Annotated in this window: 48 protein-coding genes and 3 pseudogenes (2 of these 51 running past the window's edge); 20 read left to right on the forward strand and 31 right to left on the reverse strand. The window is 62.1% G+C overall.

The annotated features are described in order from the left end of the window. Positions 1-1263: the 5' portion of a site-specific integrase gene (locus CPBF1521_RS08625; protein WP_115676726.1), read on the reverse strand. The gene continues 138 nt to the left of window position 1, outside the view; 1263 of the gene's 1401 nt are visible here — the first part of the coding sequence; it begins with the start codon at positions 1261-1263; its stop codon lies off the left edge, out of view. Positions 1264-2190: 927 nt separating this feature from the next. Beyond that, positions 2191-2640, reverse strand: coding sequence for a hypothetical protein (locus tag CPBF1521_RS08630; RefSeq protein WP_147295428.1), 450 nt, complete (start codon positions 2638-2640; stop codon positions 2191-2193). A 152-nt stretch (positions 2641-2792) separates the two neighbouring features. Here CPBF1521_RS08630 and CPBF1521_RS08635 point away from each other — a divergent pair, with 152 nt between their 5' ends. The 3 genes from CPBF1521_RS08635 to CPBF1521_RS08645 all read left to right on the forward strand — a co-directional run bounded on the left by CPBF1521_RS08635 (position 2793) and on the right by CPBF1521_RS08645 (position 5302). Next, the gene (locus CPBF1521_RS08635; RefSeq protein ID WP_147295429.1) at positions 2793-2981 is read left to right on the forward strand and encodes a hypothetical protein; all 189 of its coding nucleotides are present in this window, start codon (positions 2793-2795) and stop codon (positions 2979-2981) included. A gap of 223 nt (positions 2982-3204) precedes the next feature. Continuing rightward, a complete protein-coding gene (locus tag CPBF1521_RS08640; protein ID WP_235858419.1) occupies positions 3205-3897 on the forward strand; it encodes a hypothetical protein in 693 nt (230 codons plus the stop codon). After that, positions 3890-5302 (forward strand): XVIPCD domain-containing protein, encoded by a 1413-nt coding sequence (locus CPBF1521_RS08645; protein WP_115676729.1) that lies wholly within the window; start codon positions 3890-3892, stop codon positions 5300-5302. The genes CPBF1521_RS08640 and CPBF1521_RS08645 overlap by 8 nt, the downstream gene beginning before the upstream one ends. 239 nt (positions 5303-5541) lie before the next feature. Here the strand turns inward: CPBF1521_RS08645 and CPBF1521_RS08650 are convergent, their stop codons facing one another. Together CPBF1521_RS08650 and CPBF1521_RS08655 are read right to left on the reverse strand one after the other, a co-directional pair. Next, positions 5542-6345, reverse strand: coding sequence for a hypothetical protein (locus CPBF1521_RS08650; protein ID WP_235858421.1), 804 nt, complete (start codon positions 6343-6345; stop codon positions 5542-5544). Between the two features lie 266 nt (positions 6346-6611). Next, positions 6612-7118, reverse strand: a complete 507-nt coding sequence (locus CPBF1521_RS08655; protein WP_235858422.1) for a hypothetical protein — start codon at positions 7116-7118, stop codon at positions 6612-6614. 427 nt (positions 7119-7545) lie between these two features. Here CPBF1521_RS08655 and CPBF1521_RS21650 point away from each other — a divergent pair, with 427 nt between their 5' ends. Continuing rightward, on the forward strand, positions 7546-7827 hold the full coding sequence (locus CPBF1521_RS21650) for a hypothetical protein (RefSeq protein ID WP_235858423.1): 282 nt from the start codon (positions 7546-7548) through the stop codon (positions 7825-7827). A 393-nt stretch (positions 7828-8220) separates the two neighbouring features. Here CPBF1521_RS21650 and CPBF1521_RS08665 read toward each other — a convergent pair whose 3' ends face one another. From CPBF1521_RS08665 to CPBF1521_RS08685, 4 genes are all read right to left on the reverse strand, one after another. Beyond that, the gene (locus CPBF1521_RS08665; protein WP_147295430.1) at positions 8221-8976 is read right to left on the reverse strand and encodes a hypothetical protein; all 756 of its coding nucleotides are present in this window, start codon (positions 8974-8976) and stop codon (positions 8221-8223) included. Then, positions 8966-9442, reverse strand: coding sequence for a hypothetical protein (locus CPBF1521_RS08670; RefSeq protein WP_147295431.1), 477 nt, complete (start codon positions 9440-9442; stop codon positions 8966-8968). The genes CPBF1521_RS08665 and CPBF1521_RS08670 overlap by 11 nt, the downstream gene beginning before the upstream one ends. 161 nt (positions 9443-9603) lie before the next feature. Beyond that, positions 9604-11577 carry an ATP-dependent nuclease gene (locus CPBF1521_RS08675; protein WP_115676733.1) on the reverse strand — a complete coding sequence of 658 codons (1974 nt, stop codon included), beginning with the start codon at positions 11575-11577 and terminating at the stop codon, positions 9604-9606. A 537-nt stretch (positions 11578-12114) separates the two neighbouring features. Beyond that, positions 12115-12414, reverse strand: a complete 300-nt coding sequence (locus tag CPBF1521_RS08685; RefSeq protein ID WP_100666201.1) for a conjugal transfer protein TraD — start codon at positions 12412-12414, stop codon at positions 12115-12117. Positions 12415-12679: 265 nt separating this feature from the next. On the opposite strand from CPBF1521_RS08685, the gene CPBF1521_RS21775 reads away from it, so the two are divergent. Next, the gene (locus CPBF1521_RS21775) at positions 12680-14281 is read left to right on the forward strand and encodes a MobA/MobL family protein (RefSeq protein ID WP_115676734.1); all 1602 of its coding nucleotides are present in this window, start codon (positions 12680-12682) and stop codon (positions 14279-14281) included. Between the two features lie 52 nt (positions 14282-14333). Here the strand turns inward: CPBF1521_RS21775 and CPBF1521_RS08695 are convergent, their stop codons facing one another. From CPBF1521_RS08695 to CPBF1521_RS08705, 3 genes are all read right to left on the reverse strand, one after another. Continuing rightward, positions 14334-14675: a hypothetical protein gene (locus CPBF1521_RS08695; RefSeq protein ID WP_115676735.1), complete on the reverse strand. Its 342-nt coding sequence runs from the start codon at positions 14673-14675 to the stop codon at positions 14334-14336. Positions 14676-14848: 173 nt separating this feature from the next. After that, on the reverse strand, positions 14849-15487 hold the full coding sequence (locus CPBF1521_RS08700) for a hypothetical protein (protein ID WP_181901172.1): 639 nt from the start codon (positions 15485-15487) through the stop codon (positions 14849-14851). Positions 15488-15731: 244 nt separating this feature from the next. Beyond that, complete coding sequence (locus tag CPBF1521_RS08705; RefSeq protein ID WP_115676737.1) at positions 15732-16532, reverse strand: NYN domain-containing protein; 801 nt, start codon at positions 16530-16532, stop codon at positions 15732-15734. A 350-nt stretch (positions 16533-16882) separates the two neighbouring features. On the opposite strand from CPBF1521_RS08705, the gene CPBF1521_RS21475 reads away from it, so the two are divergent. From CPBF1521_RS21475 to CPBF1521_RS08720, 3 genes are all read left to right on the forward strand, one after another. Beyond that, entirely contained in the window at positions 16883-21655 is a 4773-nt protein-coding gene (locus tag CPBF1521_RS21475; protein WP_235858424.1) for an RHS repeat-associated core domain-containing protein, read from the forward strand. 381 nt (positions 21656-22036) lie between these two features. Then, positions 22037-22276: a hypothetical protein gene (locus CPBF1521_RS08715; RefSeq protein ID WP_126936822.1), complete on the forward strand. Its 240-nt coding sequence runs from the start codon at positions 22037-22039 to the stop codon at positions 22274-22276. A gap of 289 nt (positions 22277-22565) precedes the next feature. Continuing rightward, positions 22566-23048: a hypothetical protein gene (locus CPBF1521_RS08720; RefSeq protein ID WP_147295432.1), complete on the forward strand. Its 483-nt coding sequence runs from the start codon at positions 22566-22568 to the stop codon at positions 23046-23048. 704 nt (positions 23049-23752) lie between these two features. Here CPBF1521_RS08720 and CPBF1521_RS08725 read toward each other — a convergent pair. After that, positions 23753-24019: pseudogene (locus tag CPBF1521_RS08725) on the reverse strand (integrase); the annotation flags it as partial. A gap of 688 nt (positions 24020-24707) precedes the next feature. On the opposite strand from CPBF1521_RS08725, the gene CPBF1521_RS08730 reads away from it, so the two are divergent. The 5 genes and pseudogenes from CPBF1521_RS08730 (at position 24708) to CPBF1521_RS08745 (ending at position 29016) form a co-directional block, all read left to right on the forward strand. Further along, positions 24708-25217, forward strand: a complete 510-nt coding sequence (locus CPBF1521_RS08730) for a ferritin-like domain-containing protein (RefSeq protein ID WP_104582833.1) — start codon at positions 24708-24710, stop codon at positions 25215-25217. A 164-nt stretch (positions 25218-25381) separates the two neighbouring features. Beyond that, a complete protein-coding gene (locus CPBF1521_RS08735) occupies positions 25382-25558 on the forward strand; it encodes a DUF3606 domain-containing protein (RefSeq protein WP_104582953.1) in 177 nt (58 codons plus the stop codon). A 13-nt stretch (positions 25559-25571) separates the two neighbouring features. Continuing rightward, positions 25572-25985 (forward strand): annotated as a pseudogene (locus CPBF1521_RS21870) (DNA polymerase ligase N-terminal domain-containing protein); the annotation flags it as partial. 267 nt (positions 25986-26252) lie between these two features. Further along, a pseudogene (gene ligD, locus CPBF1521_RS08740) lies at positions 26253-28166 on the forward strand (DNA ligase D); the annotation flags it as partial. A gap of 40 nt (positions 28167-28206) precedes the next feature. Continuing rightward, positions 28207-29016 (forward strand): OBAP family protein, encoded by an 810-nt coding sequence (locus CPBF1521_RS08745; protein WP_115676740.1) that lies wholly within the window; start codon positions 28207-28209, stop codon positions 29014-29016. Positions 29017-29261: 245 nt separating this feature from the next. On the opposite strand, the gene CPBF1521_RS21480 is transcribed toward CPBF1521_RS08745, so the two are convergent. Then, positions 29262-29900 carry a DUF6766 family protein gene (locus CPBF1521_RS21480; RefSeq protein ID WP_164740851.1) on the reverse strand — a complete coding sequence of 213 codons (639 nt, stop codon included), beginning with the start codon at positions 29898-29900 and terminating at the stop codon, positions 29262-29264. Positions 29901-30190: 290 nt separating this feature from the next. Here CPBF1521_RS21480 and CPBF1521_RS08755 point away from each other — a divergent pair, with 290 nt between their 5' ends. Beyond that, the gene (locus CPBF1521_RS08755; RefSeq protein WP_104648485.1) at positions 30191-31267 is read left to right on the forward strand and encodes a catalase family protein; all 1077 of its coding nucleotides are present in this window, start codon (positions 30191-30193) and stop codon (positions 31265-31267) included. Positions 31268-31583: 316 nt separating this feature from the next. Beyond that, positions 31584-33377: a methyl-accepting chemotaxis protein gene (locus CPBF1521_RS08760; RefSeq protein WP_115676742.1), complete on the forward strand. Its 1794-nt coding sequence runs from the start codon at positions 31584-31586 to the stop codon at positions 33375-33377. Positions 33378-33516: 139 nt separating this feature from the next. Here the strand turns inward: CPBF1521_RS08760 and CPBF1521_RS08765 are convergent, their stop codons facing one another. Beyond that, positions 33517-33891: a nuclear transport factor 2 family protein gene (locus CPBF1521_RS08765; RefSeq protein WP_104582838.1), complete on the reverse strand. Its 375-nt coding sequence runs from the start codon at positions 33889-33891 to the stop codon at positions 33517-33519. Positions 33892-34009: 118 nt separating this feature from the next. Then, positions 34010-34561, reverse strand: a complete 552-nt coding sequence (locus CPBF1521_RS08770) for a CPBP family intramembrane glutamic endopeptidase (protein WP_115677083.1) — start codon at positions 34559-34561, stop codon at positions 34010-34012. 160 nt (positions 34562-34721) lie between these two features. Between CPBF1521_RS08770 and CPBF1521_RS21875 the strand changes: the two genes are divergently transcribed. Both CPBF1521_RS21875 and CPBF1521_RS08780 read left to right on the forward strand, forming a co-directional pair. Then, complete coding sequence (locus tag CPBF1521_RS21875; RefSeq protein ID WP_370659373.1) at positions 34722-35399, forward strand: hypothetical protein; 678 nt, start codon at positions 34722-34724, stop codon at positions 35397-35399. 221 nt (positions 35400-35620) lie between these two features. Continuing rightward, on the forward strand, positions 35621-36118 hold the full coding sequence (locus CPBF1521_RS08780; protein ID WP_181901173.1) for an aminotransferase-like domain-containing protein: 498 nt from the start codon (positions 35621-35623) through the stop codon (positions 36116-36118). A gap of 10 nt (positions 36119-36128) precedes the next feature. On the opposite strand, the gene CPBF1521_RS08785 is transcribed toward CPBF1521_RS08780, so the two are convergent. The 4 genes from CPBF1521_RS08785 to CPBF1521_RS08800 form a co-directional block, all read right to left on the reverse strand. Next, complete coding sequence (locus CPBF1521_RS08785) at positions 36129-36542, reverse strand: hypothetical protein (RefSeq protein WP_370659375.1); 414 nt, start codon at positions 36540-36542, stop codon at positions 36129-36131. Positions 36543-36918: 376 nt separating this feature from the next. Beyond that, complete coding sequence (locus CPBF1521_RS08790; RefSeq protein ID WP_115676744.1) at positions 36919-39030, reverse strand: methyl-accepting chemotaxis protein; 2112 nt, start codon at positions 39028-39030, stop codon at positions 36919-36921. 412 nt (positions 39031-39442) lie between these two features. Next, positions 39443-40627: an FAD-dependent monooxygenase gene (locus CPBF1521_RS08795; RefSeq protein ID WP_115676745.1), complete on the reverse strand. Its 1185-nt coding sequence runs from the start codon at positions 40625-40627 to the stop codon at positions 39443-39445. A gap of 36 nt (positions 40628-40663) precedes the next feature. Further along, positions 40664-41128 carry a MarR family winged helix-turn-helix transcriptional regulator gene (locus CPBF1521_RS08800; protein WP_115676746.1) on the reverse strand — a complete coding sequence of 155 codons (465 nt, stop codon included), beginning with the start codon at positions 41126-41128 and terminating at the stop codon, positions 40664-40666. Positions 41129-41544: 416 nt separating this feature from the next. On the opposite strand from CPBF1521_RS08800, the gene CPBF1521_RS08805 reads away from it, so the two are divergent. After that, positions 41545-44403, forward strand: a complete 2859-nt coding sequence (locus CPBF1521_RS08805) for a hybrid sensor histidine kinase/response regulator (RefSeq protein ID WP_115676747.1) — start codon at positions 41545-41547, stop codon at positions 44401-44403. Positions 44404-44440: 37 nt separating this feature from the next. Here the strand turns inward: CPBF1521_RS08805 and CPBF1521_RS08810 are convergent, their stop codons facing one another. Beyond that, positions 44441-44785 (reverse strand): response regulator, encoded by a 345-nt coding sequence (locus tag CPBF1521_RS08810; RefSeq protein WP_104648493.1) that lies wholly within the window; start codon positions 44783-44785, stop codon positions 44441-44443. 237 nt (positions 44786-45022) lie between these two features. Here CPBF1521_RS08810 and CPBF1521_RS08815 point away from each other — a divergent pair, with 237 nt between their 5' ends. Then, a complete protein-coding gene (locus CPBF1521_RS08815; protein ID WP_104582848.1) occupies positions 45023-46537 on the forward strand; it encodes an ATPase domain-containing protein in 1515 nt (504 codons plus the stop codon). Beyond that, positions 46524-48596 carry a PAS domain-containing sensor histidine kinase gene (locus CPBF1521_RS08820; RefSeq protein WP_115676748.1) on the forward strand — a complete coding sequence of 691 codons (2073 nt, stop codon included), beginning with the start codon at positions 46524-46526 and terminating at the stop codon, positions 48594-48596. The genes CPBF1521_RS08815 and CPBF1521_RS08820 overlap by 14 nt, the downstream gene beginning before the upstream one ends. Positions 48597-48691: 95 nt before the next feature. Here CPBF1521_RS08820 and CPBF1521_RS08825 read toward each other — a convergent pair whose 3' ends face one another. From CPBF1521_RS08825 to CPBF1521_RS08875, 11 genes are all read right to left on the reverse strand, one after another. Then, complete coding sequence (locus CPBF1521_RS08825; protein WP_115676749.1) at positions 48692-49399, reverse strand: tetratricopeptide repeat protein; 708 nt, start codon at positions 49397-49399, stop codon at positions 48692-48694. Next, complete coding sequence (locus tag CPBF1521_RS08830; protein ID WP_181901175.1) at positions 49399-49881, reverse strand: cytochrome c-type biogenesis protein; 483 nt, start codon at positions 49879-49881, stop codon at positions 49399-49401. Before CPBF1521_RS08830 ends, CPBF1521_RS08825 begins: the two co-directional genes overlap by 1 nt. Beyond that, the gene (locus tag CPBF1521_RS08835; protein WP_104582852.1) at positions 49881-50423 is read right to left on the reverse strand and encodes a DsbE family thiol:disulfide interchange protein; all 543 of its coding nucleotides are present in this window, start codon (positions 50421-50423) and stop codon (positions 49881-49883) included. Before CPBF1521_RS08835 ends, CPBF1521_RS08830 begins: the two co-directional genes overlap by 1 nt. Further along, complete coding sequence (locus tag CPBF1521_RS08840; protein WP_115676750.1) at positions 50420-52408, reverse strand: heme lyase CcmF/NrfE family subunit; 1989 nt, start codon at positions 52406-52408, stop codon at positions 50420-50422. The genes CPBF1521_RS08835 and CPBF1521_RS08840 overlap by 4 nt, the downstream gene beginning before the upstream one ends. 62 nt (positions 52409-52470) lie before the next feature. Further along, positions 52471-52941, reverse strand: coding sequence for a cytochrome c maturation protein CcmE (ccmE, locus tag CPBF1521_RS08845; protein ID WP_115676751.1), 471 nt, complete (start codon positions 52939-52941; stop codon positions 52471-52473). Beyond that, positions 52938-53147, reverse strand: coding sequence for a heme exporter protein CcmD (gene ccmD / locus CPBF1521_RS08850; RefSeq protein ID WP_104648498.1), 210 nt, complete (start codon positions 53145-53147; stop codon positions 52938-52940). The genes ccmE and ccmD overlap by 4 nt, the downstream gene beginning before the upstream one ends. Then, the gene (gene ccmC / locus CPBF1521_RS08855; protein WP_115676752.1) at positions 53144-53902 is read right to left on the reverse strand and encodes a heme ABC transporter permease CcmC; all 759 of its coding nucleotides are present in this window, start codon (positions 53900-53902) and stop codon (positions 53144-53146) included. Before ccmC ends, ccmD begins: the two co-directional genes overlap by 4 nt. Positions 53903-53912: 10 nt before the next feature. Next, positions 53913-55238: a S8 family serine peptidase gene (locus CPBF1521_RS08860; RefSeq protein ID WP_115676753.1), complete on the reverse strand. Its 1326-nt coding sequence runs from the start codon at positions 55236-55238 to the stop codon at positions 53913-53915. Next, positions 55235-55891, reverse strand: a complete 657-nt coding sequence (locus CPBF1521_RS08865) for a zf-HC2 domain-containing protein (protein ID WP_181901176.1) — start codon at positions 55889-55891, stop codon at positions 55235-55237. Before CPBF1521_RS08865 ends, CPBF1521_RS08860 begins: the two co-directional genes overlap by 4 nt. Further along, complete coding sequence (locus CPBF1521_RS08870) at positions 55888-56469, reverse strand: sigma-70 family RNA polymerase sigma factor (RefSeq protein WP_115676755.1); 582 nt, start codon at positions 56467-56469, stop codon at positions 55888-55890. Before CPBF1521_RS08870 ends, CPBF1521_RS08865 begins: the two co-directional genes overlap by 4 nt. Before the next feature lie 63 nt (positions 56470-56532). After that, a protein-coding gene (locus tag CPBF1521_RS08875) for a TorF family putative porin (RefSeq protein ID WP_104582957.1) crosses the window boundary here: on the reverse strand, positions 56533-57144 show its 3' portion. The gene runs 111 nt beyond the window's last position; the window shows 612 of its 723 coding nt (coding positions 112-723); the start codon falls outside the window, past its right edge; it ends in the stop codon at positions 56533-56535.

Genomic DNA, 57144 nt, shown 5'->3' on the forward strand with positions numbered 1-57144 from the left:
GTAGTGCTGGCGCAAGACCTGGACCCGGTCGCGGGGATCGGTGCTGTGGCCCGTGACCAGGGCAATCTCCTTCTCCGGCACGTCGTTGACGTCGAGCTCAGTGGCCAGCGTATGGCGGAAGGCATGGAACCCGACGCCCTTGGGGAAGCCCAGGCTCTTTAGGTAGCGGCCGAAATCGACCACGAACTGCTGGCTGTAACGCGCATTGGTTTCCCCTGTCGTGCGATTCACGCCCGCGGAGAGCAGCGGGAACAGCCGCGGATGGCCCGTCTCCTTCATGTCCTCCACGAATTCGAGGAAGCCTGCCTCCAAGAGCGGCTTGGCGATGGGGATGATGCGCATGCAGCCCGCGCCCTTCATGCTTTGCCTGCTGCGCCGTCGTCGCTTTGGGTCTGCGGCCAAGTCTTGGTCCAACGTCTTCTGGAAAGCAATGCACCAAACCCCGCGTTCCTCGATGATGTCGGCCAGCTTCAGCTGGCAGACTTCATTGACCCTGGCTCCGGTATATAGGCCGATCATCGGTGCCCACCAATACTGCGGTTTTTTTGCCCAAGGAATGAATGTCGCGGGGTCGAAAATGGCTTGCAGGTCTGCGTCCTCGAACAGGCGGATCGCCTTGTCGGGATCGATGGTGTCGTCCTTCTTGGGCTTTCGGAATGCCTTCATCGGTGACAAGTCGATGGTCTGTCCGTTGACCAGGTGGTTGAAGAAGGCAACAAGGAATCGGCGGTGGCGTTCCTCGGTGGCAGGCGCCAGCGGCGGCACGTCTTGCTCTTTCCCCAGCGCGATCGCTTCATCAAAGGAGAGGTCCTTCAGCAGCGGATCCGACAATAGGTTCCTTGGGGCCCAGCGCAGGAGCTTCCAGAGCGCTTGGATGTGGTAGTAGTCGACTCGAGCCGCAGAGATGTTGCCGCAGGTAAGAAGCAGCAGCTTCAACGTGCGCTCGGTGGACTGGACGGTCTTCGGGTCAAGCTGGCGTCGGCGCATGTCTTCTAGGTGATCTTCGATCTCCTTGGCCAGAGGGCGCGACGGGGTGCCCATGGGGAGCTGGGCGGGATAGCGCGTGCTGTTCTTCAGGCCGCTCTTCCGCCCGGTTTCGTCGAGCGCGGCGAGGATGCACTCCTGGAGATTGATGGCGGCTTCCCGACCTCGGATGATGGCGCGGTCGATGCGGAACCGTCCGACGTGGATGCCTTCTAAATGCAGGAGGCCGAAGGGCGAAGCGATGTAATCGTTGAGTGCTGCGGAGGGTAGAGCGGTCATGGGTCACTTCCATCGGAGATGGAAGTAGGGATATGACAGGACGAAAATTCGTCAACGGGGGCGATACAAAAATTTGCGGTGGCGGCGCAGTCCTTAGGTGTTGGCGTATTCCCGATGGGGTGCTTCCCGGGGCCGCCAATTCGTTATCCGGCGAGAAGCCTTGTAAACCAAGGGTTTCAAGAGGATTTGTGTCGATTTATCGCAGTCAATTGCGTACTGTTTGCAGTAAATAAGCTAACTAAATAGGTTTGGTTGTCGATTTTAAAAAATGAATTTAAGTTAAATGTTAGCCTTTTATTGTTAGTCTGATTTATATTCAAAGCAGCGATCTGCTTGGTTCAGAACTTTCTGACATCCGATGGGGCGCGACACCGATGGGGCGACGAATGCCAGGAGCGCAATCTGACCTTGCCGGACGTGGGACCCAATGGTCGCTAACCCTACAGGGCGCTTGAGCAGCGCCATCTCGGCACCTGAAGGGCTGTCTTGCGTCGGCCGCGGCGTCTCAAACGGTGCATAGATTGATACGAGCCTATGATCCAGCAGCCAGACGACGAGGCCCGAGGTGGGCGGCGTGGCCACGCTGGGCTACATCGAGACTCTGGAGTCAGGCACAGCGGTGCACACACAAGATGTCGCGCCATGGCTCAAGCCTAGGCGCTCGCTTAAGTCAGCATTCCGTTCAGGATGCTTAGCGGTTGCTAAGAATTTGGGCAAGCATGTTGTAACACCTGCGTTACATGTGTAGGATGATGCACGTTGGACCAATGGCAAGAGCCGGCGGTGATGCTTGGTCGAGGTTGTAGGCTACATCCGCAGAGGGTCACTTCACTATCGACAAGTGGAGTAGTGACGCCAGCCCGCAAGGGCGCCGACGAACCGCCCGTAATGGTGACATTACGGCCTGCTAAGAAGGTTGCTTCGGCGTCACGGTCCAATGCGTTTAAGGGCTCCCACCTGGGAGCCCTTTGCGTAAGTGGGTTTATAGCCAGCGGTCACTACCGAGTATGTTTCTGGCACAGATGTGCGGGCCAGGTCAATAATCACTTGGCCCGCGCGGAGTGAGAAGACTTCCAGACGCTCACCAAATTCGTAATAGATCGCCGTATTTGGCCTCAAAGCGTTCGCGACCATTTCACATACGAAAGCCATAGCTTCATCGTGACTAACAATGTGCGCGCAGTGCTCCCGCCAGATATGTTGGAATCCGAATCCACGGTGCCTGCCGCGGTGCTCGCCGTATTTCAGGTGAATGGCGCCAGCGGGAAAAGGTGGACCGCTTTTGAAGTTTAGTTGCGGCACCAATCCGTAGACATCCGTTCCATTGCTGGGATGCAACAGTCGCTGCTCACGCGTCCATTCGATCGATTTGTTCAAGAAGTAGGCTTGTCTGCGGTCGATGAAGACCGCTGGCATGAATGTGTTGGCAATGTTAGCACCGAGAGACCACCCGCATTAGTCGTGTCTGCCTACGCCGTTGAGAGATATTTTGTGGTGTAGTCGACGCTCACTCACACAAGGAGCAATGCATGTCCCAGACAGTGCAAGAGATAGCAAAAGACATTCTTGTCGCAGCGCTTGCCAAGACTAATTGCGGCATCGGTGCGGCAGGTCAGTCAGATGCGGCGGCCGAGTCAATTGCCAAGGCTTACAAGATCATCCACGCAGCTGTGAAGGAAGCAAAGGGCGGCGGCGGGTCACTATCTGGCTCAATCTAGGCGAAGAACCCTGCTCCCATCCGGAGCGAAAATCCGGAATCCAGCGAAGCAGGCCTTAAGGTCACCCAGCCTGCGGGAAGACCTGGGTCTCTTAGACATTCGAGTGCTGCACCACTTGGTCATCGTCGCCCAGGGGGGGGGCATAGCCCCCCTGACTACCGGATTGGCCTGAGCCAAGGCGCTGGCGGTAAGCTGTCTAACTTCCCGACACCCGGATGTGCCCATGGATGTATTTAGTCAAGGAAGGCGCATCGCCAAGGCCCTTTCAACAGGCGCGCTGTTGTTGGGATTGGTCGCATGCGCGCAATCGTCAAACGCCCATCAGGAAAAAGCCATGAAGGAACCAACCTCGGCTGACGTTCGGCGCGAGCAGGACCGCATCGCGGCACTTGTCGATGCTGCCGCCCCTGAGCGTTCGGCGCCTATGATGACCTGGGACGGCTATCCCGCACTGCAACCAGGGGCTGAACTCACCGCCGACCAACTGCTTAAACAAATCAAAGCGCTCGCCCAGTCCTTTCACGCTCAAGCAGACTCCGACCCTGCCAATGTGGAGCGAGTCTTGGGCATCGCGCTTCCTCCCGACGTCAAGCATGAGCGCAGGGGAGTGACCGGCAAGGTGGGGCGGGGCACTTACGAGTGGGCCGTGTGGAAGGGGGCGCCCAAGCTCCCCGGGCACCGGGTGGAACTGACCCTTACCCCGAATGCCTGCCTCGCCTATGACGCATTGAAAAAGCAAATGGAAGCCGACGGCTTCCGGGTGTATGTGCCAACCTTCGGCGACGATCAACGAATCACGTTCGACAAGATCGTCGGTCCCTCGCTCGGGCTCTACATTGCCGTGACTCCTGACCATCGGGACGCGCCGACCTGCGTGACGGTCGTTGTCTTTGAAATGGAGCGCAGCGATGCTTGACCCTCGCATTGAGCGCATGCTCCAGGAGACCGAACAACAATCGTCTCTGTCCCCAGGTGCAGCCAAGGACCTCCGCGAGGCGGTGGAGTCCTCTCCTTACTTGGTCGAGGTGATGACCAAAGCCATCGACAACGGCGACCTTGAGCACATCAAGTTCGCTCACACGCCCAACGAAGGCGGGCACTATAGCCATAGCGAAAAGGCGATCAGCGTCAACGCCGATGTGTTGCAGCGACCTTCCCGGACAGAGCGGATAGACCAGCTGACGGGTGTTCTTGGGCACGAGACGGGGCATGCTTTGATGGCCCGCTCCAACGACCTCAGCACCTACAAGCTGTCCTACCGAATCGATGAGGCGCTCAAAGAGGGCGCACGCTACGGCGATGCGACGGTGGACATCACTCCGCTGGCAAAGGAATACATCAACGCTTCCCGAGAGAACGAAGCGCTAGCTGAAATGGTATCGATGAATTCGGTGGCCAGTCGGGTCAAACACCAAGACAGCAACGTCAGCGAAGCAGAGCTGCTTTATCGCCTCGACCCGACCACGCCTTGTGTCACGAACGGGCGGCTGGCCCCAGGCATCCAGATGGATGTTCAGGGCGTCCAGCACACCGACAACCGCATTGACAGCCCGGCCGTAAAAGCCGTGGCGATTTGTCAGTTCGATCAGTCCGGCAAAGGCCTGGGCGCGTTAGGTCACTCCGACTACAACGCCTTTTACTTGTCCTACGTGGTGTCCGCCGGGGCTGCCGTATCCCGTGACCTAGATAGGGCCTCCAGCCAGTCGATTCCTAGCCTTGGCCTCAACCTAAAGGAGCTTGGTAGTTCGGTGGAAGAGATCCAGGCGGCAGGCATTGGACTGGGTGGGCAAGGGAAAGCCTTCGGATTCACCGACACTTCTGACGGGCAGCTACGACCCACGGAGGTGCGGCAGATTGGGAAAGGCGGCGTCGGTCAGCCGGACACGGCACCTCAGGCCGTCTCCCGCGACCAGGCCGTGCTGGCCGACAACCCAGCTCACCCGGATCATTCGACCTACCAGCAAATCCATTCCTGGGTGCGCGGCACCGGAAACTGGAACGACGAGGAAACTAGGAACGTCTCGGCTGCCCTTTACAAGCAGCAGACCGAAGATCCGTTGCTGAGGCGAGTGGATCAGGTCACCGGGGGCCTAGGCCGCGATGGGGCGCACAACGTCTTTGCGGTCTACGCCCCACATGGAATGGGGGTCGCGCCCATGTTCCATGCCCATGTCGATGGACGCGATGCCTCCCAGCAGCCGGCCCAGCAGAACCTTCAGCAGGCCGAGGTCATCAAGCAAGACCAAGTGCGTCAGCAGCAGATGGAGCAGACTCAGCAGCAAACAGCCCAGCAGGAGCAGGGGCCGCGGATGACCATGTGATGGGGAGGGGGGCGTCTAATGCTTGGGAGAAAAGGGCTGCGTCGCAAGATTTAGACTTCCTGCTTTCCGTCCTCAAATGAGCGGGATTACCGAGGCTCGTTCGAGCCGACGTCCCCGCCGACAGGACCAGCGAGCGATGCTGGCCTTTTTGTAGCGGTAGCTCTGGCGCCACCTTGCCTTAGCCAGTCATTGAACGACCATGAGACCGCCCGTGGATAGAACGAGGCCGAGCAATGGATTCAAGCCCGCTTGCGCCGGTCGCGGTGGCGAACGTTCTTCGCGTTTTGAGCGCCCATCATTTTTTCTGGCGGAAGATCCAAAATCACATTGGCGAGCGTCGCTGCCGCGCTATCAGAGAGCCGGAATGACCGGCGCAAGCCCCCCATTCCGGAATGCTGGTTGTCAGAGACGCCGCTGTGGAGGGCGCGGATGAAATCCGCTCTGGATGGACGCTTGCTCTCGGACATTGCGGCGGTGCGGACATCGTCCGCAGTCACTTCCGCTTTTCCGGCATCCAGGCCGATGACGCGCACCATGGATGCGAGCGATGGCCAATACTTCAACTCGAACCGACCAGTGAGGTTCTCCAACTCGTTCTTTAGGAAGGACTGGTAGAGGCCGTTGTTCGGGCCCGCTTGGTGCATGACATCAACTGGGTGGTAGAGCGTGTCGCAGCTAAAAGGCGACCGATTGGACAGGTCGTCGCGCTCGATCAGGACATCCGCCAGCTGCGCGGACAGCGCGCCAATCTTAGCGTTCACCTTTTCTAGGCGCTTCCTGCTGGCGCGGTCCTCGAGATTCTTGTCCGGGGTCCAATACGCCCCTGTTGCCAAGACGCAGCAGTCCAAAAAGACCTTCCATTCCAATCCGTGGAACCCCAATGAGCGCTCCACTTCTTCGTAGACGGGGCGCAACTCGGCGCTTCGGCTCAAGAGTAGCTGGGCGACTTTCGTTTCAGAGAAGGCAATCTGAGCCTCCTCGTTGGTGGCGATTTGCTTTCGGAGATGGTCTTCGCAGACTTGTTGGGCATGGGAGGTGGTCACGGTCGAATGATCCGATGGGGATGTGAGTTGTTAGGCTAGGGCGGTCGAACGGGCCTGTCGGCATCCGAAAAGAAGTTTTTTCGATCCCTTTCAGATCCCGGCTATCCGTCAGCGCCTCAACTACGTCCGAAAGCTCAACGTCACCAAGCCCCAAACATCAACCCCACGTCAGCGGGAACGACGACGGAGGCGTTGGCGTGACTGCCGAAATGGAGCTCCAGGCGACCGCCGTCCGTGGAACGGAGAGGGAGCGTTGCTGCACCATTTCACGCGCCGGCGTCAAGCGAGCCGGCATCTAGGGAGCGTTGAAGGGCGAGCGCTACCTGGGTCGCGGCATGCACCCAATCATCGTCCTCCGCGTAGGGATCGTCTTCATAATCCTCCTTGCCGCCGTGAAAAAGGTTGTTGCGGACCTGGCGCATGGCTTCCACCAACGCCACCGCATCCGATTCCGCATCGAGTGGGCAGGGCATGAAGCGGGCCACCAAGCGACCCTCATCGTCCAAGATCTTCTGCTTCATGGGCCTCACGTCGCGTTGGCTTAGAAGGCGCTGGCGTGCCCAGCCTGGAACGTCTTTAGCAAAGGCATCGCCAAGCTGACGGACGCGCGCTTCCACCACGCGCCAGGCGACGTCGGGCGTTGGCTTCCCATCCCGATCTTTCCGGAAGAAGTCCCCGTGCCGTCGAAGCTGGAACTCCAGCTTGCTGACAGATTTGAGGAGGTCGTAGGCGAGGTCTTGGTGAACGGGCATGCCGGCATCGTATCCCAGCACTGGGGGATCCACATCGGCACGCGGCGCTGCTAAGGTCCGAGGGCCGCCAGGAAGGCAACTTACAGGGGATGGTTGAATGCGCTTGAGAAAGATCGGGTTGCGTTGGAACAAAGTCACCGCTGCCGCCGGCATCACGGCCGCCTTATGCATCAACATCGGCCTGCGCCCAGGGCCCAACCGGAATCGGCGCCCTTCAAATCGGGCTGACCAAGGCCCAGGTCCTCGCACTCCCAAGCGAAGGGGTGCATCTGGCTGCGCCGATGCTCGACAGGCCAGACGATGCGTCCTCAAACACACCTGCAGCAATGGAGAAGTTCAGCGCAACGGTCCTGACCCCGTGGCGCAGCGAGCCGATGGAATCCTCCCTGACGTTCGAGGGGGGAAGCTGGCTTTGATCACGCTCCGGTGGCGCAACGACAGCGTGCTTATGACGACCGTAGTCGCCCAGATTTCTGAGAAGTTTGGCCCGCCCAAAGAGTCGGACGAGCGCCGGGCCGAGAGTTGCCCAACTTCCGCTGGTGCATCTGAGCAGGTCCGCAGCGGGATACTGACCCGCTCCTGGAAGCAAACCAATGGCAAGCGGGTGATCGTCACGGGGGCCACCACGCTTGCCAGTGACAGCTGTTTAGGAAGGCGAGAAGGCAAGGAGCCATCGGCAATCAACATGTTGCTGATTTCTGCCGTGGGCAACGTAGAAAGCCCGTTTTAACCAAGGAAAGGACACTCGCTTGAAAAAAGATTGGCCTGGCCGCCGCACTTCTGGCCTTTGCCAACCCCGCTCTCTCTAAGCAGGGAGAAGTTTGCTCCTCCCCAGCCAGGTCGGCACGATGCAGCACCTGGACAGCACCACGACGCTTCAATGCAAGGAGGTTGACCTCCTCGAAGACAACGTCGGCAGTCACGCGCCTGACGTTGCCCAGCACCTGCAAAAAATGCTGATCGCTGTTTGGTGGCAGCTAGACGCAGATGAAGAGGATGTAACGTAAGAGCCATCTTCCTCGCAGTCCCTCGCACTCTTTAACCAGAAATCCCTAACAAAGAGGTTTCAAATTGCTTAATTTAAGGTGAATTACTTCTGCGCATTGTTAGTTTAATGATTGATTTAGTCAACGTCCAGCGACTTGGTCGCAAGAAGAATTCCCTTCACGTGCATCGCATCGTCAGACCTCTCGCGTTGCTCTCCGGTCAACTCGAGCGAAAGCATATTAACCATACATCCAGCTTCATCGGAACGCTCGGTCATGATGCAGCGTGGGTCGCGAGGATTCTTCACAATCGCCGAGTGGTTTGCTTCGAGGATCGAAATATTGATCCTGCGGCAGAGTCTTCCTGAATATATGAAGTCTTCAATGTGGTTACAGGACTGGAATGGAGCGCCGCATATCGAACAGTCGCCTAGTGTGGAGCGGAACGCGGGACTGTTGAAGACCATGTGTTCGGGAAATAGCACTCGTCGCGCATCGGTGAGCAATGCTTCATGGTTCCGGATTCCTTCGTAATCGTTAATCCTTAGAGCTAGGTCTTTGTAGTCAATCGCATCCATTAGCGAGTGCCAGGCGCTTTCCGGCTCACTATTCTTAATATTTATCCAAGTCTCTAGGCACGATTGAACACTTCTTATAAAGCACTGGAAGTGAAAGAGCTCGTTAGCTTGTCGTTCCACTTCATGGTCAATGGCCCAACGTTTGAAGGCCTTGAGCTCCGCGATGAACTCATCTATCTCCTTTGTCTTGGCTACCTGTAGCTTGCTTGAGCGGACAATCAGATTTAGCTGGCCCGCCGAGTCTAGGAAGGCAAGGCACGTTTTCACAACTCCCGGATGGGTGAATGGAGGAGGGCCGAAAAAATTACTTTCCACGACGCACTGCCTCTTTCAGGGCGGGTCCAATGGTGGATAGCCCATTGACGGGTCCTTTGTAGTCCAGCTTGATGCTGCGCGCCCCCTCTGTTTCTTCCACTACGCAGGATAGCTCTACGGGTGCGCTTTCGGATTTCCCAGAGTCCTTAAGGAATGCGGTGATGATGTCAAGTGTGGTTCTTATGAGTTCTTGGTTCTCGATTAAGGCTTGGGCAACGAACAGTATCGTGGGTAAATAGATAGTCGAAGATCGTTGGTCATAGAGATCATCCATTGGCGTAAGGAAGTCGATCTCTAGCTGTGCTTCGGCATATTTCTTTAGAGAAATGGCAGTGGATGCGTATGAATGGCCGCCGGATTCTAGGCTGCCCGATACTGGGAGAATGATGACGTCTTTCTGGGCTGCAGTTTTGGGAAGCGTTGGAGTGGGAATAGAGGTAATTGTGATGCCTTGATTGCTGTCCATTTTAGTTATTGCTCGCGCTCGCAAGTTGGGGATGGTCTGATGGGTGTAGCTGGTTTGCTTAGCCACTTAGGCGGGGGGTGAACCCTATAAATCTGTTCGAGCGCTTGGCGCAGCGGGGACAAGATGGTCTGAAACGGTCGGACGACTACCTGTAAGGTTGCTTAAAGCTGGGTTTCATCAGGGGCTAGGTGTAGCCATATCGCGTTGACAAGGGCTTCTAGCGTGGAGGAGCTTGTTCCCTTATCTTTCGCGCAGGCAAGCACGCGGTGCATGACCTCGGGTATTTTGTGGGTCTCTTTGCTGGGTGTTAAGCCGAATGGCTCGCACGCCTCTGTCAGGCATTGTTGATGCAGCTCCTTCCCTAGCTCTAGAACTAGCGTTGTCTCGAGTGTGTCTTCGAAGTAAGCATAGCTTTTGGCTATCCGAGTGGAGAGCGGCTCGTCATAATTGGCGTGAGCATCTGCCAAATGAAGCAGCGCGGGGTTTGCCGCTGCCTCTTTCTTATTCAGATCGCAGTCCCAGACTAAAAAAGTTGGAATCTCAAGCTCCGTGAACACTGCGTAGGGCCGGTCGAGATTTAGCTTCCCTTCCACGGGAAGGATGGCGATGCCGGCGGCATGGAAGTCGAGGCCGAGCAGCCGCGCACATGCTTGAAGTGCGGATCGGTCGCTTCTGCCCTCGACCAAGACGACGCCGTTAGCAAAAAATCCTTCTGAGAGCTCCGTGCCGAGGATATGCAGTCTGGGGGTAAGGGTCGCCGCCGTCCAAGTCCCTGGCGCCTTGTTGTTTGCTTTTTCCAGGCGGGCAGCAACGTTGGCAAGGCTCAAAGAAGTCAGATGCGCATGCTTGAACTTGCTGTCAGCCGACTTCGACCGTCGAGCTAGCCGCACCTCATTGGCTCGTTCCATCGCAACGAACATGGGGGAGTGTGAGCCAAAGATGATCTGGGTTGGCCCCGTTGCGCCTGGAAGGCTTCCGGTGCTCAAGCCTCTTAGGACGTTCGCTAAGTGGCGCTGTTTGGTCGGATGTTGGTATAGCTCCGGCTCCTCGATGGCCAAGATGAGGCTTGGAGCCGCTGGTGGGGTCGCTTGGGCTGCTTCCTCCGTAGCATTTGCTTCTGCTTCGGTAGCCGAAGTCTGATGACTGGTCTTCGCCAAGTGCTGCAAAAGCGTGAAAACAAATGCACGCTGTAGTCCGTGACCTTGGCGGTCAACAGGGCCGCCGAACCCTTCGTCACTCAATGAAACGTCTGCGGCAGGCAGGGGCACTGCGATATCCGCAACATCTCGCCAAGTGAGGCCCACGGCAGCATCCCGGTAGAGGCTTTTGAGGTCGCCGGTTAAGCGGTTCGCGAGTTCTCCGAGTTCGGGCATGTTTGCAGGCGCGACCAGGGCGCGATAGCGAGCCGTCACCTCTTCTTGAAACTTCTGCACATCCTTGCGCTGGAGAATGGCGCTGCGAACAACGATCTCAAGCAGTCGCCCGATGGCACTGGATTTTCCATCGGCGGCATCAAGCGAGGCCTCCCTTACCGCTGGAACGAAGACAAAACTTGTATGGCGCTGTAGCGCTCCACGTCCCGCGTTCTGGAATCCGAAAAACTGGCCGTCGTCCCTCAGTAGGGCCAGCGAATCCGGATGGGCTAGTTCCCACTCCTGTAGACATACTTCAATCTGCCCAGCATTCGTCACACTGGGAAGCTCGGCGTAAGCGGCGTTCCCCTCTTTGAGTGCTTTGTAGGAAGCTCGCTTTTCAGTTGCGCCACCGAGAGCGCGTATGGCTAAGAAGTCTGGATTTTGGAGAGTCGAGCCGTAGTAGCGACCCGAGGAGGCCGTTCCATCGAAAACTCTCGATACCGTCAGGGTTCCATTACGAACCCTGCTTTCGAAGGTCTCCTGCTCTATGGCACTCAACTCACCGAAGGTCAGCTCGATCTCTACTGGGAGGGTGATGTCGCGCCCGAAATAGTCGTCTTGGTCGAGCGCCTTGCTGGTCGAGTAGAACTTCTCTAGAGCCTTGAGGATGCTCGACTTCCCCGCGCCATTGCCGCCAATCAACGCGGTGTGAGCCTCGAATTCGATGGAAACGTCACGCAAAGAGCGAAAGTTCTTGATGCGTGCTCTTAGTAGCTGCATGGGGCAATGTTTCCCAGTCCGTATGAGATTGTTGATTACCGACGCTGTGAGCGGTCAGACTAAAGCTCGCAACAGATTGTCAGCATGTCCCGGTCTCTTTTCCTATAACCGGGTCTGGGTGCTTCAGACCGGGTCGTGGACAGATGCGCGGAGAAGCTCTTGTCTATGAGCATCATCTTCCAACCGGATCTTTCGCCACTCACGGACCCGCCGCTCACTTGGTAGACACGCATGCAAGCTGACCGGTCTTGCTCGTTCCCACGGCATGGACCTCTACCAAGCGAGAGAAGCCATCATAGCTAAGCTCGAGGCAAAGCCCGCTCTCAATCGCCGACACCGCCGCATCCTTCGACATCATTCTTCCCCCTGTTGACTTCCGGTCTATGGTGTCGAAGGCAGCGCCGTCAAGTTCTCATCGAACCGGTTGCGCCGGCCTGCCCCCAAGGGCTGATTGCATCACATTTCTTTGTGGTGTGCTGACCTGCCGAGAGGGCGGTCTAAATGAGTTCGATAAGCCAGGGGAGGGCGGGCTTGGGTTCAATGACGTTTGAGTCTCTCGGAGCCCTTCGCATGAATGAGTTCACGCATGTTCTGGTCATTCCTACGAGCGGTGTGCTCCAACAGTGCGCCCACAAGTTCCGCGTCGTCCAGTGTCTGCGCGCCGGCAAAGAAAACCAAGTCGGCTACGCGCTGCCGCCGTTTGATTTCGTCCCGCTTCGCTGTTTCCTGCGCCTTCGCTTCGCGGCGCTGGTTGGCTAAAAGCTCTTTCGCTTGCAGCTGAGCTAAACGTTCAGTGGCTCGTTGGATTTGGTCTCGGTAGTGATTCGTTGCGGTCATGCGCTTCTCCTGCCTGGTGGAAATGAGTCAACCAGGAAAACGGCTTGCGTCAAGCGTTGGGCTGGTCGCGAATTTCGTCCGCCCCGAGAATCGAAAAGGCTGAAAAACAGGGCTTAGAAGAAAGAAGCAAGAGCGCACCTAGGTGTCACATGGTGACACGTGCGCAAAGGGCTCCGCCCCTTGAACCCCAAGCGCCGGGGGCGCTTGCGAAAATCCAAAGCCGAGGCATAAACCAAGCAACCCAGCCGCTTCGGAGCAACGCCTCATGGCCATCTACCACGCCAACGTCAAAACCTTCAGCCGCGCCAAGGGGCACTCATCTGTCGCAGCGGCCGCCTACCGTGCCGGCTTGCTGCTGGAGGACGCGCTCACCGGCATGCGCCACGACTACCGCCGCCGGGACGGCGTGGTCGAAACGCGCTGCATCGCTCCCGAGGACGCGCCCGATTGGGCCCTAGTCCCCGCCCAGCTCTGGCCAGCGGCAGAGGCGGCTGAGCGCCGCAAAGATTCGACCGTCGCGCGCGAATTCGAGTTTGCCTTGCCCCACGAGCTCGACGATCTTCAGCGCTCCGATCTGGCCGTGGAAGTCACCCGTGCTCTGGTGGGTCGCTACGGGTTCGCGGCGCAGGCGAGCATCCACAGCCCAGGCAGCAAGGACGGCTTGAACTGGCATGTCCACGTCCTGGCAACGACTCGGCGCATGGGTCCGGACGGTCTCACGGACAAAACCAAGGAACTGGACGGCGGGCCCTCGGGACGTGTCGAAGTGCAATGGGTGCGCGAACTCATTGCATCCACCATCAATGCCCACCTTGAGAAGCCCGCGCTTGAGCTTCGCGTGGACCATCGCAGCCTAGCCGCTCAGGCCGACGACGCTTTGGCGCGCGGCGACCTGGCCGCGGCTGCCGTGCTCTCCCGGGAGCCCACCAAGCACGTCGGCAAAAACGGCACGGCGTTGGCCCGGCGGGGCCAGCCGTCGGAGCGTTCGGACGAGAACCGTCGAATCGAGGAAACCAACGAGGAGACCTTCCAAAAGCTCATCGCCGTGTTTGAGCAGGAAGGGCGCGCCATGCCGGTGCCCGACGGCCACAGCCAGGCCCAGGCCGAGCGCGAGGCTCGCCGACCTTCTGATGGGCTGTCCTTGCCGCTCGGGCCTGGGGCAGGGCACATCGAGGTGTCCCGCAGCATGGCGACCATTGCCCGCGGGCTGGGACTGATGGAGGCGGAGCAGGCCAAGCCGTCGCGCGAGCCACGTTCGGTCTCCGAGCTCGCGGAGGAAGCCAGCGACGAATGGGGAGTGGCTGTTCAAGCGGATCCCCGCTTGGCTCAAACGCTCCAAGCAACCCAGCGCCTGTTGCAGTGGATCAGGGAACACGTGGCTGCCTTCGCCGAAGAGGCCCGGCTGCGCCCGGACCTCAACGAGTTGCTCCGTCGACTGCGGCGCTTCAAGGCAGCGACCATGAAGTTCGCCCGGCGGCTCTTGGCGGTGCGCCGAGCGGAGAAGCTGCACCACATGGCCGAGAACGCGTGGCACGACTTCCTGGCGAACAATCCCGAGCCGGGGACCTCATGGACGCAAGGAGACTGGAAGCAGCGGCGCGGGCGTCGGTTGAGCACCCTCGAAGCCCGAGCCGCAGAGCTGGCCGATGCAAGGGCCCGGGTGACCCCGGAGGAACAAGCCCTCTGCGAGAAAGAGGCGTCGGCCAGCGCGGCGCACCTGGAGGCCTGGAGCTGGGACATGCTCCAGCGCTACCCCCTCCAACTCGACGTGGCGAACCAGCCCGATGGACCGCGTCCAGGTCCTGCCATCTCGGTCCCTCCTGCCCCTGCACCTGTCTATGTTCCCAAGCCGCCGCGCTTTCACTGAAACCAAAAAGCCCCGCGATGCGGGGCTCAATGTTTGCGGGCGCTTGGCCGGCTCAGTGGAGGGTCGGGCGCTTTTTTTTGCGCACTGGATCCAGCTGGGCGTCTTTGGGCTTCCGGCCCGCTCGCCATTCCTCCACCGACGGAAACTCTCGAACGATGACGGCTTCGCGGGTGCGCACAGCCGGAGAGGGCATTGGAGGGGCCTTGTCCAACGATTGAGCGGCGTTGCCTCCACCTGGCGGCTTCTTCTGGCTGTAGACGATCAGCTCGCCAGCAGAGGCCCAGGCATTGCAGACGTTGCGTTGTCGCACGAGCGGCTCGTCAGACAGCGTTTGGCTCATCAGCCCGGCGAGCAGCTGGCCGGCGATTTCAAGCTGTTGGGGGTTGGTGGTCATGAAAACTCCTGCGTGTGGGGGAAGTCCCCATCCAATCAATAATTCCCGGCTGCGCAAGAGCTCGCTATACGCTCTATTTCACAAATTTGAATGCGCGACAAAATTAAATGTTTCGTATGTCAATTTAGGAATGGGGGGGCTAGCAGGGGCGCGCGAGCGGTCGCGACATGCTGTCAGACAATCTCTTTTTCTGGCGCAGGCCTTTGTTCAATGCGATCTGCCGCCAGTCCGAACAGTCCTGCAATGCGCTCAAGCTTTCCCGCCAATATAAAAACCACGATCGAGCCGATGAGGATGCCGAGGCTTCCAGCGTAAACAAATACTTTGGCGTTGGCTGGGTTGGACCACATGTTGACCTTCTCCCCTGCGTCGAAAAGATTGACCAACACGACGCCAATCGCGCCAAAAAAGGTGGACATTCCTGCCCGGCGAGTCAACAGTTTGTTTTCAAGGTCAATGTGCTTTGAACGCTCACGAAGAGTCTGCGGGTTACATGTGCCGAGTTCGTCCAGGATTTTGCTCTCCATAGAGATGGCCGCGTCGATTCGGTCTGCCATCGGCTCATATCCCTCTTTCCAGGCCGAAATAACCTGGGCGATTTGAAGGAGGCCTAGGGCTAGGAATCCAAACGCCATAACCAGTAGCACCACCAACAGGATGTCCTTAGCAGTCGGCCTGCTAATCCAATCAAAGTTGTCTGCTGCTACCACGCCAAGACCGAAAAGTGTAAGAGCCAGTAGCCCCCAAAAAATGTAGTTTTCAATGCGCTCAAGCTTGCTTACCATCTTCGGGCGCTTGATCTTCTGAAGCATCTGAAAGGTGCTTGGGATAGGGCTGAACGTAGAGTCGGTCATTGTTGTTTGTCTGCCTTGATGAGCATCATTGTCGTCAAAGGGGTCTCACCGGCTGCGGCTAAAGATCCGATGTATGCCGCTATGAGGCCGTCCATTAGGCAGCGTCGTCCTTGGGAGTCTCGCCACACGCCGCAATCGTGGAGTAGCTCACATGCCCTGACGCAAGCTTATCGCCCCACGTCGGTCATTAATCCAGTGCGGATCATCCCGTCTGGTCGAGAACCTCTGGCTTGTGCGAGATGCTGACCGACCAACCGCCGGTCTCCTCTCGCTGCGTCGTCAGTAGATCGTAGGTCTTCACCATATTGAGCAAGCCGGAGTGGCCATAGAGGTTAGGTGAGAAGGACGGGTCGGTCCGTTTGAGGTATTGGCCCAGTGCTCCCAACCCAACCTTCCCCTCTGAAGTGTCTCCCGTCAGCAGGGTCACGGCTTCGACCAAGAACCTTGGGCGGCGCTTGGGTAGCGGCTTGGCTTCTGCGCGGGGCGCTTCTTCCTTTGTCACCTCCGGCTTCACTGCAGGAAGGTCGCCACCTTGGGCCTCGGACATTGTTGCCTCTTTGGCCGTCCGGTCCCATTCAAAGAACTGGTCGCAAGCGTTGCGCAACGCATCCGGGGTCTTTGGCTCCCCCACGATGAAAACTGTGGCTTCGCGCTCCCGGAGCTTGCGGCAGAGATAGGAAAAGTCCGAGTCGCTGGTCACCAGGCAGAAGGTGTCGGCCCGGCTGTCGGAAAGTGCTTCCAAGGCGTCAAGCGCCAGGGCGATGTCTGCCGTGTTCTTGCCGGAGGCGTATTGGTATTGAAGGCACGGGGTGAATGCCTGGCGGACCAGGACCTCCTGCCATTTGTTGGTGAGGGTGCTGTGGTTGCCATATCCGCGGCGAAGCACGACCCGGCCGAACTGAGCCACCATGAGCAAGGCGTGCTCAACGATGTCAGTCGGCACGTTGTCGCAGTCGACCAATACCGCGACACGTGCTTCATGCGGGCTGTTCGGGTTGCTCATGCCGGCGAGATCCAAATTTTACGCAGACAGACAATGGCGCCAGCAACTCCCCTATGGCAAGCGGGCGCTAACGAGAGGGCAAAGCGCGGAGCTCTGATCATGTCAACACTGAAACAAACCTGCCGAACAGGCTTTCTGCAACGGTTTGACTTCGTTGCATTCGAGGTGCCCCGAACCACTGCCGCTGACGATGCCACCATGATTTAAGACGATACTTTCTGCTTGGAAACGCCTTGCTTGTCGCCGCATCGCTAATCCGATATCGTTAACGCCTAGCCGTCCATTTCATGGGATTGGTTGTAATCACCACCGCTGCCAGCGTGGGGTGGGTGGGAATGGATTCCTAACTGATGCTGCAAGTGCAGCTGACAAGGAGTGTTGCCGTGTCAATTCGGGCCGTGGCGCGTTTTTCTGCTTCCTCAGTTCTGTCAAAGCGCGCGCGTTGCGCGGCGCTCTTGATGCCGGTTGTTTTTGGCGCCTATGCGTTGCAAGTTGCTAGTCCTGCGCAGGCGCAAAACCCGCCTGAAGCCACGTTCTGCGCGGCGGGCATCGGCTGCTACGACACGATGGAGAAAGCCGCCGATGCCATTCGCAACTCCAAGGACTACCAAGGCATCGGTCAGTATCTGAAGGCCTACTCAAGAGGTTTTTTGAATCGGGGAGCGGGAGAGGTCTGGACCTATTTCCGTGTTCCGTCTCTAAAGGCCACCTCGGTCTCTAACCCATCCTATGGGGTCAACCTAGGTATTTACGGGGTCGGAAACCCTGGCTGCACAGCGTCCCCAGAGTTTGGATCAAGCTGGTGCACGGATGAAGGCGCACTCATCGCCAAGTCGTTGGATATCCTAACGACCAAGGTTGGGAAATCTTGCTCGCTCCAGTCCAATGTTCAAACGTCGGACTACAACACGACGGGACTGGGCCTGCTTCCAAGTGGCGATGTTAGCTATAGCTCAGACAAATATTTCACCTCGACATTTAATTGTCCGTCGAACTCGGGGGCACCTGTCTCGGTGTCGTGGCGTTGGAATGTCTACAAGAAGCGAAAGTTGACGTGCGAAGCAAACTTCACGCCTTTTCTGGGAAACTCAATTCTCGCGGAGGCAGCTCTTACGACAGAGGCCTTGTGTAAGCCCAAGAACGATGACAACACCTGGGTCACGTCGCCCTTAAAGCAGTTCCAAAGCTGTAGCACCAACAATCCTTGCCATCCCACGACAGGCGATAAGTCTCGCGAAGAGAAGGACTTTGAGTTCGCAGGTCGCTCGTTCAATCGCTACTATCATTCCGTCAATCAGACCAAGAGTGTCATTCCAGTCGGAGAAGGCTGGTCGCTGAGTTACAGCGATCGATTCGACAGTTCCAACACAGCCTATCTCGACGAGGCGGGCAACAGGGATGTTTTCACGTCCGTTGCTGCTGGCACCGGTCGTGCCAAGAATTCGGGACGGCTGTATCGCCGCATCAGCAACAGCACTACGTATTACCGGGTCATCGAAGAGACTGGCGAATATCGCGATTTTGGCAAGGATGGCGAGCTGCTCGCGGTGCGCAATCCGGCCTCACCGGATCGTGATGTAACCGTGGTTTACGAGGGCACGCGCATTGCGCGATTGGTTGATGGCCGTGGCCGCGCCGTGACGTTTGCCTACACCGACGGGCGTGTCACAGGCATGGAGATTCCTGGTGGCGGCATCGTCCTTTACGACTACGATGTGGATGGAAATCTGATTGTCGCAACGTATCCCGACGGCGCAAAGCGCCTTTACCACTACCATGAGAAGGGGCTTGCGGAGCCCCAGCTGGTCAACTATTTGACTGGTATCACCGGGGAGAACGGACAGCGTTACGCTTCATTTGGTTACGACACCTATGGGCGCGTGATCAGCAGCGTTCTCCATGGCGATACCGAGGTGGTCGATGGAGTGACCCTGAACTACGTGGCCGAAGGCGTTACGGAAGTCACACAAGCTTCTGGCGCGGTCAAGCGCTTCGAGTATGGGTCTACCATTTTCAGCCCGGTCAACAACGTAACCGAAGGCGCAGCAAGCACGTCCAACACCTACTTCAGCGATGGTCGACTGCAAAGCGTGACGGACGCATCGGGCAGCAAGGTGTCCTACGAATACGCACCGGCGTATCAATCAGCGGTGACGGTCGGCGATGGCACGCCGGAGGCGGTGCGCACCGAGAGCGTGAGGGATGCGCTGACCCACCAATTGACCGAGCTTAATGTGAAAGGGGTGCAGGGGCTGGTTGTGTCCAAGCGATGGACTCGCAATGAGCGTGGCCAAGCACTGACCCAGGTCGAGCAAGATGCCGTTTCCGGGAAGCAGCGTCAGCAGACCTTCACCTATTGCGAGCAGGCCGACGTAACCGCAGGAAGCTGCCCCCTGGTGGGAGTGCTGCTGCGTGTGGACGGAGCGCGCAGGGATCTCAGCGACGCCACTACCTACGACTACTATCCCGCGGCCCAGGGCGGAGACCTGAAGACGATCACCAATGCAGTGGGCCAGGTCACCCAGTTCCTCAGTTACGATAGCGCCGGCCGTCTGTTGTCGCAGAAGGATCCGAATGGGGTTGTGACCGACTACAGCTACGATGCGCGAGGTCGGCTGACGGCAAGCATTGTGCGGGGACAGGACAGCGGCTCGGAGGCGGATGACCGCATTACGCGCTACAGCTATTGGCCCACCGGCTTGGTCAAGCAGGTTGCGCTGCCGGGCGGCGACGTGTCTAACTTCACCTACGACAGCGCATTCCGGCTGACCAGGGTCTCGGATCGTTACGGCAACTCCTTCGTCTACACGCTGGACACGTCAGGACACCGGATCAAGGAGGACATCACGGATGCCAAGAACACCTTATTGTTCACGATGTCCCGTATTTATGACGAACTCGGTCGCCTGACGACGCAGGCGGATGCGCGAGACAACCCGACCGATTTTGCTTACGATGCGGTCGGCACGGTGAAGGCGCGAACCGACGCCCTGGGCGGGTCTAGCGCCTACACCTACGATGCCTTGCATCGCTTGAAGCAGCGTATCGAAGACGCCGCCGGCATTAAGGCGACGAGTGCTTTCCAATACGACGCGCTGGGACAGCTGTCAGCGGTGACGGACCCGAAAGGCTTGAAGACGACCTACCAGCGCAACGGTCTGGGCGAACTGTTGGCGTTGAAGAGTCCCGACACGGGCAGCACCGGCTTCATCTACGACGACGCAGGCAACGTGCTGTCCAGGAAGGACGCAGCTAACCGGCAGGCCACCTACACCTACGATGCCTCGAACCGCCCAGTGTCGGTGACCTATGCCGATGCAGCGCTCGAGACCCGTTTTGTCTACGACGTGGCCCCGGCCGTCTGCGTGGCGGGAGAGCAATTTGCAGCCGGGCGCTTGGCCAGCATGAAGGACGGCAGCGGCACGACGCAGTATTGCTACAACCGATTCGGCGACCTGGTGCGCAAGGTCCAGACGACCAATGGCAAGGCATTGACGGTCCGTTATGCCTACACGGCAGGTGGGAACTTGACGAGCATGGTTTATCCGGACGGGGCGATGGTTGACTATGTCCGCAATGAGCTGGGCCAGATCGCCGAGGTTGGCTATACCGCGCCTGGCGGCTCGCGCGAGGTGTTGGTCAAGGGTGCCACGTATCTGCCCATGGGCCCGGTGGCCGGCTGGACCTACGGCAACGGGCGCGTGCTGACCCGAGCTTACGACCAGGATTACCGCCCCAAGGCCATTCAGGACAAAGCGGTTGGCGGTCTGGATGTCGGGTTCGGGTTCGATGCGGTGGGCAATCTCACCGCACTGACCCCAGCCGGTAATCCGACGCCGGAGATCGGCCTGGGCTACGACACGCTCGGCCGCCTCACAGCCCTCACCGACGGTGTCACCGGAACCGTCATTGATGGCTATAGCTATGACGCCACCGGCAATCGCCTCAGCGCCAAGGTTGGCAGCGTTACACAGGCTTACACCTATCCAACGACCAATCATCGCCTGAGTGCAGTAGCTGACGTGGCGCGCACTTACGACAAGACAGGCAATACGCTGAGCATCGGTGGCAAGGCGCGGGAGTTCCCCTACGACGCATCCGGCCGCATGAGCATGGTCAAGCGTGCAGGCGTGCTGGTGATGAATTATCGCTACAACGGCAAAGGCGAACAGGTGCGCCGCTTCTTGGGCACAACTAACACCTACACGCTTTATGACGAAGCCGGCCACTGGCTGGGCGACTACGATAACAACGGCGCGCCCAAGCAGCAGGCGATCTGGCTGGACGACCTACCGGTGGGCCTGCTGGCCAACGCCAACAAGCTGCACTACATCGAATCTGATCACCTGGGCAGCCCCCGTGTGGTGGTTGACCCGGTTCGTAACGTGGCGGTGTGGAACTGGAGCCTGAAGGGCGAGGCCTTCGGCAACACTGCGCCGAATCAGGATCCGGATGGCGATGGTGCGGCGTTGGTGTTGGATATGCGGTTCCCGGGGCAGCGGTTTGATGCGGCCAGTGGGTTGAATCAAAATTACTTCAGGGACTACGACTCTGCTACCGGGCGGTATGGGCAGAGTGATCCTCTCGGCTTGAGAGGCGGAATTAGCACATACGCCTATGTAGGCCTAAACCCCTTCTATGCCAGTGACCTTTTCGGCCTTGAATCGCCTGGTTGGTGGTCTTTCCCCCCTGGCAAACAGCGAGAGGAGTGGCGCAAGTCGCAAGAGACTGGATACAAAGGTGATTTCAATGCTCAGTTTGGTGTTGGCGCGTCTTACGGCAATTTTGCCGTGGGTGGGAGCGGCGAGGCAGGTGTCGCTCTCGACACTGCTGGAACAGCATGCCTTTATGTGAAAGGTTGTGGAACAAGCCCGGTAGCGGGTGGCTTCATTGGAGGCCTAGGAGGTTCCGTCGGCATGTCGTGTGGCACCGGGAACTCTTCAGTGGGGAAGAGCGAATCAATGCAGTTGCAGCTTGGAGCCATGGAGGGGGCTGGCGCAAAAGGTTCTGTAGAGTTGGCAAGGGATGGAAACGCTTCGGTAGGAATCAATGCTGGCATAGGGTCCCAGGTTTCGGCTGGATTCCAGCAATGTCAAACGAGGACGCTGTGGTGCACGAAATAAATTGGAAAAAATTGAGGTCTGATAAAACCATAGTAGTTGGTTTTGTGGTCTTGATCGCCATTTACGTCGGGCTTTTGCTTTGCTTGGCAATAGAGTATTTCTTTGGGCTAAGAGTTTATAGGCCTATCTTGGGGGTGCTCTTCTTTGTCGCGTTCGTAGGTGTCGTATCTCTTGCATCTTATTCGGTCGAGAACTATCTCTTGAAGAAAAAGTGAGGTCCCTGATTATTTTGGTTTGACCCAAGTTTTATGGCGGGCCTGCATCCCAATAGTTTCCCTTTCAATAGACTCTGAATATGATGCTGTATATCAATCCAGCTGTGACAAAGTCATATTCACTCTTTCAGGCTAGGCCGTGATTGCGCGGTTCCGGACATTGTTGATGGCTCTTCTGCTGACGTCGACTATTACGGGCTGTGCTCCGGATATAGAGATCATTCCCGTTGGCGAAGTGACGGTTTATAAAAGATCAGATGGTCCGGAAGTGTTGGGGGTGGCTTCGAGTCCCCTGCCAGTTAAGAAAGTGGTTTGCCTGAATAAGGCGGATTATGTGGTTGAAGTTGAGTATCAAGGTGGGAACGGCTACGTAAGGGGTGGAGCTTTTCACCTTTCGCGTAAATAACTGAGATATAAAAGCTCTCAGGACCCAATCACATGGGGCCTTCTTCCCTAGTCCTCTCGACAAATTAAGAATCGCGAAATCTCAAGAGCCTGGATAAGAAGGTTATTTTAACGCTCATTTTGGTGTGGCAGCTTCTTACAGTAATTTTATTGTGGGCCAGGAATCTTCGTAGGAATGTCGTGTGGCCCCGGAAAATCTTCAGTGGGAAGGAGTCGATCTTGCTTATGATTTGGCTTGTCCTGGAGCACTCTTGGCTTTCTATTCTATTGCATCTCGGAGTGAGGTCAGGATGAGTAGAACCAATATTTTATTGTTCGCCCTGCTTACGCTTTCAGGCTGCGCACCTTATGACGCTCCAAGAATTTATAAGGATTTGGAAAGCCTGGAGACGTCGAATGATTTTTCAGTTTCAGCGTTGCTAGGTGGCATGCCTAGTGATGCTACCGAAATCGATGTTTACTCTGACATTGATTCGGGTCTCACGATGATGTCCTTTAAGACTGCTCAGAGTGTGACTGTTTCTGAGTTGTTCGATCGCCAGTTGCCTGCCGGCCAATACCAGCTTGTTCAGGACAACGTTGGATTTGCAGGCGCCACTATCGTGGACATACGTTATGGATGTGAGAGCAGGGAGGTGAAGGCGAGCGGCGAGTCGTTGAAATATCAGCAAGTCGTGTTTTTAGGGGCGGCCTCCGGCAGGCAGTATCGGTGGAATAACGTGAATCCTGATATTTATAGTAGGCTCTGCTCAAATCCAGCGGTAGGAGCTTAATTTGGTAGCAGATGATGCCCTTCGTTTTGAATTGGTGGTTTTCAATGTGGAGCGCTGGCATTACCGCATTTGGAGGCTATGGATTTTCAATGATCCAGGTCGGCGGTGATGGGGGATCATTGAGTCCTCCTGAGAGGTCGGGTGTTTACAACTTCTTCGAGAACGGCCCGAGTCGTGGCTTTGAGATAGGCGCTGGAGGTGTTGCCGGCTCAGCCACAGTTGTAGACTCATCCATTTCAAAATGTGGTTGCAAGTGATGAGGATCAAGATGATCCTCAGGATATTTTTTGCAGCAAGTGCGATGGCATTTGCATTCCTTATGGTGTGCTTCCTTGTCGTTCTCGTGGCATTTGATCTCAACAATGCGGATAAAGTTTGGACCGGAATTTATCCAGCAATAGCTTGGCTATTTGCTTTATTGATTTGCTGCAAATTCATGCGTGAATCAAAGGCGACATACCCCCAATCTGAATAGCAGTCGGGCTTAGAGGCGGGGTTTGTGATATCGGTGTTGGTCAGCTGTTTGGCATACGTAGATGGCGTCGTGCCGCCAATTGCTGAACCGCCCCGAGAAGTCTTGAGGTTCCATTTCTTGAGAAGGTGGATCCATCAGCGGAGCAAGCAAGTTCTCCCCGGAAATCCGGGGAGCGTTCGGCGAAGATGGCGCCGGAGCATCAAGGCGCTTGAGCGCAAAAGGGAAAGACTCACGTTGTCTGATTCATCAAGGCCGACAGGGAATCAAGGTTGAGGCCGTAGGCAAGCACGGACAGGCCCGGCGAGACAGCCCGGAGCCCGTCCAGCTTCTCCTTGGCGGTAAAGGCGCGGCTGTAGGTCACGTGGTGCTCGTCGTCCAACTCGTGGCCCACCAACTGGGCGCGGAGCTCAGACACCACGCCCGCGCCTTGCAACTCTTGGATCACGGTTTTGCGCAGCGAGTGGAAGCCGCGCTTGGCCTTGGGCCAGTTCTTACCACCTCGGCCAGGTGCCTGTTGCCGATGGCAAGCGGGCGCTAGCAATCGAGTCAAGCCCGGCGTTATGATCGAGGAAACATTGACAGGAAACCTGCCGAGCACGCTTTCTGCAACGGATTGAATGGGTTAAGTCGGATGTGATCCGATCCCACTCTCTCCGCCAGTCGACTCTGAATCATTGATTTTGAATGTAAAAATCTGATTTGGTCTGATTGGAAGGCAGGATGCATGCAGAGGAAGCGCCCGCATGTGCATCCCTCATCTTCGGAGTGTCCCGTAATCGTGGCGACGTCCTCCCGGGTAGCCCAAGCATGCTTGAGCTTGGTGGCCAGCATGTCGTAAAGCATGGAAACCGAGCCCATGGACAAGACGCGGTGCGCGAGGGCGAGCACATAGCAGACGGGAGCGGAGTAGTTGGCATGTTGGTCGAGGGCGACCTCCCGTTCCGGCTTGATGTATGGGCCGGAGAATCGATCCAGAGCCTGAGTCATGCGGGTAGGGGAAAAGGCGAAGTACCTGCCTGAAGCCGGCTTGATGACGTGCAGCGCGCAATCTCGGAACTTCACGCTGCTATGTCCGTAACCGACGCCTCATTGCTCGGATTCGCTCCGCCGTCACTTCAACATCGCTTTTCCTCAATGTTTGGCTGGATAGGGTGCGGTTTCCCTGATCCAACGAGGATATCCTCATGGCCGAACCCAGAGAAAACCTGCTTGATTGGCTCCGCGATGCCCATGCGATGGAGCAGCAGGCCGAAACCATGTTGAGGGGCCAGGCGTCCCGCATTGAGCACTACCCGGTCTTGAAGGCGCGGATTGAAGAGCACATCCAGGAAACGATCGGCCAGCGGGAGCTGCTCGAGGGGTGTATCAAGCGTTTGGGCGGTTCTCCCTCCACGATCAAGGACGTGATGGGCAAGATGGCAGCGCTTGGCCAGGCGGTGGGTGGGATGACCGCGTCGGACGAAATCGTGAAAGGCGCGATGGCCGGCTATGTCTTTGAACACTTCGAAATCGCGTCCTACACCGCGCTGATCGCTGCGGCCAAGACCGCCGGCGACCCGGAAACGGCACGGGTGTGCGAGCAGATTCTGGTTCAGGAGGAAGCAATGGCCGACTGGCTCGCGACCCACCTGCCGGAACTCACCGAGGAGTTTCTGGTGCGCGATGCAACGCCGGGCGTCGAGGCAAAGAAGTAACCATTGGATCCCCATCGGCGCCTTGGCGGCCGTTCCGCCGGGGCGCTGCTCTGCGCCACATTCCAGGTTCTGCGATAGGCATGGGTGCCGAACTTTCAGAGAGCGAGCACCGTAATAGGCAGCACCGGCACGATGGCAGATCGCTACACATCGAGGAGGTCACCATGACCGATGACAAGAACAACGCGGGTAGTCCGGATCGCGATCGCATCAACGTCAATGAAGACTACGAGCTGCAGTATTGGACCAAGGCTCTGGGCGTCAGCGCCGAGGAGCTTCGGGCGGCGGTCAAGGCTGTCGGCCCCACCGCGGCGGCCGTGCGTAGGCACCTGGGCAAGTAACCGGGAGTAGGGCATGTCCCTCACCGAATACCGCCGCAAGCGGAGCTTCGACAAGACCAAGGAGCCCGAACCGGGGAAGGTGTTGCCATCAGGGCAACGGGCGATTTTCGTGGTGCAACTTCACCATGCCAGCCGCCGGCATTACGACTTCCGGCTCCAGGTCGGTGATGCACTCAAGAGCTGGGCCGTTCCCAAAGGCCCCAGCTACGATCCGAAGGTCAAGCGCATGGCGGTGGAGGTCGAAGACCACCCCGTGGACTATGCCGCCTTTGAAGGCGAGATTCCGAAGGGGCAATACGGTGGCGGCCACGTCGCCCAGTTTGACCAAGGGGTGTGGGCGACCTCGGGCGACCCGGAGGCCCAACTCGCCAAGGGACATCTGCGGTTCGAGCTCTTCGGCACCAAGCTCAAGGGCGGCTGGCACCTGGTTCGGTCAGGAAAGCCGGCCAAGCAGCCGCAATGGCTTCTTTTCAAAGAGGACGATGCCTTCGCCGGCGACGTGGAGGCGGATGACCTGTTGGGCGACGTCGCCTCGCCGCCTGCTGAAGATCTGAAGCGGGCAGGGGCTGGCAAGGCCGACAAGAAAAAGCTCACAACCGTGGCCCTGCCAAGGAAAGGCCGTCGCAGAGAGGACTGGTCGAAGAAGGCCGCCGCGCTGACCAGGGCCAAAAAAGCCGAGCCGCCAGAGGGTCCTTTCGAACCGCAGCTGGCCAAGCTCGGCGATGCCCCACCTCAGGGCGACCATTGGGTGCATGAGATCAAGTGGGATGGCTACCGCATTCTGGCCACCATTGCCGACGATGAGGTGCGCCTTTGGTCCCGCAATGCCTTGGAATGGACCGAAAAGCTTCCCGAAATCCGGGATGCCGTCGCTGCCCTCGGGCTGAAGTCAGGGGCGCTGGACGGTGAGCTCATCGCCGGCAACGGCACCAAAGAGGACTTCAACCTCCTCCAGGCCACCCTGTCCGGGGAACGGCAAGGCACGTTGGCGTATGCCTTGTTCGATTTGCTCCACATCGACGGGGTGGATATTGCCGATGCGCCCCTACTGGAGCGCAAGCAACTGCTGCAGGAGTTGTTGAAGGGCAGCCCAGGGCACCTGGCCTTCAGCTCCCACATCGAGGGCGATGGGGCATCGGCCTACCGGCTGGCTGGCGAACGCCACTTTGAAGGCATCATCTCAAAGCGTGCAGACCGCGCCTATCACGCAGGCCGGAGCGAGGACTGGAAGAAGACCAAGCAGCTGGCCAGCGACGAGTTTGCCGTCGTGGGTTACACGGCGCCCAAGGGCAGCCGCGCGGGGTTCGGGTCGTTGCTCCTGGCCAAGCCCGACCCCAAGCACGGCTGGCTTTACGTTGGGCGGGTGGGTTCGGGCTTTTCCGAGGCGCTGATCAACGAGGTGGGCCAACTGGTTGGCCAAGCCGGCGGAAAGACGCCTAGTGCTCATGTTCCCACCAAGGACACCGACCTTCGCTCGGCCACGTGGTTTGAGCCGAGGTTCGTGGTGGAGGTGTTTTATCGCGGCATCGGCGGGCAGCAACTGCTGCGCCAGGCCTCGCTCAAGGCGGTCAGGCGAGACAAGGATGTGGCCGATTTGGCGGACTCCGACAGGGCTGCCGCAGTCGAAAAGCCCGTCGACGCCTCCAAGCTCAAAAGCCTTGGCAAGCAGCTCAAGAGCGATTCAAAGAACGGCAATGCTTCAAAGCACAGCACGGCCCCGACAGGAACCCAAGGCCGCACGCCCCCTCGGCTGTCCAGTCCGACCAAGGTGATCTTTCCTGACATCAAGGCCACCAAACAGGACGTGTGGGATTACTACACCGCCGTGATCGACCACGTGTTGCCCGAGGTCATCGGCCGCCCCTTGTCGATCATCCGGTGCCCTAGCGGTACCGCCAAACCGTGCTTCTTCCAGAAGCACCACACCGCCGGCCTGGAGCTCGTGGATGCGGTGCGGCTGAAAGAAGACAGCGGGATCAACGCCCACTACCTGGTGGTCAGGGACGCGGCAAGCCTGCTTGAGCTGGTGCAGTTCAACGCGCTGGAGTTCCACCCGTGGGGCAGCCACGCGGAAGCGCCTGACCGGGCCGACCGCGTCGTCTTTGACCTGGATCCCGGCCCTGACGTGCCCTTTTCCGAAGTCAAAAAGGCAGCCGTGGATATCCGCAAGCTGCTCGAACAGCTGGAACTGGCGTCGTTCCTGCGGGTGTCAGGAGGGAAGGGGTTGCACGTGGTGGTGCCGTTGAACCCGGGATGCGATTGGGACCTGACCAAGCGCTTTGCCAAGGGGTTTGCCGACGCGTTGGCACAATCGGAGCCGACCCGCTTTTTGGCCACGTCAACCAAGAGCCTTCGCAACAAACGCATTTTTGTGGACTACCTGCGTAACGGCCGCGGGGCGACAGCGGTCGCATCGTATTCCCTGCGCGGCCGCCCTGGCGCCCCGGTGGCCATGCCCATCGCCTGGAGCGAGCTTGCCAAGCTGACCCGTGCGGACGCGTTCATCATGAAGGACGTGCCGGCGAAGTTGGCCAGACGCAAGAAAGATCCTTGGGCGGACATCAACACGATCCAGCAGAACCTGGCCCGCTGGGCGCAAGACGCCTGACCTGGCCGCCTGCCTCGATACTGATTTGGGAGAGAAACCGATGCGTCGATCCATCCTATCCGCTGCGGCAGCCGTCGTCCTAACCGCGTGCGGGGGCGGAAACACCCAGTCCAGTGTTCAAGCGCCCGGAGCGGAGGAAACGGCCAAGACGAAGGCCCTGGAAACGGGTGCAGCAGTGATGCAGGATCGGCCGCCGATCGATGCCGTCAACGCCTACCTGGACGGCTTTCATTTCTACAATGGTCAGATGAAGGCGCAGATGGAGGCGCATCACTACTGCTCAATCCTCAATGAGGATGTCATCCAGTGCACCATCTACGATGGCAATGTGAAAGACGCCAAGCTCATGGGCGTGGAGTACATCATCAGCGAGAAGCTGTTCGCGGGCCTGCCTGAGCAGGAGAAGGCGCTCTGGCATAGCCACGTCCAGGAGGTGACATCGGGGCAGCTGGTCGCGCCAGGGATCCCGGAGATGGCCGAGCATGAACTCATGGAAAAGCTCATCCGCACGTACGGGAAAACCTGGCACACCTGGCACACCGACTTGGACAAGGACCTTCCGCGAGGCATGCCGCAGTTGATGATGGGCTTCACTGCCGATGGCCAAGCGAACCCGGAGATGGTGGCCACTCGCGATGCGCGGCTTGGCGTCAGTAGCGAGGACAAGCGAAAGCGTCGCGCCGATATCCCCGTGCCGAACATAGATCCGGGGGCAGACGCCTGGCAGCAGGGGACGGTGATCCAAATCCAGGACCCAAGCGGTGGACACGCGCACGGAGCCGAGAGCCGGGATAAGCAGCCCTCCGATCGGAAGGAGAACGCGACGTCCAATGGTTCGACCGACCGGTAGCTGTGGAGTGCCTGAGTGGGACGTGGTCGGCCACACCCGGCGCACGCTCCGCTCGCATGGTGCTTGCAGTCTGTTGATAGGGGCCGCTGGGTGACGCGGGTCCTCGCCAAGCTTGGACCATCGTGCATGAAGCGGATCTCGTAAACGCGGCTCTTCTGCGCGTTTTATCTACCCCTGCTGGCCCCGGCAAAGTGACAAGACAGGGGACATGTGGATGATCAGCAAAGCGGGACGGCCTGACTCCCTCAATCGCCCGTCTGGCTGTGCGGGGCGGCCAGTGGTTTTGACTGAGGCGAGTCCTTCTGGCGTAGGAAGATGGTCAAGATGACCAATGAGAGCACAGCCAAAAATTCGCTTTGCCAGTTCTGGAAGGACTCGAACCAGAAGCTGCTGCTCCAGAGGTGTTCCCAGCACGTGGGGGCAGGCTGTCCAAGCGCCACCTGCTCATCCACTTCCGCACGCCAGCTGCCCGCCAGGTGCAAGGAGAAGCTCATGAGGAACAGGGCCCCGAAGGCAATTGCCAGGGAATGACCATACAAGGTCTTCCAGATCCCACCTTTGCGAACGGCCCAAGGCGTCGTTCCAGCCTCGATGCGCTGTTTTTCCTGAGCTTCGTCCAAGGGGCGTGATTCAGCCGAGCCCTTCTGGCGGAGGCTGACGGTCAGCAGGACATACATGCCCATCTGAAGAAACTCGCTTTCCCAGTTCTCGAAGGTGGCGCTGACGAAGTGCCCGCTGTGCAGGTAGTTCCACAGATCCAATGTCGCACGGTGTTTATCAGCGAGTTCTTGATTGTGTGCCAGGAAGCCGGTCCACACCTGGCCTCCAAAGAAGCAGAGAAGCAAGAAGAGGAGCACGATCGATAAGCCATTTCGTTTCCACATGCCCATACGCCCTAGAGGTAAGCGAGCGATCCTACGTTAGTCCCGCCAGCGCAGGAATTCGTGAAGGAGCGGCATCGCGTGCCGCCCCTCAACGGGCACTCCGGGATCTGGGAACCCTGCCGCGTTGATCAGGTCGGTGAGCATGGCGGGCTTGGGCAGGAGCGCCCATCGGTGGCGGCAGGGCAAGGCGACATGTGCAGCATCCACCGTTGATCCGCTTGTTGGTTTCGACGGGGCGTAAACAGGGCGTGTAGCACAGTGGCCTTACCAGCCATAAAGCCAGGAACCGCATGAACCCGCCCGTCGAATACCGCCCCGATCTGGAAACGCCCAGCGTCAGTGAGCAGGAAACCATCCGTTCCCTGGAAGCGTTGTTCGTTGACATGGCAACGACCGTGGCTGAGAAGGAGGGGCATGCGCACCGCGCGGTCCATGCGAAAGGGCAGGGCCTGCTGACCGCCAAATTCACCGTGCTCAACGATCTGCCGGAAGAGCTACGGCAAGGCCTGTTCGCAGAACCCGGGCAATACGATTCATATATCCGCTTGTCATCGCCGCCTGCAGAACAGTTGAGCGATGCGGTTTCGACTCCGCGTGCGTTGGCGTTGAAGGTATTGGGCGTGAGTGGCGAGCGCGTGGAGGGTGGAGACGAAAAGCACAGTCAGGATTTTTTGATGGTCAATGGTCCTTCCTTCACCACGCCGGGTCCTGACGGTTTTCTGCGTAATTTTCGTGTTCTTGCGACGACTACTGAGAAGGCGCCGCGTGCCAAGGCAGCGCTCTCAAAAGTGCTTCGAGGGGTGGAAAACAGCCTTGAGAAGATCGGCGCGGGAAGTGGCAGCATCAAGCAGCTGGGCGGGCAGCCGCAGATTCATCCGCTAGGCGAAACCTTCTTTTCGCAGGTGCCGTATCTCTACGGCCGCTATATCGCCAAGTTCTCGCTTGCGCCGGTGTCCAGCAACCTCCTCGCACTGGATGGTGAGGACGTGGGCGACTCCCAGGACGCGCAACGCGATGCCGTTCATCACGCCATCAGCACCCTGGACAGCCCCGCCGAGTGGGAGCTGCGCGTGCAGCTGTGCCGGGATGTGGACAAGATGCCGGTCGAGGATGCCTCGACGGAGTGGCCGCAATCCATCAGCCCCTTTGTCGCAGTGGCGCGTGTGGTCGTCGAGCGCCAGGCCGGCTGGGACGGGGAGAACTCGCAACGGCTGGAAGACCGCATCGCCTTCTCGCCGTGGCATGCCCTGGCCGCTCACCGGCCGCTGGGTGCCATCAACCGGGCGCGCCGTGTCGTGATGGCAGCATCACGCCGATTCCGTGCCGAGTTCAATCGCTGCCCGATCCACGAGCCAACTGGCGTCTAGCGCGGTCGTTGCTTGACCTTGCCGTGTGGCCCCGATGCCTCCGCGTGGTCTGCGTGCCCCGGACTGCAGCTGCCAGCCAGGAGTGTTTGAGAACTCGCAAAAGATGGACGACGACGTCAGTCCACGTGGTGTGCCGGGGTTGGCCCGGCCCCCGTAGCAAGGACGTTGCTGGTGATAGCCCCTCTCCACCAGCGCTGCCGGTCGCGTCCAGCTGAATGCTGGACCCAGCCGGGCTGTCAGATCGAGACACCACTATCAAGAAGGACCGATCGCTGCCGCTAGGGACGCATCCCTAACGCAAGTAGCAGAGGTCGCCATGTTTTTCTCCGACAGCCACAAGGTGGACGCGCTGACCAAAGCGGTCGATGCCACGTTGAACGGCGGCACTGCGCAATGGCCGAACAACGGGACGGCTCTGCTTCTCAGGAAGCTGGCCGAGTCCCTGCATGCGGCGCAACAGGAGCGCGATCTGGCACAGGCCCGGGCGGAAGAGGCGACGACCGCGTTGCGCCATCTGGAGGGGCGCTTCGAACTGGTCGCCAGCGGCACCACTGACGGGCTCTGGGATATCGGCGTCATCGGCGGAGATCCCACGCACCCGGACAGCCCGGTGTGGTGGTCGCCGCAGATGCGCCGGCTGCTGGGTTTTGCGTCCGAACAGGATTTCCCCAATGTCCTGGACAGCTGGGTCGCGTGCCTGCACCCGGACGACAAGCAGCCGACGCTGGATGCCTTCGCGGCGCACCTTGCCGATCGCAGTGGTCGCACTCCCTACGACGTGGAAAACCGCCTGCGCCTGAAGTCCGGCGAATACCGCTGGTTCCGCGCATTCGGCACGACCGAGCGCGATGCGCAGGGCCTGCCGCTGCGTGTGGCCGGGTCGCTCACCGACATCACCGAGCGCCGTGAGCGGGAGCAGTTCCTCGACATCACGCTGACGCGCTTCGAGCTCGGCTCGCAGATGCTCAGCGATGGGTTGTGGGACATGAGTGTGATCGCGGGTGACCCGATCAATCCGAGCAACGAGTTCTGGTGGTCGCAGCAGTTCCGCCACCTGCTTGGCTTCGAGTCCGAGCAGGAATTCCCCAATGTGCTCGATAGCTGGGCGTCACGGCTTCACCCGGAAGACAAGGAGCGTTCTCTGAATGCGTTCGCAGCGCATCTGAACGACCGCAGTGGCCGCACCAACTTCGACATCGAGTATCGCCTGCAGCTCAAGAACGGCCAGTACCGCTGGTTCCGCGCACGCGGTCTGACCAAGCGCGCGGCAGATGGCACGCCACTGCGCGCGGTGGGCGCGTTGATGGACGTGGAAGCCGGACGTCAGCTGGGCGAGGTGGCAAACACGCTCAGCAACGCGGCAGGCGATATCGTGCGCAGCAACGATGACCTGTCGCGGCGTACGGAACAGCAGGCGGCCGCCCTCGAGGAGACCGCAAGTTCCATGGAGGAGATGACCAGCATCGTTCGCAAGAACGCCGAAGGCGCGCGTCAGGCCAATTCGCTGGCGAGCCAGGCCGCAGAGACCGCGCTGCATGGCGGCGAGCTGGTCAATGGGGTGGTCAGCACGATGGCAGCGATCCAGGCGTCATCGCGCAAGATCGGCGAAATCATCACCGTCATCGACGGCATCGCGTTTCAGACCAACATCCTCGCCCTGAATGCGGCCGTAGAAGCAGCGCGGGCCGGCGAGCAGGGACGCGGCTTTGCGGTCGTTGCTTCGGAGGTGCGCAGCCTTGCTCAGCGCTGCACCATGGCCGCCAAGGAGATCCGCGACCTGATCGCCGATTCGGGCGCGAAGGTGGGGCAGGGCGCGGAGCAGGTCAACGTGGCGGGCAAGGCCATGGAAGAGCTGCTGTCCTCGGTGAGGCAGGTCAACGACATCATGGGTGGCATTGCGGCGGCCAGCCACGAGCAGAGCGCCGGCATCGAGCAGATCAATCAAACCATCTCCCAGATGGATGCGGCCACGCAGCAAAACTCCGCGCTCGTCGACACCATGGCATCGTCGGCCCGCGCACTGGAAGATCAGGCGACCGCGCTGGTGGAGAGTGTTGCCAATAGTTCACGCAGCGTCAGTGGCAAGGCGAAGCTCGCGCTGGCTGCATGACGCATGCAGCCAGCGCGCCGCCCTGCGGCCTGGCGATGCCGGGATGCAGGGCGGTGCGCTGAAAACCAGAATGCAGTCGGTGGCTTTTTTACGCTCGGCCTGAAAAGGCGCACGGTGCAAAGCGCTCGCCTGGGATGTTTCATCGCGCAGGTGCAGTGGCAATGCGTGCGCCGGTAGCGAATGAGGCCCTCTGAATTTTTCCATCGGCCACCTCGTAGATGCAGAGCATCTCAACAAGACTGGTCCCGTCAGCAAGGTTGCGGGTGATCAGCTCCGAATCGGCGACGATGTTGCCGACGACGGTCCGCGACAACAGCCGCGCATGCAGGTCCGGCTCTTCAAAGCGGGCGAGAAAGCGCTCGCGAAGCATGGCGTGTCCTTTCGCCAGTCGGGGGCCGTGCAAGGTGTAATGCTCGGCATCGTCGGCATAGGTCGCCAGCAATGCGTCGATATCCTTGGCGTTGTAGGCGTCCAGCTGCGCCTGAACGATCGAGAGCACGTTATCGGTGGTCATGTCTGGGCAATCTGCTCGTGTCGGGAAGGCAAGTCGCCACCGCACAGCAGGTGCGGACGACGTGGCAAGGACTCCGGGCAGTCAAGCACTGGAGCAAGCGGATCAGGGTGCGTGCTTCCTAATACCAACCCAGGTACAGCGTCGCAATGCCCCAGGTATCGACCAATCCATGCGCCAGGACCGTCGCCCATAGGTTGCGTCCTGATCGCAGGTAGACATAGCCAAACAAGGCGCCGACAAGCCCGGTCAGCAGCACCCCCGAGATGCCTTGGCTCAGGTGCATCGCGCCGAAGAGTGCTCCCCCTGCCACTGCCGCCATCACCTGGCCCCCACGATAGCGGCCCAGCACGTGATCGAGGTGGTGCATCAAGAACGCACGGAAGACCAGTTCTTCGCCCAGCGCGGCGCTGAGCCAGGCACCGCCTGCCAGCTGGGCGGCCGCGTTGAAGTTGCCACGCAATGCACCGTAGCCGCTGTAATCGGCCTTGGTCCCGGTCAGGGCATCGATCAGCGGTTGCACGAAAGGATTGACCAAGCCGATGACGAGCGCGAGCAGCAGCAGTGTCCAACCAAGCCAGGCGCGAAAGGACCGGCGCTGCAGTCCGCAGGCACCCAGCGAGCGCGTTTCCAGCCAGACCAACGCGATCCCTAGTACGCCGACCACCGGCATCCGCCAGGGAAACTGCAACCAGCGGTAATGCGCCAGCGCGAGGATGACTGCGATCGCTGCGATGCGTGCCAAAGGATGTCCCAGCGCAGGACTGCCCGGGCGGTGATATGCGGTTGCGTCGCCTTGTTGAAACATGCTGGAAGGAGGATCGAGTAGGTCCTTGAACGGTAGCAACAGGAGAGACAAGCGTCCTGTGCCAGAGGGCATGGGCTGCTATCTGCGAAGAGGGATGGGGCATGGACAGGATCTCGGCCATGATCCGGTCACCGTCATGGGGCCGGCCAATGACGCAGGCAGTCAGCCGGCGTCGATCATCAACAAGCCCGCCGGTGTAGCACTGGCATGTATCTCTTCGCGCGATGGGTCTATGCCGCAGCGACTGCGCCGGCCACCGGTGCCTGCAGACGTATGTCGGGCCAACGCTCTGCTTGAACCCGGCATCACCTTGCTGGTTCAGCTGTGTTTGCAGCGAGGAACACATGGCGCCACCAATAGCCTGTGGATCCGGATACGCTATGCGCTTCCCACAGCGTTGTTGACAGGTATGGAGCAGTTGAACGAGCAATGGATGACAGCGGTTGTGGATGCGTTGAGCGACCTGCAGGCAGCAAGGGTGGCTCAAGGTGCGGTGCTTGAGGCAGTGGTTGCTTCGCATCCATCTCCCGTGCTGCTCATGCGTTGCTGGGATCGCCTTTCTTCGTCGTTGATTGCAACTGCTTCACAACATAAAGCCGCGTCGACAACGGCAAAGCCCATCGAGGCGTATACGCTCGAGCAGCTGGCAGCGTGGACGGATCGAATGGAGCGCTGTTTTCCCCAGGCCAGAGGTCAATCCTAGCTGGGATCGCGACCAGGCCGCGCTTGCGATGCCCGTGCTTGATGCACGGCACTTGGCGACGCGGTGCATAGCGGAGCCGTACGTCGCGCTTGGATCGGCGAAGGCAACGGTGAGCAGCTACTGCAACCGTGTGCGGATCAGGCTCCTGCCGGCCGGCAAGCTCCCATTCCGTGCCTTGATGGACTATTTGCAGTGCCAGGCATCGCGGGCAACCTGCATTGATGGCCTATCTGGTTGTCCCCAAGGCCCAGATCGAACGTTTCACCGGGGCAGCCGGGCAGCTTGGCGGTGTGGGATCCTTCGTGTCACAGGCCACGGTCGCCGAGTTCATGGAGCAAGGGCACTTCTCCCGTCACTTGCGCAAGATGCGTGCGCTCTACAGTCAGAGGCGCAGCTATTTGGTCGATGCGCTCACCGATATCTTTGGTTCCCGCATGGCGATCCAGCCCCAGGCAGGCGGACTCCAGGTGCTGGCCTATCCCGCGACAGGGCAACGTGATGAGTTGCTGGCGCAGGCCGCCCAATCCCACGGACTGCCACTTCAGGCATTGAGCAGGTGGCGAATCCGGCCCTCATCGTCGGGCGGTTTACTCATGGGATTCTCGAGCTTTGCAACGCGAGAGCAGGCATATGTCTCGGTTCAACGGCTACGAGCAGCGCTGGATGACGTGCTGGCACCTGTAGGACCCCGTGTTCGTGCTGCATCGCCGAGGGTCTGAAGTAGTGTGATTAACGGCCACCCTGAAAGCGGAAGGTGAAGCGCATGTCGGATGCGGAGGCCGTTGCCGAGTCTGCTGGTGGAGCAGTGGCGTCGACCAACGTCAACTGGCCATCGGCCACAGCCACCGGCACGCCAAGCGTGAGATCGATCTGTTTGGACCAGCCCCCGCCGAGCACGGTTGCCCTGACGATCAACCGGCCCGCCACGACGCACTGCACCTCGGCCGGGCAACGGCTGTCTTCGATGACGCGGTCGGGACGTACCCTGGGGCCATCGACCGCCGCGATGTCTCCCAGCCGTACAGGACCTTCGATGGGCCGGGCAGTGATGGAGCCAGCCGCCGCGCATCCGGCAAGTGAAACGGCCAGAAGCGCTACAAGCACTGGTCTGCGGAAGAGGCGGATACGTTGCATGGCGGTCATGCTCGCATGTTGTCCAAATAAAAGCTGATGTTCGGCGAGCTGCACCTGGGTAGCAATCACATCACGGCGATGTGGCGTCACTTCGCCGTGGTGCTCTCGCGCAGGCGCCAGCAGTGCGCGAGCGCTGGCAGCGAAGGCGAGCCGACTGATCTGTGCACCTGGCAACGACACTGTGTGACCCGGCGAGCCGGGATGTCATGAACCAGCGCATCAGCGGCCGATCCACCTCGTCCCGGCATCCCCGTGCGATTGCCGTTGTCGTTTTCCCCCTTTACCCGCGCGGCCATCCGGCGCCGGGCGGCGCAGGTTGGCCGATCACCAGTCGCTGCACGTCGGCTCTGGTCCGGACCGGCGGCAGGTCACGCTATCCGCCCGGTTAGATCACCGACGCATTGACCTTGAATACCTCGACCGCCCGCGTCAGTTGCGTCGAATGCGCTTCGAGCGAACGTGCGGCGGTGCTCGCCGCTTCGACCAGGCTGACGTTCTGCTGGGTGGTTTCGTCCATCTGGGCAATGGTCCGGTTGACCTGTTCGATGCCGCCGGCCTGTTCCAGCGAGGCGGCGGAGATGTGGCCCATGATGTCGGTGACGTGCTGGACGCTGGTGACGACCTCGCCCATGGTGGTGCCGGCCTTGTGCACCAACGTTGCACCGTCGGCGACGCGTTGCACGGAGTCGTCGATCAGGCGTTTGATCTCCTTGGCGGCGTCCGATGAGCGGTGCGAGAGGGTGCGCACTTCCGAGGCCACCACGGCAAAACCGCGGCCTTGTTCGCCGGCGCGTGCGGCCTCGACGGCGGCATTGAGGGCGAGGATGTTGGTCTGGAAGGCGATGCCGTCGATGACCGAGATGATGTCGGCGATACGCCTGGACGAGGCCTCGATGCCGGACATCTGTTCGATGACCTGGCCGACCACGTCGCGCCCTTCCGAGGCGATGGCGGCGGCGCCCAGCGCGAGCTGATTGGCACGGCCGGCGTGCTCGGCATTCTGCTTGACGGTGGAGGTCAGCTCTTCCATCGAGGCGGCGGTTTCTTCCAGGCTGGCGGCCTGCTGTTCGCTGCGGCGGGACAGTTCCTGGTTGCCACTGGCGATGTCTTCGGTGGCAAAGCCGATGCTGTTCGAGGTGGTCTGGATATGCGTGACGATGTCGGTCAGGCGATGCACCGTGCTGTTGGCATCGTCGCGCATGGAGGCGAACACGCCGTGGAAGTTGCCGGTCATACGCACGGTCAGGTCGCCATCGGCGATGCACCGCAGCAGGTCTGAAAACCTGGCCAGGTTGGTGTCGGAGGTGGCCATCATGGTGTTGAGGTTTTCGACCATGAGGCGGAAGTCGTGCTCGAACTTTTCCGGCTGGCCGCGCAGCGCGAAGTCACCGGCGCATGCAGCCTGGGTGAGCTGCTGGATCTGCGCGTTGATGGCGCGCAGGTTTTGCTTGACCTGCTGCATGGTGGCGGTGATGGCGGCCTTTTCGCCGGGGTATTGCTCGATTTCCGGTGCCAGGTCGCCAATGGCATAGCTGCCCATGACCTCGGTCATGCGCAGCTGGGTCTGCACGTGCGCATGCACCAGGGCGTTGGTGTCCTGCACCATGTGCCCGTATTCACCGGGGAACTGCTGGGCATCGGTGCGGTAGCTGATCTCGCCGGCATCGTGGCGGGCCGCCATGCTGCGTTGGGCGGAGATCACATCCTGCAGGCGACGCTGCATCTGCTGCATGGCGCGCAGCAGCTGGCCGGATTCGTCCTTGCTGGTGGGCAGGTCCTGGCTGCGCAGGTCGCCGTCATTGATGCGCTCGGCCAGCCGCAGCGATTGCCGCAACGGCAGCACCACGCTGCGGGTCAGCAACAACGCAATCGTTGCGCCCAGCAGCAGGGCGATGACGGTGGAGACCACCATCAGCATCGCAAAGCCGCGGGCAGTGGTGACCGCATCCTTGGCAGCCGCGCGGTTCTTGGCTTCCTGCAGGTCGATGAAGGCGTTGATGCTGGCCAGCCAGGCGACGAAGGCAGGGCGCGCCTGCTGCAGCAGGCGTTGTTCGGCATGCGGCTTGTCGGCGCCATCGCGGAACGCACGCACCTGCGCGATCAACGGCATGGTGCGCTGCTCGATGGCCTTGATCCGCTGGAGGATGGCCTTTTCTTCCGCGTCCGTGGAGGTCGCGATCATGTCGTCCAGCGGCTTGGCGGAGCGGGCGTAGTCCGCGGCGAGCTTGTCGATCGATTGCTCTGCCGTGTGCCGGTCTGCCGGGTCGTCCAGCAGCACGACATCGCGCAGGGCGATCGCGCGGTCGTGCACGCTGCCGCGGAAGTTGATCGCATAGCGTTGCTTGACGCTGTTCACTTCGTTGATGGCGGTGAGCTGCTGGTCGATGCTGCGCACGCGCTGGATGCCGACGACGGTGAGGAGCACCATCAGGACAATGATCGCGAGGAAGCCGAGGGCCAGGCGCTGACCGATGCGCAGATTCGAAAGCAGGGACATAGGGAGTTTGATCGGTGATCCGACTAGCGGAAGAGCGGGGAGAATCCCAGCAACAGCTGGGAGGCGATGCGCCCGGGACACCGATGGGGCCGGCAGCGTTGCCGCTGCACGAAGGATGTCTCGACCTGTTCGTTAGCGGCTTCGGCCATCGGAAATGAAACCGTCTGGCCGGAGGGATTCATCCACGGTTGGCCTCGCGCTGGCGCCGGGCCAGGGCGGGCGAGGCCGCAAGCGGCGGGCATGGCCGAAGTGACGCGCTGCGGCGCCTCTCAGCCCCAGGAGATACGCCGATTCAGCTCGATGAGGGATGGCGCGGGGAGGCGGCCGCTGCGAGGGAACTGCGGCCGATGGCCGGTGTGGAGCTCAGCACGCGCACTGCCGCCATGGCAGCGCAGCCACTGATCCATTTGGTTCAGTCGTAGCGCGACAGGTCCGGCGCCTGCATCGACGGCGTCATCAGCTTGGTGGCGATGTTCTGGATGCTGGGTTGGCTGGCGAATTTCAGTGCGCCATGCAACAGCTGGATGCCAAGCCGGCTGTGCGGATTCATCAGCCGTGGGCCGATCTTCGGCACGCCCTGGCCTTTGTCGACCATCGGCCGCATGGCCGCGGCGTAGGCGGCAAACGCCTGTTCCAGCGTCTGGGCGCGTGCGACCTCATTGGCCAGCACATAGCCACCGGTGACTGCCAGGGTGGCGCCGATGCCGGCCAGCGGGGTTGCGCACCAGGCCGCGTCGCCGGTGAGCACGACACGGCCGGCGTGCCAGCGCGGCATGCGGACCTGCCGCAAGGCGTCGAAGTAGAAATCCTCGGTGCTGTCCATGCCGTCCAGCACCCGCGCCGCCTGCCAGCCGGCGTCGGCGAAACGTTCGCGCAAGTAGGCCTTTTGGGTCGCCACGTCCCAGTCCTGTTCGCCCTCTGAGGCTTTCTGCAGCGAGAGCATGGCGCGCGTGGTGCCGTGCCGGTCCGGGCGCAAGGAGATGCTGCGCCCGCCGGTGGTGTGATACCAGCGCCACAGGCGGTCATCGTCGGCGGTGCGTGCGATGGTGAAGTAGGCGATGGTCAGATCCATCCAGCGCGGCGCGTTCTCGCCGGGAAACAGCAGCTCGCGCGTGGCCGAGCCGACCCCTTCGGCGACGATGACGGCATCGAAGCGCTCGCTGTGCCCGCTCTGGAAGTGGACGGTGGCGGCATTGCCGTCGTCGGCGATGCTGGCGATGCGGTCGCCGAACCGATACTCCGCCTGCTGGCGGGCGGCCGCATAGAGCAGGCGGGCGAGGTCGCCACGCAGGATTTCCAGTTCCGCGGTCGGGCCATCGCCGTCGATGTCGTCGGTCTTGAAGGCAGCCACCGCGTGGCCGTGTTCGTCGACCCAGGCGGTGCCTTCCTCGCCGGTGCCGTGGTCGAGTGCGGCCTGCTCCAGGCCCATGCGCCGCAGGACCTCGCGGCCGACGCCGCGCACGTCGATGTTCTGGCCGCCATCGCGAAACTGTTCAGCCTGCTCGACGACGGTGACCTCAAGGCCTTGTTGGGCCAGTGCCCACGCCACGGTGTTGCCGGCGACACTTGCGCCGGTGATGAGGATGCGACGCGGCATGACAGATCACCCGAAGAATTAATATCAGAGGTGATATTACATGCCCTGGTCGCGCTGCTCCAGGTTGGCGATCAGGCGCTGCATGAACGCGACGGTCTGCTGCGCCTCCTCGGGGCAGAAGTCTTTCAGCGCATCGGCATTCAGATCGGTCAGGATCCTGCCGCCGATCTCGGCGATCCTGCGCCCGGCAGGCGTGAGCGACACCACCGCGGCGCGGCGGTCCTGCGGCGTCGGGGCGCGCTTGATCAGCTTCAGGCCCTCCAGCTTGTCCAGCAGGGCCACCATTGCCGGCTGCTTCACGGCCGAGGCGATCACCAGGTCGCGTTGCAGCATCGGCCCTTTCCAGGACAGCAGCATGATCGGCCCGATCAGTGCCAGCGACATGCCGTGCGGCCGCAGTTGCGCATCCACCAGGCGATTGAAGACCCGCGCAGCATGGTTGGCCAGATACCCCGGTGCTACCGCTGCCAGGGGGTGAATGAGTACGTCGCGATCCTGCATCTGCGTTACCGTGCCACGCCTTTGGGCCAGTTGGCGATTTTATCCGGGCACCCGCGCCACGGGGCACTGCCTGCGCGCCATGGCGAGGTCTCCCAGCCAAGCATGCCGGGCAGCGACGCGCGCGGTGCGGTGGACCGGCGCGCAGTCGGGTCACGTCAGCCACCTGGGTGTTGTAACGTAGGCGGGCGCTGCACGCTGCGCGCGGTGCCGACGGCGATGCCGGAGGGCGTTGCGCTGGCAGGTCAGGCCGGCATGTCCGACCCTGCCGGCCGGCGATGCGCGGCGTTGGCCCCTGATTCCTCTTCAATGGTTTTGTCAAAGATGCTTGTTTGGGTGACTGGTAAGCTGGCCGCACACCGCGTTGCGCGCTGCACGCATGACGCCTGCCGCTGGACGGCAGCACGCCCGGGCGCCGCATGAGCGCGCCGTTTCCTTATGGCCAGAGCGCCATGGCCCAGGCCGTGCGCGCATACGGCTGGGCCGCAACCTCGCTGGGGCCGACCACGCAGTGGCCGTCGCCGTTGCGCAATGCCGTCAGCCTGATGCTCAGCTCGCCGGAAAGCATGTATGTGGTGTGGGGCGATGCGCTGACCTTTTTCTACAACGATGCGTATGCGCCCATCCTGGGGCCGCGGCAGCCGCACGCCCTGGGTGCGCCGTTGCGGGACTTGTGGGCAGATGCCTGGGAGGCCGTGCGTGCGCCGATCGAGGCCGCGTTCGCGGGGCGCGCCTCGCGCTTCGATGAAGTGCCGATCGGCATGAACCGCTACGGCACCCCGGAAGACACCTGGTGGACGTTCTCGTTCTCGCCGATTTATCTGGACGATGGACGCGTGGGCGGCGCGTTTTGCGTGACCAACGAAGTGACCGCCCGCAAGGTGGCGCAGAACCGGCTTGCCGATGAACACGAACGGCTGATCCGCTTGTTCGAGCAGGCGCCGATGTTCATGGCGTTCCTGAGCGGTCCGCAGCATCGGGTGGAGTTTGCCAACCCGTGCTATTCGCGCCTGATCGGCCACCGCGACGTGATCGGCAAGCCCCTGGCCGAGGCCTTGCCCGATCTGGTCGAGCAGGGGCACCTGCGTTTGCTGGACGAGGTGTATCAGTCCGGGCGCGCCTACACGGCCAACGCGCTCGCCTACAACGTGCAGGTGGAGCCGGGCGGCGCGGTGGAGCGGCGCCTGCTGGATCTGGTCTACCAGCCGATCGCCGGTGCCGACGGCACCGTCTCCGGCGTCTTCGTGCAGGGCCTGGACATCACCGATCGCATCGGCCTGGAACGCGCGGTGCGCGAAGCCGAAGTGCGCAACCGGCAGATCCTGGACAGCGTGATGGACTACGCGATCATCGCCACCGACCTGTACGGCCTGGTGACGTCCTGGAACGAGGGCGCGCAGCGCATCCTGGGCTGGAGCGAGGCCGAGATGCTCGGCCAGACGCTGGAGCGCACCTTCACCCCGGAAGACGTGGAGCGCCGGCAGATCCTGATCGAGGCAGCGGCGGCGCTGGAAAGCGGCAGCGGCATGGACGAGCGCTGGCATGTGCGCAAGTCCGGCCAGCGCTTCTGGGCGAATGGTTCGCTGATGGTGCTGCGCGACGAAACCGGTGCGGCGATCGGCTTTGTCAAGGTGTTGCGCGACCGTACTGCCGAGCGGCTGGCCAGCGAAGCCTTGCGCAAGAGCGAGCGCCGGCTGGATGCGTTGGTGCGCGCGTCCTCGCAATCGATTTTTTCGGCCACGGCCGATTGGCGCGAGCTTCGCCAGCTGGTGGGCGAGGGCGCGCTGAGCGATGCGCTCTCGTCGAGCCTGAACTGGCAGCAGGAGATGGTGCACCCGGACGACCGCGCACGGCTGTCCGAAGCCATTGCGCATTCGATCGTCAACAAGTCCGGGCTGGATCTGGAATACCGCGTGCTGGATGCCGATCAGCAGGTGGGGTGGACCCTGATGCGCGCGATCCCCTTGCTGGACGAGCGCGAGCAGATCGTGGAGTGGTTCGGCACCGCTGCCGACATCACCGACAAGCGGCTGGCCGAACAGCAGCTGCGCCAGCTGACCGAAACGCTGGAAGAGCGTGTGCGCGAACGCAGCGCGGCGCTGCTGCTGGCCGAAGAGAAGCTGCGCCAGAGCCAGAAGATGGAGGCGGTTGGCCAGCTGACCGGTGGGCTGGCGCACGACTTCAACAATCTGCTGACCGCGATCAGCGTCGGCCTGGAGCTGTTGCAGACGCGGATCGAACAGGGCAAGTACGACCGCCTGGAACGCTATGTGGAGATGGCCCAATCCAGTGCCGCGCGCGCCACCGCGTTGACCCAGCGGCTGCTGGCGTTTTCGCGCCGGCAGACCCTGGCGCCCACCGCGCTGGAGGTGCAGGCACTGGTGCACGGCATGCACGACATCATCGCGCGCACGCTGGGGCCGTCGATTGCCTTGCGGCTGCGCCCCGCACCCGATGCCTGGAAAGTGCTGGTGGATGCGCCACAGCTGGAAAACGCGCTGCTGAACCTGTGCATCAATGCGCGCGATGCGATGCCCGATGGCGGCGAGCTCACCATCGGTATCGCCAACCGGGTGTTGGAGGCCGAAGCCGCCCAGCAGTTGGACCTGCCGGTCGGCGAGTACGTGTGCCTGAGCGTGCAGGACACCGGCACCGGCATGAGCGCCGAGGTGATGTCCAAGGTCTTCGAACCGTTCTTCACCACCAAGCCGATCGGGCAGGGCACCGGTCTTGGGCTGTCGATGATCTACGGATTCACCCGCCAGTCCGGCGGGCACGTGCGGATCGACTCGGAGGTGGGCGTGGGCACCACGATGGCGCTGTACCTGCCGCGCTTCAACGGCGCGCTGCCGCAGGACGAGGCGGTACCGGCGAGCGAGCAACCGGTGCACTCGGCGGCGCAGAGCTGCACGGTGCTGCTGGTGGAAGATGAAACCGCGATCCGCGTGCTGATGTCCGAAGTGCTGGGCGAAGCGGGCTACCGTGTCATCGAGACCGCCGAAGGCAGCGCGGCGGTGGAGCGCCTGCGTTCGCAGGAAGCGATCGACCTGCTGGTGACCGACGTCGGCCTGACCGGCGGGTTGAACGGACGTCAGGTTGCCGACGCAGGCCGGCAGTACCGGCCGACACTGCCGGTGCTGTTCGTCACCGGTTATGCGGCAACGGCGGCGGTGGGCGCCGGGCAGCTGGACGAGGGCATGGAAGTGTTGACCAAGCCATTCCTGGCGGTGGACCTGGAGCGCCGTGTGGCGCAACTGCTGGAGCGCAAAGCGCCGTGATGCGGAGGTGGAGCACGTTGCGGGCGGTTGGGTGCGCCTACAGCGCGGTGCGCACGATGCCGAGCAGGTCACGCAAGGAAAATGGCTTGGTCAACAGGCGCATGCCGGTATCGAGAAAATCCGCGCGCTTGGCAATGGAGCCGGCGTAGCCGGTCATGAACACGATGGGCAATGCGGGATACAGGCGGCGCGCGCTGTCTGCAAGGTCGCGCCCGTTCATGCCGGGCAGGCAGATATCGGAAAGCAGCAGATCGAACGGGCACGACCGGTTGAGTTGCTCCAGCGCCTGCTCGGCATCGGGCGAAGCGGTGACCTGATAGCCCTCGTCACCCAGGATATCGGCGGTCATCGCACGAATGGCATCGTCGTCTTCGACCAGCAAGATACGGGCGTTACATGATGCGTGATTCACCGCAGTCCTCGAGCGATCGCAACCACGCGATGCACTTCAGCTGCAACGCTAGGCCTGCGCGCGTGACGAACGTGTCGGAACTGTCATAAAGCGCGGCACCGATCACGGCACGATGCCGGTAGTGCAGGTGCGCAGGGTGCGCCAAGCAAGCTGATCGATTCACGCGCGCGCAGCGGCGCATGACGCGCCCGTGATAAATTTAGGTCCATGGGAAATCTGAAGCCGATGATCGCAAACCGCATTACGACTGGTACGACAGGGCTTGACACCATCTTGCGCGGCGGGCTGCCGCCCAACCGCCTGTACCTGCTGGAAGGCCAGCCGGGCTCGGGCAAGACCACAGCGTCGCTGCAGTTCCTGCTCGATGGCGCGGCCAAGGGCGAGAGCTGCCTGTACGTGACCTTGTCGGAAACCATCGACGAGCTCAACGAGGTGGCCACCTCGCACGACTGGTCGCTGGAGGCGCTGCATATCTTCGAGCTCGCTTCGGCTGAGGCGTTTCTGGGCGATGGACGCCAGCAGTCCATTCTGCACCCGTGGGAAATGGAGCTGGACGGCACCATCAAGCTGATCCAGGCCGAGGTGGACCGGGTCAAGCCGACGCGTGTGGTCTTCGATTCGTTGTCCGAGTTGCGCCTGCTGGCACAGGATTCGCTGCGCTACCGGCGCCAGGTGCTGGCGCTCAAGCAGTTCTTTGCGCCGCGCAATATCACCGTGTTTCTGGTCGATGACCTCACCGGCGAGAATGGCGAACGCGACGCGCATCTGCACAGCCTGTGCCATGGGGTGATTTCGCTGGAACGCATGACGCTGGATTTCGGTGCGGCGCGTCGGCGCATGCAGGTGCAGAAATTGCGTGGCGTGGATTTCATCGCCGGCTATCACGACATCACCATCACCACCGGCGGCATGCGGATCTATCCGCGTCTGATCGCCTCCGACCACCACGTGCCGTTCATTGGCGATGCGGTGTCCAGTGGCGTTGAGCGGGTCGATGCGCTGCTGCACGGCGGGCCGTTGCGCGGCACCAGCACGCTGTTGACCGGGCCTGCCGGGTCGGGCAAGACCAATATCGCGCTGCAGTACGTCACCGCCGCCTGCGAGCGCGGCGAGCATTGCTGCATCCTGGAGTTCGACGAGCGCACCGGCACCTTGCTGACGCGTGCCGAGAGTCTGGGCATGGATCTGCGCAAGTATCTGGACGCGGGCCTGCTGGAACTGCATCAGATGGATCCGGCCGAACTGACCCCGGGCGAGTTCGCCTGGGCGGTGCGCGCCAGTGTGGAAGAGCGCGATTGCCGCTTGCTGGTGATCGACAGCCTCAACGGCTATCTCACCTCGATGCCGCAGGAAAAGCAGTTGATGCTGCAGATGCACGAGTTGCTTTCCTATCTCAACCAGAGCGGCGTGACCACCTTCCTGGTCAATCCGCAGCATGGCCTGGTCGGCACGATGTCCACCGGCAACCTCAACATCTCCTACATGGCCGATACCGTCATCCTGTTCCGCTTCTTCGAGGCGCAGGGGCGCATCCGCAAGGCCTTGTCGGTGATCAAGAACCGCAGTGGCGCGCATGAGGATTCGATCCGCGAGTTGCGCATCGGGACGAGCGGTATCCATCTGAGCGAGCCGCTGGAGAAATTCCACGGCGTGCTGACCGGTACGCCGCACTTCGTCGGGGACGATACGCCATTGCTGGATCGTCCCCTTGACTACCTGTGACCCGGATGGATCCATCGTCCACATCATCGCGCCATTCGGCCGCGATGCGGAAAGCATTGCCGGCATCGTCGGCCAGCGCGGACTGACACGCCGGGTGTATGGCTCGCTGGCAGCGCTGGCGGACGACCTGCTCGATGCCTCCGGTGTGGTGGTGTTGACCGAAGAAGCGGTCGGCGGCGATCTGCAGCGGCTTTCGCACATCCTGCAGAGCCAGGCTGCCTGGTCGGATATTCCGTTCGTGCTGCTGCGTGCACCACGCGGCGCCCACGGCGGGCGGCAGGCCACGCTGCCGCCGGAAGTGACCAATGTCATCGAGCTGGAACGGCCGCTGAGTTCGTCCTCGTTGCTGAGCGCCATTTCCACTGCATTGCGCTCGCGACAGAAGCAGTTCGTGATCCGCGACCAGATGGCGCAGTTGGCCGAAAGCAAGACCGCACTGATGTCGAGCGAGGCCGAATTGCGCCGGGTCACCGATGCGCTGCCGGTGCTGATCGCCTTCATCGACAAGGACCTGGTGTACCGCTTTGCCAACCGCTCGTACGAGGACTGGATCGGCATCCCGCCTGCAGAAGTGATCGGGCAGCCCTTGGTGGACGTGGTCGGACCTGCGGTGGTGCAGGAGCGTCGCGCCTGGATCGAAGCCGCGTTGGCCGGGCAGGCGTTGACGGTGGAGGCGAGTTGGCCGCACGCCGACGGGCGCCGGCGGGATGCGGAGATCCGCTACATGCCGCGCCTGGATGCGGACGGCAAGGTGGACGGCTTTCATGTATTTGCCACCGACATCACCGCGCGCGCGCTGGCGCTGGAATCGATCCAGCAGCAGGCCAGTCTGCTCGAGATCAAGGTGGCCGAGCGCACCGCCGAGCTGCAGCAGCAGATGCTGGCGCGCGAGTCCAGCGAGGCGGCATTGCGCCAGGCGCAGAAAATGGAAGCAGTGGGCCAGCTGACCGGCGGCATCGCGCACGACTTCAACAACATGTTGACCGGCATCCTGTCGGCGCTGGATCTGGCGCGCCTGCGCATCGACCAGGGTCGCACCGAGGGGCTGGGCCGCTTCCTGGATGTGGCGTCGGCATCGGCCCTGCGCGCGGCTGCACTGACGCAACGGCTGCTGGCGTTTTCGCGCCGGCAATCGCTGGAAGCGCGGCACCTGCATCTGAACGATCTGGTGGTGTCGCTGCAGGAGTTGCTGGCGCGCACGCTGGGCGAATCGGTGCGCCTGGACACCGACCTGCAGGCCGACCTGCCGCAGGCGTATGTGGACGAAAACCAGCTGGAAAGCGCGCTGCTCAACCTGGCGATCAATGCCCGCGATGCGATGCCCGACGGCGGGCGGTTGCGCATCGCCACCCGGCAGTTGCAGGTCGAAGGGCAGCCGCTGGCACTCGGGCGCGGGGTGACGCTGGCGCCGGGCAATTACGCGGTGGTGTCGGTGACCGACAGCGGCGCCGGCATGCCGGCCGATGTGCTGGAGCGTGTGTTCGAACCGTTCTACACCACCAAGCCGATCGGGCAGGGCACCGGCCTGGGCATGTCGATGATCTACGGCTTCATGCAGCAGTCCAACGGGCAGGTGTGGGTGGAGTCCGAACTGGGGGTGGGCACCACGGTGAGCCTGTATCTGCCGGCCGGTCTCCATCCGCAGGCGGTGTCGCCGCAGCCGCAAGCCGGCGCGGTGGTGGCCGGGCGCGGCCAGCAGGTGCTGGTGGTGGAAGACGACGAACAGGTGCGGCTGCTGGTGACCGAGCTGCTCAACGAGTTGGGCTATCAGGCCGATGTGGTTGCCGATGCCGATGCGGCGCTGCCGATCCTGGCCTCGCCGCGGCGGATCGATCTGCTGGTGACCGATGTGGGCCTGCCTGGACTGAACGGGCGCCAGCTCGCAGAGATCGCGCGGCAGTCGCGCGGCGATCTGCCGGTGATCTTCATGACCGGCTATGCGGAAACTGCGCGCGATCGCGGCGAGTTTCTTGCCGAAGGCATGAGCATGATCGCCAAGCCATTTACGCTGGGCGAGTTCAGCGGAAAGCTGCACGAGGTGCTGGGGCCGTCGGCCTGAGTGCGTCACGCGGTCGATTGCGGCCGCCGCCATGGCGGCGCTGCGGTCGGCTGGCAGCGTGGTGTCTTTGAACGCGGCACAGTCCGCAGCTGGCTTCAGGGCGCTGCACGCCTGGATTGCCGCGTGCTTGCCAGGGCTTCGGCCACGGCGATCTTGTCGGCCACCGCTTTCTGCATCGGCGAGCCGGCGTCGAGCAAGCCATGCAGATGGCGCCAGTGCGCGCTGGCTGCGCGGTAGTCGTGCTGCTGAAAGTCGCTGATGCCCAGCAGCCACAGGCCGCGTTGATGATCCGGCTCGCGTGCGACCACCTGTTGCAGGCGCGCGCGTGCGTCGGCGTCGATGGCGAAATCGCTGCGCGTGGCCATGTCCGCAGCCACCCAGCCGACCAGGGCAGCGCTGAGATCGGGCGCGATCTTCAGCGCTTGCGCATAGGCTTCACGCGCATCGGCGGGGCGGTCGTCCTGCTCGTGCGCTTTAGCTTGCTGCATCAACGCTTCCAGTCTCTGCTCCTGCGCAGCGTCGGCCTGGGCGGCTCGCGTTTGCTCAGCACCGGCAATGGACGGCGGCGCGGCGGCCGGTTGCGCCAGGGGCTGCGCCGCCGCGTACACGCGCCGCGCGATCGCCTCCGGCGCGCCCACCAGCCGATACAGACCGGCCGTGGCGACGGGCACGCCGAGCACCAGGGCAATCGGCAAGATGTAGCGTGCGTTGCCATTGCGTGTGGGCCGGCGCAGCAACGGCACCAGCAACAACAGCAAGGCAACCACCACCAGCGCGGCGCTTGCGACATAGAAACCCGTCATCACCACTCTTCCTCCGCCTGCGGCGCCATCGGGGTGCCGGCACGCGCACGTTTGCGCACGGTATGGATCACCACGCCCGCACCGGCGCCCAGCAGCAGCAACGGACCGAACCACAGCAGCCAGGTGCCGCGCTTGACCGGGGGGTCGTACAGCACGAAATCCGAATAGCGATCGACCATGTACTGCTTGATCTGCGCATCGCTCCTGCCGGCCTGCAGTTGCGCAAACACCTGATGGCGCAGGTCACGCGCCAGTGCGGCGTTGGAGTCGGCCAGGTTCTCGTTCTGGCACACCAGGCAGCGCAGCTGTGCGGTCAGGCGCTGGTAGCGCGCTTCGTCGCTGCGGTTCGTGAACGGCAGCGGGTCCACCGCCTGCGCCGCCAGCGGCGGTGCAAGCAGCGCGCCCAGCAGCAGCACCAGCAGCAAACGCAATGGCCGGCCCTGCATGCGCCAGTACCAGCGCCATGCGCGGCGCGCCGCCATCACGGCGTGGTCCTGGGCAATGCGGCGATGGCGGGCAGCAGCGCGTCGTCGATGACCTCGGGCGTGAGCACGCCGATGTGCTTGTAGCGGATCACGCCTTGCGCATCGATCAGGAAACTTTCCGGTGCGCCGTAGACGCCGAAGTCGATCGCGGTCTGGCCGGTTTCATCGGCGATGACCAACGCATAGGGGTTGCCATGTTGCGCAAGCCAGGCGGTGGCGTCGGCAGGCGCGTCCTTGTAGTTGTAGCCGATCAGCGGCACCCCGAGCCGGCTGGCGCGGGCCATCAGCACCGGATGTTCGTGCACGCATTCGGCGCACCAGCTGCCGAACACATTGAGCACGTAGGCCTTGCCCAGCAGCTGATCGCGGCTGACGCGTTGCCCGGGCTGATCCAGCAGCGGCAGCGAGAACGCCGGCGCCGGCTTGCCGATCAACGGCGAGGGCACCTCGCGCGGGTTGTGCTGCATCGTCCAGTAGATGCCGAAGCCGAACAGCGCCGCTAGCAACAGGAAACCCAGCAAGGGCAGCAGACGGTTCATGCGTGCGATTCCTGTGCGGTGACCAGGGCGCCGTGTGCCGATGCCGTGGGCGCCGTGCCGGCGAGGACCGGCGCACGGAAACGGCGGGCGCAGGCACTGACGAAACCGCCCAGCATCATCAAAAGGCCGCCGGCCCAGATCCAGCGGATGAAGGGTTTGTAGTACAGCCGCAGCGTCCAGTCGTATTCGATGTGTTGGTCGTCCAGCGGCTCGCCGAGTGCGACATACAGATCGCGCGTGATGCCGGGGTCGATCGCCGATTCGGTCTGGATGCGCTCGCTGCTGTACAGGCGTTTTTGCGGATGCAGTTGCGCCACCACCTGGCCATCGCGGCTGACCTGCACGCTGCCTTGTTCGGCCTTCCAGTTCGGCCCGTCGATCAGTTGCACGCCATCGAAGCGGAATGCGTAGCCGGCGATCTCGGCGGTCTGCCCGGGTGCCAGGCGCACGTCGCGTTCGACCGACAGGCTTTCAGACACCAGCACGCCGGCCACGAACACCGCCACGCCCGCATGCGCGAGCAGCATGCCGGCCATTTCCGCAGGAAAGCGCCGGCCGCGCGGCATCTCGCGCCAGCGCTTGTGCATGTACAGCGCGGTGCCGGCTGCCACCCATGCGGCGACCCCGATCCCGGCAATCGCCTTGACCTGGCCATCGGCAAACAGGCTGCCGACCAGCGCACAGGCAATCGCGGCGATGCCGGCGCGCGTGCCCAGTGCCCGCAACGGCGCCGCCTCGGCCTTACCCCAACGCAGGTACGGGCCGAACGGCAGCAACAGCATCACCGGCATCATCAGCAGCGGGAACAGCAAGCCGAAGTAGGGCGGCCCCACCGACACCTTGCCCAGGCCGAAGGCATCGGCCACCAGCGGAAACAAGGTGCCCAGCAACACCATCGCCGCGGCCACGGTGAGTAGCAGGTTGCCGATCAGGATCGCGGTCTCGCGCGAGGCGGCGGCGAACGGTTTGCCGCTGGCGATCCTGGGTGCGCGCAGCGCGTACAGCAGCAACGAGCCGCCGACCACGGCGATCAGGAAGATCAGGATGTACAGGCCGCGGCGCGGATCGGCGGCGAAGGCATGCACCGAGGTCAGCACGCCCGAGCGCACCAGGAAGGTGCCCAGCAACGACAGCGAGAACGCCAGGATCGACAGCAGGATGGTCCAGGCGCGCAGGCTGCCGCGTTTTTCGGTGACCGCCTGGGTGTGGATCAGCGCGGTGCCGACCAGCCACGGCATGAAACTGGCGTTTTCCACCGGGTCCCAGAACCACCAGCCACCCCAGCCCAGTTCCGCGTATGCCCACCAGCTGCCGGCAACGATGCCGGCGGTGAGGCAGGCCCAGGCCACGTTGGTCCACGGCCGCGCCCAGCGCACCCAGGCCTGTTCCAGTTCGCCGCCGAGCAGGGCCGCCACCGCGAACGCGAACGCCACCGAGAACCCCACATAGCCGGTGTACAGCACCGGGGGGTGGAAGGTCATGCCCGGATCCTGCAGCACCGGATTGAGTTCGTTGCCATCCAGCGGAATTGGCGACAGCCGCCCGAACGGATTGGAGGTCAGCAGGATGAAGGCCAGAAAGCCCACCGACACCAGCCCCAGCACCGCCAGCACGCGCGCGGCGAACTGCTGCGGCAGATGCCGGCTGAAGGCGGCCAGCAGCACCGTCCAGGTCGACAGGATCGCGATCCACAGCAGCAACGAGCCTTCGTGCGCGCCCCACACCGCGGCGAAGCGGTAGTACCAGGGCAGGGCGGTGTTGGCGTTGTCGGCGACATAGCGCACCGAAAGATCCAGCGACAGCAGCGACCAGGCGAGCAGGCCGAACGCCATCCACACGAACAGCGCCTGGCCGACCGCGGCAGGCCGCGCAATGCCCATCAACGCGGTATTGCCGCGCCAGGCGCCGACCAGCGGCAACACTCCCTGGGCGAGCGAGAGCAGTAACGCCAGGATCAGTGCGATCTGGCCGAGTTCAGGCGTCATGGGCAAATCGCATCGTGCAGCGAAGGGAGATCATCGATTGCTGGAACACCGTGCGCGCCGCATCAGCGCGGCGCAGACAGCGGCACGGCGGTGGCGGGCATCGGCTTGCCGACATGGCCTTCGGCCATCGCGTCCTTCAGTTCCTTCGGCATGTAGGTTTCGTCGTGCTTGGCCAGCACTTCATTGGCGACAAAGCGCCCGCCCTGCATGCGCCCGTTGGCGATCACCGACTGGTTGTCGCGAAACAGGTCCGGAAGAATGCCGGTGTATTCGACCTGCGTCGCGGCGTGCTTGTCGATCACGGTGAAATGGACGGTGAGGCTGTCGGTGGCGCGCTGGATCGAGCCGGCCTTGACCATGCCGCCGAGGCGGAACTGCTGATAACTCGCCGCTGCGCCGGCATGCACCTGGCTGGGCGTGAACAGATAGCTCATGTTCCGTTGCAGTGCCAGCACGATCAGCGTGACGGCCAAAGCGGCGGCGGCGAGTGCGCCGATCACCAGCCACAGGCGTTGCTTGCGGGTGGCGTTCATGGGGCCTCACGCTCCAGCGGCGCTGCAGACGCCACATCGCGCGCGTGCCGCGGCGTCTGCCGTTGCAACTGGCCGCGCAGTTCGCGCGGCAGGCGGCGCCGACGCAACCACGGCGATGCCAGATCGGCCAGCAGCACCAGCACGAACACGGCGTACGCGGTCCACACGTATTGCCCGTAACCGCCCATGGCCAGCAAGGTGGTCATGCGGTGCGCCCGGTCAATACGATGCGGCGTGCCCAGTCCTTGCCGCTGTCCAGGGCGAGCAGGTCCACGCGCACGCGGCCGAACAGGCTGGCCACGTAGTAGCACTTGGTGGCCAGCAGCATCGTCAGCAGCGGCCACAGCATGTCTGCGCTCATCGTGGAGGGGCCGAGCAGGCGCACGGTGGAGCCCTGGTGCAAGGTGTTCCACCACACCACCGAGTAATGCACGATCGGCAGATTGACCAGGCCCACCAGCGCAAGCAGCCCGGCCGCGCGCATCGCCTGGCGGCGCTCTTCCACTGCGTGGTACAGGCCGAGCACGCCCAGATACAGGAACAGCAGCAGCAACTCGGAGGTCAGCCGCGCATCCCAGGTCCACCAGGTACCCCACATCGGCTTGCCCCACAGCGCGCCGGTGCACAAGGTGATGAAGGTGAAGGCCGCGCCGATCGGCGCCGAGGCCATGGTCACCACCTCGGCCAGCTTGATCCGCCATACCAGCGCGATGAACGCCGCCACGCCCATCGCCGCATAGATGAAAAGACTCATCCAGGCGCTGGGCACGTGGATAAAGATGATGCGGTAGGCGTCGTGCTGCTGGTAATCCGGCGGCGCCAGCACCAGCCCACCGTAGACGGCCACCGCACCCAGCAGCAGCGCCAGGCCCAATGCCCACGGGCGCACGCGTCCGGCGACGCGATAGAAGACGGGCGGCGAGCTGAGTTTATGCAGCCACAGGGGAATCCACTTGGCCATGCCGGTGTCGTCAGTTGGAATGTCGGGCGGGAGGCGCCAGTGCCTGCACGGCGGCGCCGGCATTGACCTGCAACTGGCCGTCGGAGATCTTGCTGGTGCGCTGCATCAGCTCGCGCAGTGCCTTGGCATCCAGCGAGGGTGACAGCGACAGCAGCAACGCGACCATGCCGCTGACATGCGCGGTGGCCATCGACGAGCCGGAGGTGAAGTCGTAGCGGCCGTTCGGCTGGGTGGTCAGGATGTCCTTGCCGGGGGCGCTGAGCACGCCGGGCATGGCGGCGCTGGAGCTGCTGCTGCGGACCACCAGCACGCCCGGCACATCGTTGGGAAAGCCGTCCAGGCGCCCGTTCGGCGGCATTGCGGTGACCACGATGCGCCCTTGCTGCACCAGGTGCTGCAGCATCTTGCTCAGCAGCGGGTCGGCCGGGCCGCCCAGGCTCAGGTTGATCACGCGCGCGGAGCTGTTGTTGATCGCCGCCAGCGCCTTGGCCAGGGTGAAGGTGTTGCAGCGTGCGGTGGCGCCGACGCTGGGCGCATACCAGCAGGCCTTGTAGATGCTCAGCATGGCCTTGGGCGCCATGCCGACGATGCCTTGATGGTTGTTGCTGCCGGCGGCGATGATGCCGGCCACCTCGGTGCCGTGCGAGTCGCTGCTGGTCATCACCGGCGCGTCGTCGACCAGGTCGTGCACATCGCGGATGCGTGTCTTCAGGTCGGCATGGGTGGTGTCCACGCCGGTATCCACCACCGCCACCACCACGCCGCGGCCCTGGGTGACGGTCTGCGCGACGGCCGCATCGGTGGCGATGAAGCCGCGTTGCAGATCCACGTACGGGTCGTTGTAGCCGGACAGCGCGGTGGTCTTTTCCGACGCGTCGGCGGAAAACACCGAGAAATCCTGCACCGGCTGCACCAGCTCCACGCCGTCGTCGTCGGCCAGCGCAGTGACCAGTTCGTCGCGCGACACGCCCGGTGGCGGCTGCAACACCGCGCAGTACAGGCCCAGCGAGGTGATCGGCCAGCCGGCGACTTCGCGCAGCTTGTAGCGCTGCTTGAGCGCTTCCATGCGCGCGGCCGCCTTCTGGCCGGCGCCGTAGTAACTGGAGGCGTAGCCGATCAGGCTGGAACCGGCGCGCGCCGGCGGCGCACTGAGCGGGTTGGCCACCGCCAGCAGGATGTCGCGGCTACTGTCGGGCGTCTGCGCATCGGCTGCCGGTGGCGTGCTGCTGGCGGCGGCGGCGACCTGCGCCGGCTCCTGCGCTGCGGCCTGCACGCTGGTGTGCGTGCCAAGGCCGATGCATGCGGCGATCACGCCGATGGCGAGCATGCGCTTCATGGCGCGGACACGATCTCGGCCATCCGGATGCCGGGGTTGGCGCGCAGCTGTTGCACGGTCCGCTGCGGCTGGGCCGGCGGTTGCAGTGCGGCCGGCACCACGGTGTAGGCGCCCATGTCGTTGGGCCCGCCGATCACCTGCAACTGCTGCGCATGCAGCAGGCGGTCCCAGTCGGCCACGGTCATCCTGGCGTCCGGCACCACCCGGATGGCGCCTTGCGGCACCGGCTGGGCGGTGGCGCTGCTGAGCGTGCGGTAGTCGTGCGAGGGCGCCGGCGAGGCCAGCTTGACGCCCATGACGCCCAGGCCGATCGCCTGCACCAGGGCCGCGGCCGCCAGGGCGCGTACCGTCCAGCTGCCGGAGCGGCGCGCTGCCGGCGGCGGCGCAGGCGCGCTGATCTGCTCCGGCGCATCCAGCCGGCCGAGCAGGCGCTGCAGGCCGGCGTTGGGGTCCAGCTTCACCGCCGACGGCAGTGCCAGCGCCTGGCGCAGGCGGTTCTGCTGGGCGAACTCGGCACTGCACGAGACGCACTTGGCCACATGCGCGATCAGCCAGGTGTTCTCTTCCTCGGTGGCGCTGTCGAGCAGGACCGCGGGCATCAGTTCCCAGGCGTGCGAGCATTCCTTGCCAGGCGCGATGAAAAACGTCTTCATTGCATGGTCTCCGTATAGGGGGCGCCGCCGGCCAGGCCGGGCAGCACATTGCGTAATTTGACCCGCGCATGGAACAGCCGGGCCTTGATGGTGCCCACCGGGCACTGCATGATCTCGGCGACTTCTTCCAGCTTGTGGCCGACGCCATAGACCAGTTCGATCACCAGGCGCTGGTCCGGCGACAGCCGTTCCATGCCCTTGTCGAGCCAGTCGCGCAGTTCGCGGTCGTCGTTGTCGTCGGCGCTGGGGGCGTGGTCTTCCACCATGGCGGTATCGTCGATGGCCTCGCCGTCGTGCTGGCGCAGGCACTTGAGACCGCAGCGGTAGGCAATGCCCATGATCCAGGTCGAGACCTGCGAATCGCCGCGGAAGTCACCGGCCTTCTGCCAGGCGATCCAGAAACAGTCGTTGATGGCTTCCTCGATGATGTCCGGGCGCCGGGTCAGGCGCGACAGGAACCGGGACAGCCGGCCGTGATAGCTGGTGTACATGGTGGACAACGCGGCGCGATCGCCTGCCGCCATGCGGCGCAGCAGCATGCGATCGGTGGCATCACCCAGGGTGTCGGAGTCATTCATCAAGGCACGCACGGCAGAGGACACCTCTAGGTGCCCGGGAGCGGGCAAAAGGTTGCGGGTGGATCAGAACGCGCGCGACACCATGCCCACCCACGGCGTTTCGCCGGGGCCGCCCTGCGCGCGCGGGGTGTTGCTGCTGGTCAGCACCCGGTCCAGCTTCACGGTCCATGCGGCGTGGTTCCATTTCAGGCCCAGTTGCCCATACCGATAGCGGCCGGAACTCTGGGCGCCGTAGGTCATGGCCGGAAAGTCGGAGATGCCGGCGCCTGCCGAGAGGCTGACACTGGCCGACAGCGGCACGCTGGCGGTGACATCGATCACCTTGTTCCAGGGCGAGCGCTGCGCACGCGGGAAATTGAAGGTGGACAGCGAGAACGTGAGCATGTCGCGGTAGGACCACGCCAGGCTCGCTTCCTGGCGGTCGAAGGTGCGCGACTGGCGGTCGGCGGGGTAGGCGTAATACAACAGGCTGGCCTGCATCTGCCAACGGTCGTCCAGCATCCAGGCGCGTGCGCCCTGGGCAGTCACCGCTACCGGCCGGCTCAGCGAGGGCGACTGCAGTGCCGTGGACACCGAGACCGACCAGCCGGGGGAGGGCAGCCAGTAGCCGGCTGCCTGCAGGGTGACGCGGTTGGGGGCGACCGAGATGCCGCGGTCGATCAGGGTCGAGGCCAC

Source organism: Xanthomonas euroxanthea (assembly GCF_900476395.1).
Classification (GTDB): Bacteria; Pseudomonadota; Gammaproteobacteria; order Xanthomonadales; family Xanthomonadaceae; genus Xanthomonas; species Xanthomonas euroxanthea.

What these genes read in the sequence shown, in the direction of transcription:
- CPBF1521_RS08790 (WP_115676744.1), bottom strand. Translation starts at nt 39,030, where the DNA reads ATGTCCCTGCTTTCGAATCTGCGCATCGGTCAGCGCCTGGCCCTCGGC.
- CPBF1521_RS08715 (WP_126936822.1), top strand. Translation starts at nt 22,037, where the DNA reads ATGGCTCTTCTGCTGACGTCGACTATTACGGGCTGTGCTCCGGATATA.
- CPBF1521_RS08800 (WP_115676746.1), bottom strand. Translation starts at nt 41,128, where the DNA reads ATGCAGGATCGCGACGTACTCATTCACCCCCTGGCAGCGGTAGCACCG.
- CPBF1521_RS21775 (WP_115676734.1), top strand. Translation starts at nt 12,680, where the DNA reads ATGGCCATCTACCACGCCAACGTCAAAACCTTCAGCCGCGCCAAGGGG.
- CPBF1521_RS08765 (WP_104582838.1), bottom strand. Translation starts at nt 33,891, where the DNA reads ATGACCACCGATAACGTGCTCTCGATCGTTCAGGCGCAGCTGGACGCC.
- CPBF1521_RS08760 (WP_115676742.1), top strand. Translation starts at nt 31,584, where the DNA reads ATGTTTTTCTCCGACAGCCACAAGGTGGACGCGCTGACCAAAGCGGTC.
- CPBF1521_RS08755 (WP_104648485.1), top strand. Translation starts at nt 30,191, where the DNA reads ATGAACCCGCCCGTCGAATACCGCCCCGATCTGGAAACGCCCAGCGTC.
- CPBF1521_RS08645 (WP_115676729.1), top strand. Translation starts at nt 3,890, where the DNA reads ATGCTTGACCCTCGCATTGAGCGCATGCTCCAGGAGACCGAACAACAA.
- CPBF1521_RS08830 (WP_181901175.1), bottom strand. Translation starts at nt 49,881, where the DNA reads ATGGCGGCGCGCCGCGCATGGCGCTGGTACTGGCGCATGCAGGGCCGG.
- CPBF1521_RS08700 (WP_181901172.1), bottom strand. Translation starts at nt 15,487, where the DNA reads ATGCTTCAGAAGATCAAGCGCCCGAAGATGGTAAGCAAGCTTGAGCGC.
- CPBF1521_RS08720 (WP_147295432.1), top strand. Translation starts at nt 22,566, where the DNA reads ATGAGTAGAACCAATATTTTATTGTTCGCCCTGCTTACGCTTTCAGGC.
- CPBF1521_RS08685 (WP_100666201.1), bottom strand. Translation starts at nt 12,414, where the DNA reads ATGACCGCAACGAATCACTACCGAGACCAAATCCAACGAGCCACTGAA.
- CPBF1521_RS08730 (WP_104582833.1), top strand. Translation starts at nt 24,708, where the DNA reads ATGGCCGAACCCAGAGAAAACCTGCTTGATTGGCTCCGCGATGCCCAT.
- CPBF1521_RS08670 (WP_147295431.1), bottom strand. Translation starts at nt 9,442, where the DNA reads ATGGACAGCAATCAAGGCATCACAATTACCTCTATTCCCACTCCAACG.
- ccmE (WP_115676751.1), bottom strand. Translation starts at nt 52,941, where the DNA reads ATGAACGCCACCCGCAAGCAACGCCTGTGGCTGGTGATCGGCGCACTC.
- CPBF1521_RS08840 (WP_115676750.1), bottom strand. Translation starts at nt 52,408, where the DNA reads ATGACGCCTGAACTCGGCCAGATCGCACTGATCCTGGCGTTACTGCTC.
- CPBF1521_RS21475 (WP_235858424.1), top strand. Translation starts at nt 16,883, where the DNA reads ATGCTGCAAGTGCAGCTGACAAGGAGTGTTGCCGTGTCAATTCGGGCC.
- CPBF1521_RS08785 (WP_370659375.1), bottom strand. Translation starts at nt 36,542, where the DNA reads ATGACCGCCATGCAACGTATCCGCCTCTTCCGCAGACCAGTGCTTGTA.
- CPBF1521_RS08770 (WP_115677083.1), bottom strand. Translation starts at nt 34,561, where the DNA reads ATGCCGGTGGTCGGCGTACTAGGGATCGCGTTGGTCTGGCTGGAAACG.
- CPBF1521_RS21480 (WP_164740851.1), bottom strand. Translation starts at nt 29,900, where the DNA reads ATGTGGAAACGAAATGGCTTATCGATCGTGCTCCTCTTCTTGCTTCTC.
- ccmC (WP_115676752.1), bottom strand. Translation starts at nt 53,902, where the DNA reads ATGGCCAAGTGGATTCCCCTGTGGCTGCATAAACTCAGCTCGCCGCCC.
- CPBF1521_RS08640 (WP_235858419.1), top strand. Translation starts at nt 3,205, where the DNA reads ATGGATGTATTTAGTCAAGGAAGGCGCATCGCCAAGGCCCTTTCAACA.
- CPBF1521_RS08835 (WP_104582852.1), bottom strand. Translation starts at nt 50,423, where the DNA reads ATGAACCGTCTGCTGCCCTTGCTGGGTTTCCTGTTGCTAGCGGCGCTG.
- CPBF1521_RS08870 (WP_115676755.1), bottom strand. Translation starts at nt 56,469, where the DNA reads ATGAATGACTCCGACACCCTGGGTGATGCCACCGATCGCATGCTGCTG.
- CPBF1521_RS08675 (WP_115676733.1), bottom strand. Translation starts at nt 11,577, where the DNA reads ATGCAGCTACTAAGAGCACGCATCAAGAACTTTCGCTCTTTGCGTGAC.
- CPBF1521_RS08865 (WP_181901176.1), bottom strand. Translation starts at nt 55,891, where the DNA reads ATGAAGACGTTTTTCATCGCGCCTGGCAAGGAATGCTCGCACGCCTGG.
- CPBF1521_RS08815 (WP_104582848.1), top strand. Translation starts at nt 45,023, where the DNA reads ATGGGAAATCTGAAGCCGATGATCGCAAACCGCATTACGACTGGTACG.
- CPBF1521_RS21650 (WP_235858423.1), top strand. Translation starts at nt 7,546, where the DNA reads ATGACGACCGTAGTCGCCCAGATTTCTGAGAAGTTTGGCCCGCCCAAA.
- CPBF1521_RS08745 (WP_115676740.1), top strand. Translation starts at nt 28,207, where the DNA reads ATGCGTCGATCCATCCTATCCGCTGCGGCAGCCGTCGTCCTAACCGCG.
- CPBF1521_RS08825 (WP_115676749.1), bottom strand. Translation starts at nt 49,399, where the DNA reads ATGACGGGTTTCTATGTCGCAAGCGCCGCGCTGGTGGTGGTTGCCTTG.
- CPBF1521_RS08805 (WP_115676747.1), top strand. Translation starts at nt 41,545, where the DNA reads ATGAGCGCGCCGTTTCCTTATGGCCAGAGCGCCATGGCCCAGGCCGTG.
- CPBF1521_RS08860 (WP_115676753.1), bottom strand. Translation starts at nt 55,238, where the DNA reads ATGAAGCGCATGCTCGCCATCGGCGTGATCGCCGCATGCATCGGCCTT.
- CPBF1521_RS08695 (WP_115676735.1), bottom strand. Translation starts at nt 14,675, where the DNA reads ATGACCACCAACCCCCAACAGCTTGAAATCGCCGGCCAGCTGCTCGCC.
- ccmD (WP_104648498.1), bottom strand. Translation starts at nt 53,147, where the DNA reads ATGACCACCTTGCTGGCCATGGGCGGTTACGGGCAATACGTGTGGACC.
- CPBF1521_RS08780 (WP_181901173.1), top strand. Translation starts at nt 35,621, where the DNA reads ATGGCCTATCTGGTTGTCCCCAAGGCCCAGATCGAACGTTTCACCGGG.
- CPBF1521_RS08795 (WP_115676745.1), bottom strand. Translation starts at nt 40,627, where the DNA reads ATGCCGCGTCGCATCCTCATCACCGGCGCAAGTGTCGCCGGCAACACC.
- CPBF1521_RS08635 (WP_147295429.1), top strand. Translation starts at nt 2,793, where the DNA reads ATGTCCCAGACAGTGCAAGAGATAGCAAAAGACATTCTTGTCGCAGCG.
- CPBF1521_RS08705 (WP_115676737.1), bottom strand. Translation starts at nt 16,532, where the DNA reads ATGAGCAACCCGAACAGCCCGCATGAAGCACGTGTCGCGGTATTGGTC.
- CPBF1521_RS08735 (WP_104582953.1), top strand. Translation starts at nt 25,382, where the DNA reads ATGACCGATGACAAGAACAACGCGGGTAGTCCGGATCGCGATCGCATC.